General features: G+C 36.1%; 56 protein-coding genes and 1 tRNA gene (1 of these 57 running past the window's edge). 36 read left to right on the top strand and 21 right to left on the bottom strand.

Features of this window, described 5'->3' with window-relative positions:
• Window positions 1-236: the end of a DUF4241 domain-containing protein gene (locus tag DRF60_RS09900; protein ID WP_185144584.1), read on the top strand. 496 nt of this gene lie to the left of the window's left edge; 236 of the gene's 732 nt are visible here — the last part of the coding sequence; its start codon lies beyond the left edge, outside the window; it ends in the stop codon at window positions 234-236.
• Complete coding sequence (locus DRF60_RS09895) at window positions 229-930, top strand: SMUG2 DNA glycosylase family protein (protein WP_116011936.1); 702 nt, start codon at window positions 229-231, stop codon at window positions 928-930. The genes DRF60_RS09900 and DRF60_RS09895 overlap by 8 nt, the downstream gene beginning before the upstream one ends.
• A gap of 60 nt (window positions 931-990) precedes the next feature.
• On the opposite strand, the gene DRF60_RS09890 is transcribed toward DRF60_RS09895, so the two are convergent.
• Together DRF60_RS09890 and DRF60_RS09885 are read right to left on the bottom strand one after the other, a co-directional pair.
• The gene (locus DRF60_RS09890; protein WP_116011935.1) at window positions 991-1,812 is read right to left on the bottom strand and encodes a T9SS type A sorting domain-containing protein; all 822 of its coding nucleotides are present in this window, start codon (window positions 1,810-1,812) and stop codon (window positions 991-993) included.
• 26 nt (window positions 1,813-1,838) lie between these two features.
• Window positions 1,839-2,387 carry a phage tail protein gene (locus DRF60_RS09885; RefSeq protein ID WP_116011934.1) on the bottom strand — a complete coding sequence of 183 codons (549 nt, stop codon included), beginning with the start codon at window positions 2,385-2,387 and terminating at the stop codon, window positions 1,839-1,841.
• Window positions 2,388-2,676: 289 nt separating this feature from the next.
• Between DRF60_RS09885 and DRF60_RS09880 the strand changes: the two genes are divergently transcribed.
• Window positions 2,677-3,441, top strand: coding sequence for an enoyl-CoA hydratase/isomerase family protein (locus DRF60_RS09880; RefSeq protein WP_116011933.1), 765 nt, complete (start codon window positions 2,677-2,679; stop codon window positions 3,439-3,441).
• A 133-nt stretch (window positions 3,442-3,574) separates the two neighbouring features.
• On the opposite strand, the gene DRF60_RS09875 is transcribed toward DRF60_RS09880, so the two are convergent.
• Together DRF60_RS09875 and DRF60_RS09870 are read right to left on the bottom strand one after the other, a co-directional pair.
• On the bottom strand, window positions 3,575-5,083 hold the full coding sequence (locus DRF60_RS09875; protein WP_116011932.1) for a RagB/SusD family nutrient uptake outer membrane protein: 1,509 nt from the start codon (window positions 5,081-5,083) through the stop codon (window positions 3,575-3,577).
• 10 nt (window positions 5,084-5,093) lie between these two features.
• Window positions 5,094-8,027 (bottom strand): SusC/RagA family TonB-linked outer membrane protein, encoded by a 2,934-nt coding sequence (locus tag DRF60_RS09870; RefSeq protein ID WP_116011931.1) that lies wholly within the window; start codon window positions 8,025-8,027, stop codon window positions 5,094-5,096.
• Window positions 8,028-8,900: 873 nt separating this feature from the next.
• Between DRF60_RS09870 and DRF60_RS09865 the strand changes: the two genes are divergently transcribed.
• From DRF60_RS09865 to DRF60_RS09825, 9 genes are all read left to right on the top strand, one after another.
• Window positions 8,901-9,518, top strand: coding sequence for a hypothetical protein (locus tag DRF60_RS09865; RefSeq protein ID WP_116011930.1), 618 nt, complete (start codon window positions 8,901-8,903; stop codon window positions 9,516-9,518).
• Between the two features lie 60 nt (window positions 9,519-9,578).
• On the top strand, window positions 9,579-9,869 hold the full coding sequence (locus DRF60_RS09860; RefSeq protein ID WP_116011929.1) for a winged helix-turn-helix domain-containing protein: 291 nt from the start codon (window positions 9,579-9,581) through the stop codon (window positions 9,867-9,869).
• A 66-nt stretch (window positions 9,870-9,935) separates the two neighbouring features.
• The gene (locus tag DRF60_RS09855) at window positions 9,936-10,226 is read left to right on the top strand and encodes a hypothetical protein (RefSeq protein WP_238640157.1); all 291 of its coding nucleotides are present in this window, start codon (window positions 9,936-9,938) and stop codon (window positions 10,224-10,226) included.
• A gap of 21 nt (window positions 10,227-10,247) precedes the next feature.
• Window positions 10,248-11,087 (top strand): metallophosphoesterase, encoded by an 840-nt coding sequence (locus tag DRF60_RS09850; protein WP_116011928.1) that lies wholly within the window; start codon window positions 10,248-10,250, stop codon window positions 11,085-11,087.
• A 12-nt stretch (window positions 11,088-11,099) separates the two neighbouring features.
• The gene (locus DRF60_RS09845) at window positions 11,100-11,399 is read left to right on the top strand and encodes a hypothetical protein (RefSeq protein ID WP_116012074.1); all 300 of its coding nucleotides are present in this window, start codon (window positions 11,100-11,102) and stop codon (window positions 11,397-11,399) included.
• A gap of 6 nt (window positions 11,400-11,405) precedes the next feature.
• Window positions 11,406-11,891 (top strand): Coq4 family protein, encoded by a 486-nt coding sequence (locus DRF60_RS09840; RefSeq protein WP_116011927.1) that lies wholly within the window; start codon window positions 11,406-11,408, stop codon window positions 11,889-11,891.
• 125 nt (window positions 11,892-12,016) lie between these two features.
• Window positions 12,017-13,390, top strand: a complete 1,374-nt coding sequence (locus DRF60_RS09835) for a DUF4153 domain-containing protein (RefSeq protein WP_116011926.1) — start codon at window positions 12,017-12,019, stop codon at window positions 13,388-13,390.
• 5 nt (window positions 13,391-13,395) lie between these two features.
• On the top strand, window positions 13,396-13,935 hold the full coding sequence (locus DRF60_RS09830) for a hypothetical protein (RefSeq protein WP_116011925.1): 540 nt from the start codon (window positions 13,396-13,398) through the stop codon (window positions 13,933-13,935).
• A 58-nt stretch (window positions 13,936-13,993) separates the two neighbouring features.
• Complete coding sequence (locus DRF60_RS09825) at window positions 13,994-14,506, top strand: hypothetical protein (RefSeq protein ID WP_116011924.1); 513 nt, start codon at window positions 13,994-13,996, stop codon at window positions 14,504-14,506.
• Window positions 14,507-14,566: 60 nt separating this feature from the next.
• On the opposite strand, the gene DRF60_RS09820 is transcribed toward DRF60_RS09825, so the two are convergent.
• From DRF60_RS09820 to DRF60_RS09810, 3 genes are all read right to left on the bottom strand, one after another.
• Entirely contained in the window at window positions 14,567-16,213 is a 1,647-nt protein-coding gene (locus DRF60_RS09820) for a S8/S53 family peptidase (protein ID WP_116011923.1), read from the bottom strand.
• Between the two features lie 112 nt (window positions 16,214-16,325).
• Entirely contained in the window at window positions 16,326-16,775 is a 450-nt protein-coding gene (gene dtd, locus DRF60_RS09815) for a D-aminoacyl-tRNA deacylase (RefSeq protein ID WP_116011922.1), read from the bottom strand.
• Window positions 16,776-16,777: 2 nt separating this feature from the next.
• A complete protein-coding gene (locus DRF60_RS09810; protein WP_116011921.1) occupies window positions 16,778-17,233 on the bottom strand; it encodes a Rieske (2Fe-2S) protein in 456 nt (151 codons plus the stop codon).
• Window positions 17,234-17,343: 110 nt separating this feature from the next.
• Here DRF60_RS09810 and greA point away from each other — a divergent pair, with 110 nt between their 5' ends.
• The 7 genes from greA (at window position 17,344) to DRF60_RS09775 (ending at window position 23,213) form a co-directional block, all read left to right on the top strand.
• A complete protein-coding gene (gene greA / locus DRF60_RS09805; RefSeq protein WP_116011920.1) occupies window positions 17,344-17,814 on the top strand; it encodes a transcription elongation factor GreA in 471 nt (156 codons plus the stop codon).
• 47 nt (window positions 17,815-17,861) lie between these two features.
• Window positions 17,862-18,251, top strand: a complete 390-nt coding sequence (locus DRF60_RS09800) for an HIT family protein (protein ID WP_116011919.1) — start codon at window positions 17,862-17,864, stop codon at window positions 18,249-18,251.
• A 59-nt stretch (window positions 18,252-18,310) separates the two neighbouring features.
• On the top strand, window positions 18,311-19,498 hold the full coding sequence (clpX, locus tag DRF60_RS09795) for an ATP-dependent Clp protease ATP-binding subunit ClpX (protein ID WP_116011918.1): 1,188 nt from the start codon (window positions 18,311-18,313) through the stop codon (window positions 19,496-19,498).
• Between the two features lie 75 nt (window positions 19,499-19,573).
• On the top strand, window positions 19,574-21,514 hold the full coding sequence (locus DRF60_RS09790) for a T9SS type A sorting domain-containing protein (RefSeq protein ID WP_116011917.1): 1,941 nt from the start codon (window positions 19,574-19,576) through the stop codon (window positions 21,512-21,514).
• A 5-nt stretch (window positions 21,515-21,519) separates the two neighbouring features.
• On the top strand, window positions 21,520-21,741 hold the full coding sequence (locus DRF60_RS09785) for a signal peptidase (protein ID WP_185144583.1): 222 nt from the start codon (window positions 21,520-21,522) through the stop codon (window positions 21,739-21,741).
• 61 nt (window positions 21,742-21,802) lie between these two features.
• Complete coding sequence (locus DRF60_RS09780) at window positions 21,803-23,095, top strand: peroxiredoxin family protein (RefSeq protein WP_116011916.1); 1,293 nt, start codon at window positions 21,803-21,805, stop codon at window positions 23,093-23,095.
• Between the two features lie 44 nt (window positions 23,096-23,139).
• Window positions 23,140-23,213, top strand: a tRNA-Met gene (locus tag DRF60_RS09775).
• 276 nt (window positions 23,214-23,489) lie between these two features.
• Here the strand turns inward: DRF60_RS09775 and DRF60_RS09770 are convergent.
• The 9 genes from DRF60_RS09770 to DRF60_RS09730 all read right to left on the bottom strand — a co-directional run bounded on the left by DRF60_RS09770 (window position 23,490) and on the right by DRF60_RS09730 (window position 32,736).
• A complete protein-coding gene (locus DRF60_RS09770; protein WP_116011915.1) occupies window positions 23,490-24,788 on the bottom strand; it encodes an HlyD family secretion protein in 1,299 nt (432 codons plus the stop codon).
• A gap of 44 nt (window positions 24,789-24,832) precedes the next feature.
• A complete protein-coding gene (locus DRF60_RS09765; protein ID WP_116011914.1) occupies window positions 24,833-27,025 on the bottom strand; it encodes a peptidase domain-containing ABC transporter in 2,193 nt (730 codons plus the stop codon).
• A 323-nt stretch (window positions 27,026-27,348) separates the two neighbouring features.
• Entirely contained in the window at window positions 27,349-28,857 is a 1,509-nt protein-coding gene (locus tag DRF60_RS09760) for a vitamin K epoxide reductase family protein (protein WP_116011913.1), read from the bottom strand.
• Between the two features lie 156 nt (window positions 28,858-29,013).
• Complete coding sequence (locus tag DRF60_RS09755; RefSeq protein ID WP_116011912.1) at window positions 29,014-29,853, bottom strand: GLPGLI family protein; 840 nt, start codon at window positions 29,851-29,853, stop codon at window positions 29,014-29,016.
• Window positions 29,831-30,862 carry a grasp-with-spasm system SPASM domain peptide maturase gene (gene gwsS, locus DRF60_RS09750; RefSeq protein ID WP_116011911.1) on the bottom strand — a complete coding sequence of 344 codons (1,032 nt, stop codon included), beginning with the start codon at window positions 30,860-30,862 and terminating at the stop codon, window positions 29,831-29,833. The genes DRF60_RS09755 and gwsS overlap by 23 nt, the downstream gene beginning before the upstream one ends.
• A complete protein-coding gene (locus DRF60_RS09745) occupies window positions 30,855-31,052 on the bottom strand; it encodes a hypothetical protein (RefSeq protein WP_116011910.1) in 198 nt (65 codons plus the stop codon). The genes gwsS and DRF60_RS09745 overlap by 8 nt, the downstream gene beginning before the upstream one ends.
• On the bottom strand, window positions 31,049-32,002 hold the full coding sequence (locus DRF60_RS09740; protein ID WP_116012072.1) for an ATP-grasp domain-containing protein: 954 nt from the start codon (window positions 32,000-32,002) through the stop codon (window positions 31,049-31,051). The genes DRF60_RS09745 and DRF60_RS09740 overlap by 4 nt, the downstream gene beginning before the upstream one ends.
• A gap of 19 nt (window positions 32,003-32,021) precedes the next feature.
• On the bottom strand, window positions 32,022-32,471 hold the full coding sequence (locus DRF60_RS09735) for a hypothetical protein (protein ID WP_116011909.1): 450 nt from the start codon (window positions 32,469-32,471) through the stop codon (window positions 32,022-32,024).
• Window positions 32,472-32,550: 79 nt separating this feature from the next.
• Window positions 32,551-32,736 (bottom strand): hypothetical protein, encoded by a 186-nt coding sequence (locus tag DRF60_RS09730; protein ID WP_116011908.1) that lies wholly within the window; start codon window positions 32,734-32,736, stop codon window positions 32,551-32,553.
• Window positions 32,737-32,975: 239 nt separating this feature from the next.
• Between DRF60_RS09730 and DRF60_RS09725 the strand changes: the two genes are divergently transcribed.
• The gene (locus DRF60_RS09725; protein ID WP_116011907.1) at window positions 32,976-33,350 is read left to right on the top strand and encodes a helix-turn-helix domain-containing protein; all 375 of its coding nucleotides are present in this window, start codon (window positions 32,976-32,978) and stop codon (window positions 33,348-33,350) included.
• A 554-nt stretch (window positions 33,351-33,904) separates the two neighbouring features.
• Here the strand turns inward: DRF60_RS09725 and DRF60_RS09720 are convergent.
• The 4 genes from DRF60_RS09720 to DRF60_RS09705 form a co-directional block, all read right to left on the bottom strand.
• Window positions 33,905-34,864: a DUF3810 domain-containing protein gene (locus tag DRF60_RS09720; protein ID WP_238640151.1), complete on the bottom strand. Its 960-nt coding sequence runs from the start codon at window positions 34,862-34,864 to the stop codon at window positions 33,905-33,907.
• Between the two features lie 91 nt (window positions 34,865-34,955).
• Window positions 34,956-36,401, bottom strand: a complete 1,446-nt coding sequence (locus DRF60_RS09715) for an MFS transporter (RefSeq protein WP_116011905.1) — start codon at window positions 36,399-36,401, stop codon at window positions 34,956-34,958.
• 39 nt (window positions 36,402-36,440) lie between these two features.
• A complete protein-coding gene (locus DRF60_RS09710) occupies window positions 36,441-37,169 on the bottom strand; it encodes a lysophospholipid acyltransferase family protein (protein ID WP_116011904.1) in 729 nt (242 codons plus the stop codon).
• A gap of 3 nt (window positions 37,170-37,172) precedes the next feature.
• A complete protein-coding gene (locus DRF60_RS09705) occupies window positions 37,173-37,631 on the bottom strand; it encodes a GtrA family protein (protein ID WP_116011903.1) in 459 nt (152 codons plus the stop codon).
• Between the two features lie 494 nt (window positions 37,632-38,125).
• Between DRF60_RS09705 and DRF60_RS09700 the strand changes: the two genes are divergently transcribed.
• From DRF60_RS09700 to DRF60_RS09690, 3 genes are all read left to right on the top strand, one after another.
• Complete coding sequence (locus DRF60_RS09700) at window positions 38,126-38,389, top strand: hypothetical protein (protein ID WP_116011902.1); 264 nt, start codon at window positions 38,126-38,128, stop codon at window positions 38,387-38,389.
• Between the two features lie 75 nt (window positions 38,390-38,464).
• A complete protein-coding gene (locus tag DRF60_RS09695; RefSeq protein ID WP_116011901.1) occupies window positions 38,465-39,316 on the top strand; it encodes a BadF/BadG/BcrA/BcrD ATPase family protein in 852 nt (283 codons plus the stop codon).
• 16 nt (window positions 39,317-39,332) lie between these two features.
• Window positions 39,333-41,618: an NADP-dependent malic enzyme gene (locus DRF60_RS09690; protein WP_116011900.1), complete on the top strand. Its 2,286-nt coding sequence runs from the start codon at window positions 39,333-39,335 to the stop codon at window positions 41,616-41,618.
• Between the two features lie 144 nt (window positions 41,619-41,762).
• Here DRF60_RS09690 and DRF60_RS09685 read toward each other — a convergent pair whose 3' ends face one another.
• Window positions 41,763-42,125, bottom strand: coding sequence for a helix-turn-helix domain-containing protein (locus DRF60_RS09685; RefSeq protein ID WP_116011899.1), 363 nt, complete (start codon window positions 42,123-42,125; stop codon window positions 41,763-41,765).
• 190 nt (window positions 42,126-42,315) lie between these two features.
• Between DRF60_RS09685 and DRF60_RS21110 the strand changes: the two genes are divergently transcribed.
• From DRF60_RS21110 to DRF60_RS09620, 13 genes are all read left to right on the top strand, one after another.
• Window positions 42,316-42,468, top strand: a complete 153-nt coding sequence (locus tag DRF60_RS21110; RefSeq protein WP_157967947.1) for a hypothetical protein — start codon at window positions 42,316-42,318, stop codon at window positions 42,466-42,468.
• A 171-nt stretch (window positions 42,469-42,639) separates the two neighbouring features.
• Window positions 42,640-43,605, top strand: a complete 966-nt coding sequence (gwsG, locus tag DRF60_RS09675; RefSeq protein ID WP_116011897.1) for a grasp-with-spasm system ATP-grasp peptide maturase — start codon at window positions 42,640-42,642, stop codon at window positions 43,603-43,605.
• Window positions 43,602-43,802 (top strand): hypothetical protein, encoded by a 201-nt coding sequence (locus tag DRF60_RS09670; RefSeq protein WP_123902664.1) that lies wholly within the window; start codon window positions 43,602-43,604, stop codon window positions 43,800-43,802. Before gwsG ends, DRF60_RS09670 begins: the two co-directional genes overlap by 4 nt.
• On the top strand, window positions 43,777-44,775 hold the full coding sequence (locus DRF60_RS09665; protein WP_116011895.1) for a hypothetical protein: 999 nt from the start codon (window positions 43,777-43,779) through the stop codon (window positions 44,773-44,775). The genes DRF60_RS09670 and DRF60_RS09665 overlap by 26 nt, the downstream gene beginning before the upstream one ends.
• Window positions 44,776-44,783: 8 nt before the next feature.
• Entirely contained in the window at window positions 44,784-45,380 is a 597-nt protein-coding gene (locus DRF60_RS09660; RefSeq protein WP_116011894.1) for a hypothetical protein, read from the top strand.
• Window positions 45,381-45,401: 21 nt separating this feature from the next.
• Window positions 45,402-46,256, top strand: a complete 855-nt coding sequence (locus tag DRF60_RS09655) for a vitamin K epoxide reductase family protein (RefSeq protein ID WP_116011893.1) — start codon at window positions 45,402-45,404, stop codon at window positions 46,254-46,256.
• Between the two features lies 1 nt (window position 46,257).
• Window positions 46,258-46,920: a thioredoxin domain-containing protein gene (locus DRF60_RS09650; protein ID WP_116011892.1), complete on the top strand. Its 663-nt coding sequence runs from the start codon at window positions 46,258-46,260 to the stop codon at window positions 46,918-46,920.
• A 1-nt stretch (window position 46,921) separates the two neighbouring features.
• Complete coding sequence (locus DRF60_RS09645; protein ID WP_123902663.1) at window positions 46,922-47,728, top strand: GLPGLI family protein; 807 nt, start codon at window positions 46,922-46,924, stop codon at window positions 47,726-47,728.
• 81 nt (window positions 47,729-47,809) lie between these two features.
• Window positions 47,810-48,394: a Holliday junction branch migration protein RuvA gene (gene ruvA, locus DRF60_RS09640; protein WP_116011890.1), complete on the top strand. Its 585-nt coding sequence runs from the start codon at window positions 47,810-47,812 to the stop codon at window positions 48,392-48,394.
• Between the two features lie 57 nt (window positions 48,395-48,451).
• A complete protein-coding gene (gene sov, locus DRF60_RS09635) occupies window positions 48,452-55,423 on the top strand; it encodes a T9SS outer membrane translocon Sov/SprA (protein WP_116011889.1) in 6,972 nt (2,323 codons plus the stop codon).
• Between the two features lie 124 nt (window positions 55,424-55,547).
• Window positions 55,548-56,453: a hypothetical protein gene (locus DRF60_RS21600; RefSeq protein WP_238640147.1), complete on the top strand. Its 906-nt coding sequence runs from the start codon at window positions 55,548-55,550 to the stop codon at window positions 56,451-56,453.
• A gap of 130 nt (window positions 56,454-56,583) precedes the next feature.
• Entirely contained in the window at window positions 56,584-56,961 is a 378-nt protein-coding gene (gene gcvH, locus DRF60_RS09625) for a glycine cleavage system protein GcvH (protein WP_111957411.1), read from the top strand.
• Entirely contained in the window at window positions 56,903-57,313 is a 411-nt protein-coding gene (locus DRF60_RS09620) for a VanZ family protein (RefSeq protein ID WP_116011888.1), read from the top strand. The genes gcvH and DRF60_RS09620 overlap by 59 nt, the downstream gene beginning before the upstream one ends.
• Window positions 57,314-57,671: the final 358 nt, after the last annotated feature.

The raw sequence follows: 57,671 nt of genomic DNA, 5'->3' as shown, positions 1-57,671 counted from the left end.
AGTTTGCACAGAGTTACAAAGAGCATCCGCAAAACCAGAGAGAATTGGGAGATTGGATCAACTGGAAAATTCCCAATACAGAGTATCATATTCCTATGTTTGCAAGCGGTTTTGGAGATGGAGGTTATCCTGTTTATTTCGCATACGATGAAAAAGGGGAAATCTGCGGACTGTATATTCAGTTTATCGATATTGAACTGGCATTGTCTGATGATGAAGATGAAGAGGATGAATAAAACGTTCGCCGATAAAGTCATAGAATTCAATAAAAACCTTCAGTTTTCAGGAAACCTTCCTGAAGGTTTTGAAGCTATGAATCCGTATCTGGACAATCCGGAAACGATGACCGTCATGGAGGAATTTTATCACAAATACTATAATGATTTTAGCCCGAGGAAATTTCTGATAGGGATCAATCCCAGCCGGCATGGAGCAGGAGTGACGGGCGTTCCGTTTACCGATACCAAAAGGCTGGAAGCTGTCTGTGGAATTACAATGGAATCGGCCCGTACTCATGAAGTTTCTTCGGTTTTCATGTATGATATGATCACAGAATATGGAGGAGCAGAGGAATTTTACAAAGATGTTTATATCAATTCACCCTTTCCGCTGGCTATTGTACGAAAAACAAAAACCGGTTGGATGAACGCCAATTATTATGATGATAGAACACTCTTTGAGTCCGTAAAAGATTTTATGATCGATTCTCTGAAGAAGCATATCAGTCTGGGTGTGGATACTTCCGAAGTTTTTGTTCTCGGTAAAAAGAATTCAGAATTTATTTCGGCACTGAATAAAGAAGCTCAGCTGTTTGAAAAAATGACCGTTCTTGAACATCCGAGATATATTCAACAGTATAAAACAAAAGAAAAACAGCTGTACATTGACAAATATATTTTGACATTGAAAAAACAAAATTCCCCTGAATAATCAAGGAAATTTTCATTTATGCATTAGAATATTTTCGTGGTACAAACAAGTTTTGGAATTTTACTTTTTAATTATTTTCGAAGATCCTGATAAAGTTTTGAGGATGTAAACGCCATTCGGGAGTTCCGAGATGTCTGCCTGATTGGTTCCTTTCTTCATATCAAGTTTTTTAAGCAATTTCCCATCCTGGCTGTAAATTTCAGCCGGCGTATTATCTTCTGCCTGAATAGAAAGAGCTCCGCTGGTAGGATTTGGATAAATGCTCATACCTTTTTGTGAAAAAACAATTTCATTCGTTGCCAGTACAATACCCGTGTCTTTTACCCATGTGAAAGCATCCAGTCCTGCATATCGATAGTTTCCGCCTAGCGTAATTCTTAGCTCATCAATAATGATATTTGAGTAATTTTGGCCGTTTAAATTGGTGAGATCAATAAGGGTATATCCGTTCGTAGGGGTCATGGAAGCAGCAAAACCTGTAGTTTTTGTCTGGGTAAATTTGGTTACTCCACTCAATTTTCCTGTAACGGTCAACGTTCCTTGCACCGTCAAATCCAGATTAAGAGCAGAAAGATACATCCAGAACCGGTTGACCTTAAACAGGTTTGATGTGGTTTTAATACTGAAAGATGGCGGCGATGCAGCATCGTTGGAGTTGTCAATATACCTGTTGTCAACAGATGTTCCGTTCCATCCTGTACCCGGGTAGTTAGCCTGAATATCAAAAGTTCCTACATGGGAGATAACATTAAATATTACCCCATTGTCGGTAAAACTCGAACTTCCGTGAGATTCCGTTTCAAATTGCTCTGTACTCGTCTGTCCAAAAGAAAAGAAAGATATGAACAGACTGCAGATAGTTAAAAAAATAGATCTTTTCATGATTTAGGTTTTAAATAAGTTGTTTTTTAATCACGTGGAGGATAAATTCCCTCAACACAAATGATGTAATTAAGCCCTAAATAAGGTGGCATGTTATTCATTGGAAGATTTTGTCCGACGTAGGATATAGATCTTGGATTAAGAGCTGTATCAGGATCAGCCTGTACAAAGCTTGGAATCGCCGTAAAATCTCTTCCTATCTGGTTTCCTGTAATCGCAATGGAAGTGTTAACAGATGGAGCAGGCAAGGTTGCATTGGCATTCGCGACTTTCAGCTGAAAGCCAGACCCAATGCTTGGAAGATTTTGTGCCATGATCGTATTTTGTGTAGTTCCTGCCACGACTCCCAAAGGATAATATTCATTGCTGTTCACATTCCCGGCACCAACGGCCATTCTTCCTTTTAGGTTTGGAAGGGCGAAAGTAGTGACTCCGTCACCGCCGTAAATGGTTCCCAAGATTGAAAATAATGCAGAATTAGTTGAGATTCTTAGTAAGCTTCCGTCACAGAACATCCAACCCCTAGGAGCAAAATTTCCAGCAAATAGCTTTACAATTCCTATATACTCTTCCATGATAATAGTTTTTCAGTTGTTAAAATTTCCTACTCTCTTTTGGCTTTTCGGATTACGCCTGTGCTATTAGTTTTTATAAGCCAAAGGAACAATATATAAGAAGACAGTGCTAGAGTAGAAAATACCAAATCGGGGAGTCCGTATTTATACGTAACAGATATCTGTATTTCCTTTTACAGAGAATTCATTTGAGAGTAGATATGTACCGTTTAATCGTAATTTAGCCCTTATAATTTGCTCAGGAAGATTGGTATTTAGTATTTTTGTAACAATCTAATTAAAATAAAAAATGAACGAATTCGTAGTATCAGAAATTAAAAATAATATTGCCGAAATTACCTTCGGAACCCTAAAAAGTAACTCCCTTCCTGGTGCCATTTTAGAAAAGCTGGCCCAGACGATTCTGGATGAAGGTGCTAAAGAACAAGTAAAAGCTATTTTAGTAAAAAGTGAAGGTGAAAAAGCGTTTTGCGCAGGAGCAAGTTTCGATGAGCTTTTAGCTATTGAAGAGCTGGAAGCATCTACAAAATTTTTCGGTGGATTTGCAAAAGTTTTGAATGCAATGAGAAACTGCGGAAAAATAGTAGTAGTAAGAGTTCAGGGAAAAACAACCGGTGGAGGAGTAGGAATTGCTTGTGGAGCAGATTACTGTTTTGCTACTAAAGATTCGGCATTAGCGCTTACAGAAATCAATTTAGGAATTGGGCCTTTCGTGATCGGACCTTATGTAGAAAGGAAAATCGGGAAATCACAGTTCTCTGCAATGGCTATTGACGCGGATTTCAGATCGGCAGAGTGGGCAGAACAGCATAATGTTTATCATTCTGTGTCCGAAAATATTGAAGAAATGGATTCCAAATTAGATAAGTTCATGCAGACACTGGCTTCCAGAAGCAGCGATGCGTTAGCTTTAATTAAAAAAGTTTCTTGGGAAGGGACAGATCATTTCAATGAACTGATGCCGGCAAGAATCCACATGAGCGCAAGCTTAATTCTTGAAGACTCTGCGAAGAAAAATATTGAATCAATTAAAGAAAAATTGAGAGCAAAGTAAATTTTGCTTAACATAAAAAGAGAAAGGTTATCCAAAAGGTAACCTTTCTTTTTATTAAAAATTTGATTTTTAATAAAAAAGAGATCCGCTTCAATTACGAAACGGATTCTCTGCAGTTAATATGAATGTTGAATTAAAGTTCGTTTTGCTTTACCAATCCTTGAGATGCATTGATCTCTGCCTGAGGAATCAACCATGTCCATCGCTTGTCTCCAGCAGGGACAGTCATTAAATTATTAGTAACAGCAGACACATGATTGGCACCTGTCCTGTCTAAAGGAAGATTCAATCTTTTCAAGTCAAGGAACCTGAAGCCTTCTCCCCAAAGTTCTAATCTTCTGCTGTTTAAAATTTCAGTAATATAAGCCTGACCTGTAGTTGTAGCACCAGTATATGCAGGGTTTCTATTTTTTGTAAACTCATTAAATACAATTTTAGAATCTGCTTCTTTATTGTCTTTTGCCAATGCTTCAGCTTCGATAAGATACATTTCTGCAGCTCTCATAAATGGGATATCACCCAGACTTGTGTTGTTATCAACAGCTCCTGATGCATTTACAGAAAGAAATTTTTGCGAAGTATAAGGAAATTTGCTGTAGGTAGAAGCTAACGGCAGTGTAGGATGCAATCCAGTAGGATCAATAACCTGTGTTCTCACATCAGTGGCCGGAAACTGCGCATATAATAAATTATTGACAACTTTAGGAGCCTGTCTAATTTGTGTTGAATTATAATTTCTGGACATATAACCCATAAAATTTCCAAAAAAGTCGGTTGTGGCATCAATTGGTTTGTAGCCCCACACCCATTCTGAATTAGAATAACTATTGAAGCCTGATTTATACTGAGTATTGTTCATCAATGCAAATCCCTGTCTTGCTTCTTTTGCGTATAGAGCTGCGTTAGCATATTTCCCTTGTACTAAAGCCACCCTTGCCATTAGACCTCTTACAACATTCGCATTGAAGTGAGATTTATCCGACCTTGTTTTACCGTTTAGAAAACCGTAAGCCTGTGCCAAATCTGAGTTTATTAAAGCATAAACCTCTTCTAAAGATGCTCTTGGAATAGGATTGAAAGAATCATCCAGCCTAAGCGGTACCCCAGGTTGCGAATTCGTTGTTCCTTCTACATATCTTTTTGCATAGATTTGAGCAAGCATAAAATAGCAATAAGCCCTGAAAGCATGAGCTTCGCCCATTACCTTATCCTTCAGTACCTGATCTCCCGAAAGATTAGGAGCTGCCTTTATAATAATGTTTGTAATTCTTATCTGTCCATAGAAAAAATCGTATGGATAAAATAAATTTGCAGAACTGGCATTAGCATTATCCAGCCATCGCAGCGTGGTTACAAACCATCCGTTACCTGTAGTAGGGAAAACCAAGTCCTCTCCCATTACATCCATATAAATCATTACTCCGGTAGCACCATTCTGTCCCTGGCTGCTGTTTTGTCTGTAATACATATTTCTATGCATCCCATTAATGGCAATATTTAAGTTATCTAAACTGGAAGTTACCAAAAGCTCACTTGCTGCTTCAGTTGGATCTTTCTCCAGATCGTCTCTTTCACATGATGATAAAATACTTAGTATGGAAAGACCGGAAATTAAAAGTGCTTTATTTGTAATAAATTTCATTTTGATAATTTTAAAAAGTTGTACTTAAACCAAAAGTAATAATTCTGGAAGGTGAATATCTGTTACTTACAGTACCATTAAATGTTGAGTAGGGCTCTAAACCTTTTCTTTTGCTGTTAACCCAAAGGTTTTCTCCACTCACGAACAATTTTAAGCTGCTGACTCCTACGCTTTTCACAATGCCAGGATTAAAGCTATAGCCTATTGAGGCATTTCTCAACAGTAGATAACTGGCATCTACCAACCATCTTGATGAAGCAGCATTTGAAGCAGCTACTGTTGATGAATTTAGAGCAGGTACATCAGTGATCTGTCCGGGAGTAGTCCAACGGTTATAAATATCAGTGTGTGCTGCTCCTCCCTGAGGGTAGGCATCCATTAAATTTGCATAATTAGTGTCATATATTTTTCCTCCAAACTGATAATTGAATGATGCAGAAAGTTCCCAGTTTTTGAAATTAAATGTAGTCGAAAAATTTCCAAAAAAATCAGGAATTGCAGATCCATGATAGGCATATTTGGCTTTATTCTGATTAGTTGTAACCAAAACTCCGTTTACCGTTCTAATATCTGCTGTTGTAGTATCAGTAAATAAATCCTGATCTAAGACAAATAGTGGTGCCCCATCAGCAGGATCCACTCCATACCATGACCTCAGCCAAAAGGCATATAGGTCTTTACCTTTCATTAATTTTTTAGTGCCACTGATAAATTCGTCTTGTGAAAGGCTGGTGATTTCATTCTTATATGTAGTTCCATAAGCAGAGACGGTCCATTTCATGTTTTGATTCTTAATAATATCTGCGCTCAAAGTGATTTCATATCCTTTATTTACCAAGTTACCCACATTTCTGTCAATACTATTACCAGGAATACCTGCATTTACAGGCGTTTGAAAAGGGAAAAGTAATCCTTTGGTTTCAGAATTATAATATTCTACAGTACCACGTACTCTTTTATTCAATAGTTCAAATTCTAAGGCGATATCAGATTGTGCTTTGGTCTCCCAAGTAATTAATGGATCACCTACATTGGTAAGCAAAATTCCTGGTTCTGTACCATTGTTATAGCCTAAAGAAAACAAGGTTTGATAAGCGTAGTTGGTATCTAAAGCATCGTTGCCTACTTCTCCGTAAGAGCCTCTTAATTTTAGGAAATTGATGAATTTATTATCCTGCAGAAAGTTTTCTTTTGAAATCACCCATCCGGCACCTGCTGACCAGAATGATTGCCATCTTACATCTGTGGCAAAGCGGGAAGATCCATCCCATCTTATTGAGCCCTCTAAAAGATACTTTTCATTATAATTATAGTTCAATCTTGTAAACCAGCTTTCTTTAGTTCTTTCTCTAAGATATGAGTTAAGGGTATTATTATCTACAAAGTTTCCAAACTCGTAAAAATTATCCAACACCTGATTTCGCTTATATCCATATAAGTAATCTTGTTTATAATCAAAATTTTCGTGTCCCGCAAGAACAGTTACATCATGGCCTCCCAATTTTTTATTATATGTTAATACCTGGTTCCATGTAAAATCTCTGGTCAGATACATTGTTCTGGAAGCAGAACCAATTCCCAAAGCATCCCCGATGAGTCTGTTTCCATAGGTTTTGTTTAATGTTCCTCTGAAGTTATATGCCGCATTGGTTCGGAGCATCAATTCCGGTAAAAGTTTAAACTCAGCATACACATTAGACTGGAGATTGTATGAATTTGTTCTGTCATCATTTAGTAATGTTTCCCATATAATATTTCTACCTGCAGCGGCATCAACACCACGTAGAGAACCATCATCATAGAGAACATCTCCATTAACATCGTACAGTCTTTCTCCTGTGACAGGGTCATGCTGATAGGGACTATAAATTGGCCCCATACCACGGGTCCATGCATAAGGATTTATATAAGCAGAATTATTGTCTGCTCCATTTACAGCTAAACCTTGGCTCGTAATAACACCATTTAAGCTGGTTCCAATTTTAAACCAGTCTTTAACTTGTGAATCTGCATTAATCCTTAAGTTAAGACGTTCAAAACTTGATTTTACAATATATCCTTTTTCATTGGTGTAGCCTAATGAACTAAATAATGTACTTTTATCATTTCCCCCTGAAAAACTAATGCTATGGTCTTGCCGTATTCCTACGCCTATTATAGGCGCAGCCCAGTCAAAATCATTGTAACGCAACTTTGCCGTGGGATTAAGTATTCCATCTATAACTAACTGGGCATTTGGTACATCATAGACATTGGTTTTTAGATTCCCGGAAATTAAATTAGTGCTTGCCCATGCGTTTGAGGCAGCAAGCGTTTCGTTAGGGTTTGTAATCCTTCTGCCGTTACGCATTGCCTCCCATGCAAGTACATAATAATCTGCTGCGCCTACTCTGTCATATTCCTGTACAAATCTGCTTACTATACCTGTATTGGAATTAAGAGTAAATCTTGATGAATTTTTTTTACCTCTCTTAGTGGTTACCATAATAACTCCATTGGCTGCACTAGAGCCGTATAGAGCTGTTGATGATGCATCTTTTAATACCGTTAAACTCTCAATATCATTAGGATTTAATGAATTTAAGTTTCCAGGGAAAGGAACTCCATCAACAATTAAAAGTGGTTCGTTTGAAACAAGGTAAGAACCCGTTCCTCTGATTCTTATTGATGAACCTTCACCTGGCTGGCCTGTACCTGCAGCAATCTGAATACCTGCTCCAGCCCCATCCAACGCTTGTAAAACATTGGAAATAGGACGATTTTCGATTTTTGCTGCATCTACCTGAACATTTGATCCAGTAATTGTCCCTCTTTTCTGTTTACCGTAAGCAACAACTACTACTTCATCAATGTCTTTAGTTTTAGTGGAATCTTTCTGCGCGGTTACAACCTGGGCTGTAAAAAAGACTACTGCAGTAGATAGGATTTTTAGTTTCACATTCATATTAACAAAATTTAATAAATATTTCGTACAAATATGTTATTTTTTTTTAAAACTACAATGGTGTTTTATCTTAAATATTAATTTTTTGTTAATTATTAAATATTTAATGTTAAATAATTAATGAAGGTTTTTTTTTTATGTATTTTATTAAATATTTTTAGTTAAATAATTTGTTTTAACGTAAATTTTTCACTTTAATAAAATTTAAAATGCATTATTGCTTACGAAAGTAGTATACACCAATAAAATTCCTCAAGTAAGAGAAGTGAAATTTTGAGTAAAGGCTTAAGATTTTTGGATTTAAAGAAGCGAGTAGAGTAATCACAAGTCACTTATAGAGATTGCTGTTTTACTGTACTTTAAATAAATAACAACTACTTTTGTTCTTGGCTTGTATCGGAAATAATCTTCCTTTTTAACCAGAATTCTTATCTTGTCTTTTTTTGCTAGGCCAGTAAATGTGAGGTATTCACCATACTCTGTCGTATCGAAGCCAATAACAATACTTGATAATTTGTTTTTATGGATTTCATCCTTTCCCTTGTTCCGGCGGTCGGTTCCGCTACCAGTAAAGAAATAAGAAAGGCAAAACCAAGCATAGCAAATCCGCCGCATGCAAACAGAATGTATTCATAATATCTGAATTGATGAAACTAGCTTTAATACGGAAAGTTGTGAAAGCCATTAATAAAAATGTGCAGACCCCTAAAATAACAGGGGCATTTTTGGCAATTTTTCTGTGTTCTTAAGTTGAATTGTACTTTCTTAAAGTCAGCAATTGCCGGAATGGGATATGAAAAAAAATTATTAAAATGTAAAAAATAATTGGCAGATTAAAAATAAATTATAACTTTGTAATTCAAAGTTCTTTTTATGGATTCGAAAAACTATTACGAAGACTTATCACATATCCGTTCCATGATGGAGCGGTCTTCCAGATTTATTTCATTAAGCGGACTGTCCGGGGTTTTTGCCGGCTTAGCTGCGCTGATCGGTGTAGGATACGTTTATTTTATTTTCCAGCGGGAAGGAATCGATTACTTCGATGGTGACAGGAATTTCTTTGGCTTGGCATTGGTTAGAGAGCTGGTAATTGTAGGAATAGTAATTTTACTGACAGCCCTACTGAGCGGATATATTTTCACAGCCAATAAAAGCAAAAAGAAAGGTCTGAAAATCTGGGATAGTACAACCAAACGTTTACTGTTAACTTTTGCAGTTCCTTTGGCAACAGGCGGAATATTTTGTCTTGCCCTTCTTTTCCATCATCTATTTGTATGGATAGCGCCGGCTACATTAATATTTTATGGAATTGCCCTGGTCAGTGCAGAGCGATATACCTTAACAGATATTAAATATTTAGGATATTGTCAAATCGTTCTGGGATTGATCTCTCTTTTCTTTTTAGGATGGGGGCTTGTATTTTGGGCCATTGGTTTTGGGATTTTACATATTGTGTACGGCTTGATCATGCATAAAAAATATAAATAAAGATTAAATTTGCAGCTTTTGTGAAAGCAGCTTCTCTAAAACTGCAGTTAGCGACTTATTATGATAAAGATAAATCAACTCAATAAAGAATTCGAAAGCCGTGTGAGATTGGGTATCATGTCCGTTCTTATGGTAAACGACTGGGTTGACTTTTCAGAAATGAAAGGACTTTTAGATATCACAGATGGCAATTTGGCGAGCCATAGCAATGCTTTGGAAAAAGCTGGATATATCGAAGTGAAAAAAGAGTTCGTAGGCAAAAAGCCCAAAACTTCTTATCGTGTCACACAGAACGGAAGACAGGCTTTTAACGAACATTTGGATGGGCTTGAAAAATTATTGGGAAGATAGAATCTATATTTTTTTGAAAATTAACTTTGAAATACAAAGTACTTTATCGTTATTAAAAATAAAAAAATGATGACACAAAAACAAAAAACAGTTCTTATTTATGCTACACCAGCAGTTTTATTATGCATTCCGCTATGGGGGAATAGGTTCTCTGAGGAATTCGACTGGTCACCGGTAGATTTTGTAATTGGTGCCGTTTTGCTTTTTGGAACTGCTTTTATCATCGATCTGATTCAGCGGATCATTAAAAATAAAACGCACAAAACCCTGTTAATCGGAGCCATTCTTCTATTGCTGTTGCTTGTCTGGGCAGAATTGGCAGTAGGCATTTTCGGAACTCCTTTCGCGGGAAGTTAATTGTAACTGAACCAAAAAATGATGACAAGAAAGTGTTTTCTTAAGCGGCTTTTTCAGCTTTCAGCAGTGAGCGCGTTCCCTTTTCTGTATTCGTGGCAGATAGAGCCTTTTTGGGTAGAATTTGTTCAGAGAAAGTTACCCGTAAAGAATCTGCCCGAATCCCTGGAGGGAAAAATCCTGATGCAGATATCAGATCTGCATGTCGGAGACCGTTTCGACTGGAATTTCCTGATCGAATCTTTTCAAAAAGCACAACAGTTTAATCCGGATTTTGTAGTCTACACTGGAGATTTCGTGAACCACGGAACTGCAGAAGAGCAGGAAGACCTGAAGAAGGTAATGAAGCAGGCAGTCTATGGAAAGCTGGCAACCTTCGGAATACTGGGAAATCATGACTACGGAAAGAACTGGGACGATATTATTTGCTCAGAAAATATCTGTCAAATTCTCAGGGATTTTGGAATCAGTATGCTTAAAAATAACAGTGAAGAAAGCTACGGACTGAATTTTATAGGATTTGAAGATCTCTGGTCACCTAATTTCCATCCGGAGGAAGTAATGACTGATTATGATCCCTCAAAAGCCAATATTATACTCTGCCATAATCCAGATGCCTGCGACAGAGATATATGGAACGGTTACCAGGGCTGGATTTTAAGCGGACATACTCACGGAGGGCAATGCAGAATTCCAGGTGTTATCACTCCAGTACTTCCTGTTGAAAATAAAAAGTATATATCGGGGGAAATAAATCTCCAGGACGGAAGAATGCTTTACATCAACCGGGCTATTGGCCATTCTTTTCAGATAAGATTTATGGTACGTCCGGAAATTACCGTCTTTACTTTAACTCAAGCTTAAAATATGATATTGATGAAAGATCATGAAATAATAAACATTGGAAAATACATTTTCGGATTATGCTTTCTGCTCGGAAATATTTGTCTTTTCGGCTATTTAATAACAAAAAATGATGGTTTTGTAGCCTGTGGTTATATGCTCCTAACTTGGGGAACCATTGTAAACCTACTCTTTGTGATTGGATTATTGATTTATGGAATTGCCAGTCAATCTAAACTTAAAGCTTGTCTCAAAGCTATTGGTCTTCTTCTCATCAATATTCCCTTAGCATACCTTTACGCTTTAATAGGAATTAATTTAATATTTAAATAATACATTATGAAAAAAGTACGTGTTCAATTTCTGCTTTTTGTCTATGATAAAACCCAGAAACTTTACAGAAAATATTTTAAAAAGAAAAAGAGACAATGGCAGTTCAACGAAGAACAGCTCCTCAAGTTTCAGGAAGATTCTCTCGGAAGAAAACTGGGAGAATTCTATAAAAAACACGGATTTTCAATGATTCCCAAAATGGAAAACCATGATGTACATCACCTGATTACCGGATGCGGAACCCAATTCGAAGATGAAATCGCCATGCAGTATCTTCTCCTTGGAAACGGTAAGCTCAATGCCCATCTCCTTGCTGCCGTTGTATTGGGAACATTTATTCTTCCGGAATACATGAAACTATATATGAAAGCATACAGAAAAGGGCAGAGTATGAGACCATTTTATCACTGGGATTTTGAAAGCCTGCTGTGGCAGAATTTCGACCATCTGAAGGATTATATTCAACAGAAGGAAACGCCGGTATTATATTAATGAACGACTATGAAAAAAAAATTCTCTAAGCCTGGTAGAAATACCTTTCTCCTTATACATCTTAACGTCCTGAAAATCTTATTCTTTTTTAATGGTTTAAATCTTTTAATTCTTAAATCTCAATTATGAAAACACATCATTATATATTTCTTACAGCCGCTTTGTTTGTCATTGTCTTCTATGGTCAGGACATGGGACTGAATCTCGGTATTCTGGGTATTGTTTACGCAGTGCTGACTTTGTTTAAAACTCCTGAAAGAAACAGGACCGGAACTTTTCTGATACTTTTCGTTACAAGTATTTTGTCAAGTTTCGCTTTTGCATGGTTCAGAGACTTTCCGTCCCTGCTGGCGGTTGTAAGTTCCCTTCTGTTATTAGGCTATCGCTCAAGAAACAGGAAGCTGAAAATACTTTTCCTTATTCCCGTATTTATCATCAACAGCTTTACCTCACTTTTCCGGTTTTTCAGCTTTGACTCATGGCTGCCGAAAAAGAATATTTCAGGTGTATGGCAGAAAACCTTAGCGTTCATCCTTATTCCTCTATTGTTTATCTCTATATTTTTCGGGATATATTCTGTGGGGAGCGACCATTTTGCGGCTGTCTTCAGAGATTACGAGCTGGATATTAATATATGGCAGGTACTGGCTCTTTCGGTTTTGGGCTTTTTTATTGCTTTCAATTACTGGAACTATGCGGTAGAAAGGTTGATATACAAAAAGAATTCTATGCTGGATGATAATTTTCCGGATAATTATAAGGTACAGAAATCAACGTATTCCTTTCTTGATCTGGATGCAGAGAGAACCAGCGGTGTCATTTCCTTTTTTTGCCTGAATATTTTACTCGTATTTTTTATTATTACTTACAATTATGAGCAGTTTTATGAAATTTCAAAAACTCCCGTTCAGCTTTCAGAAGAGACCCATGAAAGAGTCAATGCCGTAATTATGTCTATCATTATGGCTGTATTGGTGATCATGTTCTATTTTAAATCCGGTTTCAATTTTGATCCTAAAGCTAAGCTGATGAAGCTTCTGGCCAAGATCTGGATCATCCTGAATGCCATTCTTGTATTTTCTGCAGCATTGAAAAATTACGAATATATTATCAGTTACGGATTTACTTACAAAAGACTCGGCGTGTTTGCTTTTCTCCTGTTAGCACTCATCGGGCTGGCTCTTACCTTCATTAAAATTCAGAAGAAAAAAAGAAATGCATTCCTGTTCAATACAATGATCTGGTATTTTTATGGAACAATTTTAGCATGCAGTTATGTGAACTGGGGTGGAATTATTACCTCCCAGAATATGAAGCGTAAAGATTTTGCAGTAAACTATCACTTTGAACAAATTAACTTCAGTGAAAGAGGACTGTTGAAGTATGCAGAAGAAAAAAACGATCTGCAGCTTAAAAAGAAAGTACTGGAAAAAGCCAAACAAGAAAAGTCCAAACCTTTCCTTTCAAAAATCCTTTACTTTGAAACATTAAAAGATTAAGTATTATGAAAAAATCCTTATTGTTAATTCCATTAATTATTATTTCATGTAAAAAAGAACCTGCTGTAACAGAAACCCCTGACAGGGACTCTGCTATAGTCACAGAAATGCCGGATTCTACGGATAAAGAAGATTCTGCTGCCCTTAGAAAGAAAGATTCAATCATTAACAATGCTCCTGTCACCAAAGAAGTACTGCGAAAAGGGGTGATGAGAAGTGAAAAAGAGGGCAAGATCATAAGAACGGCAGATGCATCGCAGCTCCCTTTCACATTGGGAGAAGAATTTACAAAAGACGGTCAGGAGCTGGTTTTAAAGCTGACCCATTATGACAAACCTAGTATTAAAGCAAAAATTTCGACCAATGAAAAAGACTTTAATATCAGATTTAATCAAATAAGGCTTCCAAATGGAGATTATGACGGGCCATTCGGAAGAGAAATTACCTATGAAACCAAAGGCAAAGGCGAAGTATGGCTTATCATAGGCAAAAGTAATATGGCTTCCGGAAACACAAAAGGAGTTTTTAATGTAAGTGTTGAGTAAGATTGACCATTTTGGTATAATTTCTGCAAACTCAATATCAATACTAAAGTTTAAAATTATGAAAAATATATTTTTAATGACAGCAGCAGTTTCAGCAGTAGTAGTAAGCTGTGGAACTGTACAGTCACTGGTTCAGAATACATTCCCTTATACCGCCAATGTTTTGGTTTCTACGGGAGTGCCTGCCAATAAAGAAGTTTCATCTACGGCTACGGCCACGAATGTACAGACATGGTTTGGAGGGAATAATAATGCGAAGATCAAAGATGTAAGAATATCCGATGCCAAAATTTCTGTGGTTTCTCCTTCAGGTGGAAACCTAAGTGCACTTAAAACTGTGAAAGTTTATGTTTCTTCCAACGGAACAGGCGAAAAGCTTATAGCATCCCGTTCCAACATTACAACAGATTCTTCCAGCTTAAATCTGGATCTTAATGATACTGGATATTTAGACGAGGTGGTAAAAAGTACCGGCCTTACAGTAAGAACTGTGTATGAGCTGAAAAACCAGACAAGTTCGGATATGACGCTTAAAATAGCACTTAATTTCAATAGCGTTCCTGCAAACTAATCGTATAATACTGATTTAAAAAACGTCTTTCAAAATACTTGAAAGACGTTTTTATTTGGATTATAATTTAGTGAATTTCTCAACCACTCTTCTTGGTCCTTCAGTAATATTGATGATATATTGACCTGCCGGCAGATTGGAAGTATTGATCTTTTCATTAGATGATGCGGAGCCTTTTGCAACGGTTTGTCCATACATATTAATAATCTCAAAATTCAGCTTTTTATCTTCACTGCCATGAATAGTAACATAATGGGTAACAGGATTAGGATAAATCTTTATTTCCAAAGGAACCGGGATCTCTCTTTTCTTCGTAAAGAAGTTGTTTTCCAATTGTAAGATGGCATTTTTTACATTAGGAAGGGGACCTATTTTCTGACCAGCAACAGTACCACCCTGAGGAATTCCTGTAGATATTAAAAGATTTTTCATAGCAGCCGGACTTAAATACTGACCTGTAGCCTGACGGTAATAAGCCTGAATTAAAGCTGCCGCTGATGCTACAACAGGAGTAGCAGAGCTTGTTCCGCTAAAATAATTGTAAGTTCTGTTATTATCGTTATCATATTTTTGATACGAGCCATATCCAGCTGCTAAAACATTACTTCCCCAGCCCTGTACATCCACTCTGTTTCCGTATGTGCTGAAACTTAACTTGGAATGGGTAGTATTGGGAGAGCCTGCTCCCACAATGATAGCTCCGCTGTTTCCTCTTGCATTATAGGCGGCATAAAAAGGATCATCAAGATTTTGATTTCCGTTTCCTGCTGCTGCAATGATGATAATTCCCGAGTCTGTCGCTGCTTTGGTTAAGTCCCAGATCACACTGTCATATTCAGCCGGGCAATACTGACCATCTTTTCCGCCTGTCTGCATTTCATATAAAATAATATCGCCGGCCTGTGAAGCATTGATCGATCTGCTTACTGCTGCTGCTCTGTTGTAGCCTACAGTTGTCCATTCCATATACCCTTTGATCTCAGAAGCACTGTAAGCTCCACCCGAAAGTCCTATATTGTCTTTTACAGAACTTAAAATACTGACTACAGCAGTTCCGTGGTCGCGGTAATTATTACCGGATAGCCCGGAATTAGGAGAATATCCCGGTTCCAATTGGATGGAATTTTGATTAGAAAGCATTTCATGAGTCTTGTAAAAGCCATATTCCACATCGCGGATACGGATATTCTGGCCTGTAATTCCTCTGGACCATGCATATTTTGCATTGATTCCCGGATTGTCGTTAAGGTACGTTTGCAGGTTTTCCAAATCCGGAGTAGTTACGAAAGCTTTTATGAATGGAGGCTCGATCGGGGTGCTGCTCATTACTGAAACGTATTCCACTTCCGGAAATTTTTCAAGAGTACGGACCAGTTGTTCGGTTTCCTCTTTACTTTGTGAAGGCAGGCTAACTTTGAAAATACGTTTCAGCTTTTCGACAGATTCACCTGAGTTACCGTTTGCTCTGCTGTTCTTCATCATTTCATCAAGTTTTCTGTCGCTAAAACCAAAATCATTAACGAATGAAATCTCATTAGTTTTAACAAAATCTGCCAATGCCGGATTTTTGTCAAGTGCTATTTTCTCAGAATGAATATCTTTTGAAAAACATACATAAATGTTAGGAGTCAGCTTATCATTTTTCTGACTGAAAGAAAAGAAAAAAATAAAAATAAATAGCGTGAAAAGTCTAATTTTTGTTCTCATAATATGATATTAAATGGTTGTTAACCAAATATATAAATTTAATGAGAAATATTAATCACATTTTTGTGAAATTGTAAAAATGATTTATTCTTTTAATCTACATTGGTTCATTTCAGCCTTTCGTGATCGAATCCATAACAATGGTTACAGGTCCGTCATTGACCAGAGAAACTTTCATATCTGCACCGAAAATTCCGCTCTCGGTTTTTAATCCTGATTGGGCAAGCTCCTCTTTGAAATAATCGAAAAGAGGAATTGCTTTATCCGGCTTTGCCGCTTTAATAAAAGAAGGACGGTTGCCTTTTTTGTAATCTGCAATTAGTGTAAACTGACTGATGCACAAAATTTCTCCTGAAATGTCCTTTACAGAAAGATTAAGTTTATCATCTTCATCACCGAAAATCCTGAGATTTAAGATCTTCTGGACAAGCCAGTCTGCATCTGCCTTTTCGTCATTTTCGTCTATCCCGGTGAGCAGCATCAATCCTTTTCCAATCTCACCGACAATCTTTCCATCTACCTTTACATGAGCCTCAGAAACCCTTTGTATAACGATCTTCATTTCTAGTAATAAATATTTAAAGTTTTGGAGGAAGGGTCATAGTTGTAAGGATATGTTTTAGGAGGCAGGGAAGTGGCAGCTCCTGACTCCGGCTGGCCTGTTCTCAGAATCCAGCGGGTATTGTCTTTAGGACACAGAATGCTGATATTGTCTTTAACTTCAAGGGTGGTATTCGCATCAGGACAAATATGGGGAGCATTCCTGTCATATGCTTTGAAAGTATCCCCTACCCGGACCACGATCAGTCCTCTTGTTCCGGCCTGCTGTTCGTTTACATAAATCCAGCCTCCATCGTAATTGAGATTGTTATATGCGGGCAGATTCAGATTTAAGGTTACGTTAACAGGATTGTTCGGAAAACAACTGACGGTATCTTCTCTGCTTCCACATGAGTTTATAGTTAAATTGCTGAAAATCAGAAGTATTAAAATAGGTAGGATTGAAAAAGTTTTTTTCATTTCAATTTAAATTTTTATATATTTGTAAAAGTTAAACGATTATAACACGTAAAACATTGTCCGGCAAATGTCGGATTATTTTTTTATACCAAACCTAAATTTTGAAAATTATGGCAAGCTATGTAACAAAGGAGGGACAAGAGAAAATGAAAGCTGAGCTGGAACAGTTAGAAACTGTAGAAAGACCAAAAATTACCCAGCAAATTGCAGAAGCAAGAGATAAAGGAGACTTATCTGAAAATGCTGAATATGATGCAGCTAAAGAGGCTCAGGGAATGCTTGAAATGAGAATTTCCAAGCTGAAAGATATTATCGCAACTTCCAAGATCATAGATGAAAGTCAATTAGATACTTCAAAGGTTTCAATCCTTACTACTGTAAAGCTTAAAAATAATGCAACCAATCAGGAGCAGGTATTTACACTGGTGCCGGATAATGAAAGCGACCTTAAAACAGGAAGAATTTCTGTGAATACACCGATTGCAAAAGGGTTACTTGGAAAAGTAATAGGCGAAACGGCAGATATTACATTGCCAAACGGAAACAAACTGTCTTTTGAAGTATTAGACATCACTCTATAATCAATATCCAGAATAAATTCTAATTTCTAACATTTAACTTCTAAAAAATGAGCAGTATATTCACAAAGATCATCAACGGTGAAATTCCCTCATACACAATTGCTGAGGATGACCATTTTATAGCGCTCCTTGATGCAATGCCTTTGGTAAAAGGACATACCCTGGTAATTCCTAAGAAAGAAGTTGATCTGATCTTTGATCTGGAAAGTGATGAATATAAAAACCTTTGGGGATTTGCCCAGCAGGTCGCAAAAAAGATTAAAAAAGCTGTTCCCTGCGTAAGAGTGGGAGTAGCGGTAGTAGGGCTGGAAGTTCCTCATGCACACATCCATCTTATTCCTTTAAACAAGATGGAAGACATGAATTTCAGAAATGAAAGACTTAAATTAACAGACGAAGAATATAAAGAGATCCAAAACTCAATTATTAATTCTTAAAAACATAAAATCGTAAAAAAGAAATTTTTTACGATTTTCTTTAACATATATTATTTAGTATGAATTCAAATCAGTGTTCTTTCTGCGGCAGAAAAAGAAATGAAGTACAGATGCTTATTTCCGGGCAGAGTGGCTTTATCTGCGAGAACTGCATCGAACAGGCGCATGTTATTGTAAAAGACAGCGTTTCTAAAACAGGATCTTCTCCTGCAGCAAATATAGACGAACTTAAGAAACCGAAAGAGATCAAAAAATTTCTTAACCAATATGTGATTGGACAGGATCAGGCTAAAAAACAGCTTTCGATCGCAGTATACAACCATTATAAAAGACTGCTTCACGCTCAGGACGAAAACAGGGAAGTAGAGCTGGAAAAATCAAATATCATTATGATAGGTGAAACCGGTACAGGAAAAACTCTTCTGGCAAAAACCATTGCAAGAGAGCTTAACGTTCCTTTCTGTATCGTAGATGCAACTATTCTTACTGAAGCCGGTTATGTAGGAGAAGATGTGGAAAGTATTCTTTCAAGACTCCTGATGGTAGCAGATTATGATGTGGAAAAGGCAGAGAGAGGAATTGTATTTATTGACGAGATTGATAAAATTGCAAGAAAATCAGACAATCCAAGCATTACGAGAGATGTTTCCGGAGAAGGTGTACAGCAGGGACTGTTGAAGCTTCTGGAAGGAAGTATTGTGAATGTTCCGCCTCAGGGAGGAAGAAAACATCCGGATCAGAAATATATCCAAGTAAATACTCAAAATATTTTGTTTATTGCAGGAGGTGCTTTTGACGGGATCAAAGAGATCATAGAAAGAAGGATGAATAAACAGGCTATAGGATTCAGTTCAGAGAAAATCAATAATACGGATGAAGATGAATATGTATTAACACATATTAACGCCATCGATCTTCGTTCTTTTGGTTTAATACCTGAACTTTTAGGAAGATTTCCCATTATTACTTACCTTGATAAACTCACCAAAGAGATCATGGTAAGGATCATGAAAGAACCTAAGAACTCCATTATCAATCAGTTTGTGGAACTCTTCAAAATGGATGGCACGAATTTGGTATTTACGGATGGTGCTATTGAGAAGATCGTAGAAGAGACCATCGAAAAAGGATTGGGGGCCAGAGGCTTAAGAGGAACAACTGAAAAAGTACTGGAGGACTATATGTTTTCAATAGGTGAAGAGAAAGAAATTATATTAACTGAAGATAATATTTTTGTTAATAAATAAAATATTTTTTTTTCTTTAAAAAAAAATCTTACCTTTGCGGGTGAAGATTGTATTAACACACAAATAATTTATACAATGAGAAAAAGTTTATTTGCTATAGGTCTTTTAGCAATTAGTTATTCTGTTCAGGCGCAGATACTATGTCATGTTGACACTAATGCTAATATGTATGTGAGCGAAGGCACCCTAGTTTATAGCGGTGGAGGGGTTCAAACAAAAGGTAATGGCCTTTTGGATGTTCATGGAAACGTTATGATCGTAGGTGCAGCCGGAGATGCTTTAAGAACAGTAAACACTGCTAATGGAGCTAAAACTGATGGCGGAAATATTATCCTAAGGCTTAATACTCCCACAGCTACTGACGATGTGTCTACTTACGGACAGCTATATGTTGATGGTTTAAGCCAGAGCGACATTACTGGAATCGTGAGTAAGGAATTCCGGACCAAAAAACATGGTGCCGGAAACTATTATCAACAGGTTGGTTTGCCTTTCTTTGGTAAAACCATGAGTACTTTATCCACTGAATTGGGTAAAACATTTGGCACTGTAAGAAGAAGCCAAAACGAAATTTTAAAATGGAACAATACTGCAGCTATAGCTGATCACTATCCTAATTTATCCCTTACAACCAGTAATGGTTCTGCGTACTACATGCTTGGATCTAACAATAACAACTTAGATGTAAGTAGTTCTTTGTATACTCTCAATGGCCGTCCTTATGCAGCATTTGCTTCTAATGTAACTCTTCAGAATGCAGGGAATGTTAATTTTGGGACAGGTGGTACTGCCATCAACGGATACAATGAAAGGTACAATACTTACCTGCAGGATCAGTTCGAAACTACAATTACTCCTTGGACTCTTACTTATGGTAAGAATATTTACCAATTTGGAAACCCTTTCTTCACTAACCTTGATTTATCAAGAATAGGACAGCAAGAACCGGGAGGTGTTGGAGCTGTTAATGATGGAAACTACATTAGCAATATCTGGGGTGTAAGATATGATCCGGGAACTGTAGTCGTAGGCTCGCAGGGGAATGCTTATAGCACTGGAGCATTGATTCAGACTTATGATGTAAACGGAGTTCCAGTTGGAGATGTTGGTATGATCATTAAGCCAATGCAGACTTTTGTTCTGAAGTTGAGAGATAATTCTTCCCAGACATTAAATTTTAATACTCTAAGAAGATTTAGCTCGACTGTTAGAGCTGCAACTACTGATTATAGTGTTACTGCTGCTAGAAATGGAGCAAAAAGCATCGATGGTACAGTGAAACAGCTTGGCGTAATTGGCTTAGATGCTTCAGGAAAAGAAGTTGCAAGAACTTATTATGTAGTTTCACCTAATGCTGTTACGGGTCATCAGACCTCTGTAGCAACTACAGTTCAGGCAACGGCGGGAAAAAATATCATCGGTACATTTGAAGAAGCTTTGACTGGTGGTTATGATACAAACTATACTGCAAAATATTGGTTATACATTAATGAAGCCAATGAAAATAACTTTCAAGGTAAGAATGTTAAACTTGTAAATTATGATACAGGTAAAGTAAAGTCTTACAAATTTGAAATAAGAGAAAATGGGGAGTTAGTTCCTGCAGGAACACATTTGTTATCTACAGGTATTGGCTTTTACTATAAAGCATCAGATGGTACTGTACAGCCTGCAACGCAGGATGGTATTGCACCTAATGCTGTTGCATCTTATGATTTATATTATGGTGAGCCAAGCAATGTGGTATTAGCCGCAAAAGAAACAGTTGCTACACCTTCAAGAACAATGGTGGTATACAATCCAGAAATTACCAACTACATTGTTAGATTCGATCCAAACTGGAAAAAAGCAGATATTGAAGTTTATGATATGAGCGGTAAACTAGTTATCTCTAAAAAGGCAGTTGATACATCTACGGATTTTGTAATTGAGCTTAATGGAGCAATTAAAAATTCTTATGTTGTAAAAATTGTTTCTGATAAAGGAGAAACTGTTAACACTAAAATCTTAAAATAAATATTATGAAAACTATTAATAAACTAGTACTTGCTCTATTCTTTTTTGGGACCCTACTGGTCAAGGCAGCTGATGAAATACCGCCAGCACCAGAAGATGGTGGTACCGGAGGGGTAGGACCTGGAGGGGTTGCATCACCTATTGACATGTATGTTTATATGTTATCCATTGTTGCAGTGGTATTTATGATGTACTATACAAAGAAATTGAAGAGCCAAAAAGCCTAAAATTTTATTAAAATAGCATTAAACTCTCTGATTAGTCAGAGAGTTTTTTTATTTTTACTTTATGAAAAAGATTTATATATTATCTGCAGTATTATCTGCATTTTCTTTGCAGGCTCAGTTTACTGTAACAATTCAGGCTCCTGCAGAATTTAAAGATCAAGATGCCATTCTATATACACTAAACGGGTCGAAAGATATCATCGTTACCAAAGAACAGAGCAAAAACAATACATGGACCTTCAAGTACCCCAATCATTATATGGGGATGATGAAGGTATATTTTCCGGCTTCAAATAATGCGGTAAGCTTTGTTTCGGAAAACAAAAATGTAAGCATTAAAATGGATGTTCAGAATAATAAGCTCAAAGATGTTATCTATCTTGATGAAGTTAATGACCTGATGAGCAAACAACAGGAAGGCTCGCAGAAAAAAGAGCTTATCCTCCCGGCCTTAGCACAGATTAAAGAATATTATAAGGATAATACTGAGTTCGGAAAAGCATTAAAAAGTGAGATAGAAAGACTTGGTGGAGTGAGTAATGCTATTGATGCAGCCCAGCATCCATTTATTTCTTATTATAATACCAACTATAATAAATTTCTCTCTAACTCCACAGATCCTTCTAAAAAGGTCAGTCAGAACGATATTGTTAACTTCTTGGATAAATCCAATGACATGCTTGAGTCTTCTTCACTTTTAAGGCCTGTTTTGGTTTCATACCTTAATTCCGGAGGTAATACCAATGTTGCAGGCTCAGTAGATACTCTTTTAGATCGTTTAAAAGTCGAAACTCCAAGAGGGCAAACCGTTTTGTCAGAGCTGATTGATATTTTTGATGCCTACGACATGGAGGAGTTCAAAACCAAATATCTTACCCTTGCAAAAAACCTTAAATGCACCATCAATGAAAGGTTGGCAACTACTTTAAAATCCAATGCTAATGTTGAAATGGGGGCCGCATTTCCTAATGTTAAATTCCAGTCACCGGCCAATACAACTGCAAAATCACTGTATGATGTGAAAGCTGAAAAGAAAGTAATTGTTTTCTGGTCATCCACATGTTCTCATTGTGAAAGCGAGATGCCTCAGCTGTTGGCAAAATACAATGATTTAAAAGCGAAAAATATACAGATTATTGGGCTATCTTTAGATACGGATAAGAATTCATATACCCAGAAGATTGCTGCATTTCCTTGGATCAATGATTCCGAATTAAGAGGATGGAACAGCAGTTATGTAGATACCTATAATGTTCATGCAACTCCTACTTATTTTATTTTAGATGCTAACAATAAGATAATCAATAAACCAGACCATGTGGGCAATGTTTTGGAGTATTTTAAGTTAAAATAATTTTGGTGGTAAACAAATATTTTCTATATTTGCACCACCAAAACGGCGAGGTAGCTCAGTTGGTTAGAGCGCAGGATTCATAACCCTGAGGTCACGGGTTCAATTCCCGTCTTCGCTACAATAAAAGGGAAAGTATATATATTACTTTCCCTTTTTATTTTGAATGAATTCTCCATTATACTTTTTTTAAGATGAATTAAAAACTATGTACTATAAGTTTTCAGTGATTTATTACCCAAAATTCAGTTTGCGTTAAGTTTCTATTATTTTTAAATTTTATGAAACTATTAAGATCTCAATCCGGAAGTAGGGCATAATTGATATAGTGTTCTAAAAAGAAAATCGCAACTGTTGTTAGCTGCGGTTTTCTTTTATATGTTTTAAGAAAGGTAAATTAACTCTGGTACCCCAATAATTTTCTGATCTGATAGAAAAATCTCTCAATAAGGCGTAGATCCTGTGTTACGATTTCCGCATTACCTCTGAGTTCTTTATCAAATGTTAGGTTTCTATTATAACTTGTCTTTAATCCCTTAGGAAGAGTGATATCTACATAGTAATTTCCTTTATCATCAGGAATGAGGGAAATATTCTGTACTTTTCCTTCTACAATACCATATTCCTGGAAACGATAGTTATCTAGCTTAATCAATACTTTTTGACCTGTAGTAACTTTTCCTGAGTTAACAGTAGGGACAGACATTCTGCCTACCAGCTTTTCTTTATTTGTTGGAAGTATGGAAAGGATAGGTTCTGCTACTTTTACAAATTGATTTTCTCCGAAAAACTGTTGAAAACTGGCCATACCATCTGTAGATGAAACAACAAGATAATTTTGTTCCCACTGCTTTAAAGATTTACGAAGCTGTTCAAAAAGCTGTAAAGTTTGTGAAGAGTAGGTAATTTTGTCTTTTTCCGTATTAATGGCTGTGCCGCTTTTGGTTTTATTCAGGTTGGAAATTCCCTCATCCATTTGCGAGATGGAAATATTAAGGTTTTCAAGATTCTGCTGGGCCTGAAGATATTTTATTTTCTCATTTTCAAGTTCTACGGAAGCAATTACTCCCTGGTTGAAAAGTTCCTGAGATCTCTGATAACTTTTCTTTGATAATTCATACTTAGCTAATTCCAGACTTTTTTGTTGTTTTAAAGTTGCGATTCTTCCCCTGTATTCTGAGATACTTTGATTGGCGGCAATATTTTCCGGTGCGTAAGGCTGAAGTCTGGTGAAAAGTTCTTCATCCTGAAAAGCTTTTGCAAAACTATTGTAATCACCCTGCAGTTCACCAAGTTTGAACCTTGATGTCTGCGCAATCGGAAAAGAACTGAGCTGATTGGGAGTAATAGAATCTACAAGCTTTTTCAGTTCCAGAACATCTTTATAATTTGCTGTAGACTGCATCACCATCAATATATCATTTTTTTTAACCTCCTGATGATCCTTAATAAAGATTTTTTCAATTTTTGAGCTGGTTCTGGCTTCTATTTTTTCAGGTGGATTTTGTGACGTAACAATAACGGGGGCAGAAACAAATTCAGGATACTTGATGATATAGCTCATCACAAGGATAAGCAGGAGTATAATTAATATAATGCTGTTTCCCCAGCGTATCATCCAATGAGGGGGCTGGGTGAGAATGTCCTGAACACTTTCGGAACGAAGTTCAATATTGTCTAAAATGTCTTCTTTCATGTTTCTAAGATAGAATTTTCCCTTTGCTTTCAGGGAGAGTATTTTTAATTTCCTAATTCCAGCTGATTCTTCACCAGTCTGTAGTATTCTCCTTTCAGGGAGACCAGTTCAGCATGATTACCTTCCTCTACCACTTTACCTTTATCCAAAACTATAATTTTATCAGCATGTTTTACTGTTGATAATCTATGGGCAATGACAATTGCTGTCTTCCCTTTAAAGAACTGTTCCAGATTCTCCATAATCACTTTTTCATTATTGGCATCCAAAGCAGAAGTGGCTTCATCGAAGAATATAAATTCCGGAGATTTATAAACGGCTCTGGCAATAAAAAGTCTTTGTTTCTGGCCACCACTCACTCCTACACCTTCATTTCCAATCTTTGTATTATAGCTTAACGGAAGACTTTCAATAAAATCTTTGATATTGGCAATTTCTACGGCACGCCTCAGTTTCTGTTTGTCAACGTAATCTTCTCCCACTGCAATATTATTAGCAATAGTATCATTGAACACATATCCTTCCTGCATTACCACTCCACAATGTTCCCTCCAGAATCTAGGGGAAATATTTCTTAATTGGGTATTCCCAAGTTTAATTTCTCCCGAATTAGGTTCGTAAAATTTCATCAGAAGCTTCAGGAGAGTAGTTTTACCACTTCCGCTGGCACCTACGATGGCTGTAGTTTTCTGATAAGGAATGGTAAGGCTGAGATCTTCAAATACAGGAACATCAGATCCAATGTACCTGAATGATATATTGCTGACATCAATGTCTTTCTGCGGAATCTCCCCCGCATACTGTTCATTTTTGTCTTCTTCATCTTCTTTGTCATGGATCTCGCCCAATCTTTCCAATGAGATCTTGGCATCCTGAGTCTGCTTGATAAAATCGATAAGCTGTAACAAAGGACTGTTTAGCTGTCCAATGATATACTGTACGGAAAGCATCATCCCCAGGGTGAGATTGCCACTAAGAACCAATTTGGCAGAAAGAAAACTTACCAGAATATCTTTCATTTGGTTGATGAAATTTCCTCCTACAGACTGCCATTGTTCCAGAGACAGAGATTTTATCCTGATTTTAAACAGCTTTACCTGTAAGAATTCCCAGTCCCAACGCTTCTGCTTTTCCGCGTTATGCATTTTAATCTCCTGCATACCATTGATCAGTTCGATTACTTTACTCTGTTCCTGTGAAACCTGAGAGAATCTTTTATAATCCAGTTCTTTTCTCTTATTAAGAAAGAAACTGATCCACCCAATATATAAAGCTGCTCCTACAAGATAAACGATAAAAAGTCTGTAATCATAGAACAGCAGCACAATACTGAAGATAATAAGATTGACAAGTGAAAATAGGGTATTTAACGAAGAACTTGTCAAAAGCTGTTCAATTCTGTGGTGGTCATTAATCCTCTGCATGATATCCCCGGTCATTCTTGTATCGAAAAAGCTTATAGGGAGCCTCATCAATTTGATGAAGAAATCCGAAATGATCGAAATATTAATCCTTGCGGAAAGATGGAGGAGGATCCAACTTCGGATGACCTCGATACCCATTCTCCCTAAGAATAGCATGATCTGGGCAAGAAGCACAACATAAATAAAGTTGAGATCCTGGTTCTGTATCCCGACATCTACAATACTCTGGGTAAGAAACGGAAAAATAAGGGAGAGTAAACTTCCTGCCAAAAGACCTACGGCAAGCTGTATAACAAGTGACTTGTATTTAAGCAGGTATTTCGAAAGGAAAGAGAAACTGGCTTTACTTTCCGCAGTGTCAAACTCCGTTTGAAAAAATGCGGGCGTTGTTTCAAGAATAAGGGCTATTCCTTCTTCTGTATTTTCGTTAGCATTTTCCCCGATCCATAATTTAATAAATTCTTCACGGGTATAGGTAATCAGTCCGTAACTTGGATCCGAAATATAGACTTTATTATTTTTATCAATTTTATAGACCACAACAAAGTGGTTCTTATTCCAGTGGACAATACACGGGAACGGTACTTCTTCTGCAAGGGTATTAAAATCGATCTGGACTCCAAGGGAACGGAATCCTAGGTTTTCTGATGCATCACTCAGTCCTAAAAGGCTGCTTCCTTCACGGGTGGTTTCAGAAAGTGTACGGATCTGCTGCAGAGAGATGCTTCTGCCGTAATATTTACTTACTATTCTAAGGCAGGTAGGTCCGCAGTCTTTGGCATCCGGCTGTTTATAAAAGGGAAATTTCTTCAAAATTTATACTCATTATAAAATGCCGTCACGATATGACGACATTTTTACTTTATTCATTGTTATACTTAACTAATCATTGGCTAATAATAGCACCACTATTGCGTGCATCGACACAGGTGAACATTTCCTGATCAGCTGCAGAGGACTGAATACGGGTGCATCCCTCTGTGATACCTCCTCTAAGTATTCTCGGGTTTTCTCTTGAAAGCTTCTTTAGACTTTTCATGGCGTTATTAAGTTTTATATTCCTAATCTTTTAAAATTTTAAGAATTTGCTTTTATTTTTTCCTAAGATAGTGAATTTTTCAATTCCGGAAAGATTCTTATTGAAAGTCTTCATCTTCCATTAATTCATCAACAAAAAACCAAATATCTTCACGGTCGTATTTATCAGGAAACTGGTGTCCGTTCAGAATGAAAATAGGGGTGAAATTTAATCCGGAATTGCTGTTATCTTTCGTCATTTCTATAAATGGTGTCAGATCTTCCGTTGCAGATGAGCCAGATAAAGAAACGATCTTATTTTCATCTTTTGTCTCGAACCATTCTTCAACAGCTTTCAAAAATTCCTTTTGAGGTTTGTTATTATAAATATGTTTAAAAGCTGAAAGTAATTTGGTGTATTTCTCATCAGCTCTTTCAGGAGAATAGTTGAAACGGATCTGTACAGAAATTTCATCAGGATATTTTTCAAGAAGTCCTTCCATTATTTTATGGCCTTCTTTACAGAAACCACAGTAGGGATTAGATACAATTGAAAGGTGAAGTTTGGAGTTCTTATTTCCCAATGCAAAAGTTTCTGTATCCTGGAATTCTATTTTTTCATTTTCTAAGAGCTGGCTTTTGAAAAGCTCATAATTTCTTTTAAATCTGAGGTTTTTAGCATTTGATTTCTGAAGACTTTCTTTTTGGGAAAGAATGTTGCTGAAATATAAAACTGCAGAGAAAACAAGGATCCACAGAATAGCTGTTAATAAAAGTGTTCCTACACTGAACGGTGTGCTCTGGAAAAACAGAATACTAAGTACTATTTGCCCGATCAGGATTGAAATAATCAGGAGACATACCCTGCAGAAAGCTTTTTCCACAAAAGCCTGGATATACAATGAATAGGCAATGGCCAATACTGAAACAAATGTAAAGCCTTTTACGATATAAGCTGTTGCAGGAAGAAAAAGTCCCAGAACAGCAAGCCCTGTAAAGTAGATCAGGGAAAAATCAGAGAATTTTAAACCAAAAATACTTGTTTTATCCTGCTTGATGATTTTGTCACATGAATTGGCAGTCTGACTGGCAGAGGTGTCTCCACAAATACTTCCGATTACTGTAGAAGTATTTCCAAATTTCTGGTTGAAAATCTCCAGCGAAATATAGACACCAGCAAGTGAAAGAACATTAAAAAGAGCTTCGGATATGGTTTGAGTAAAAAATGAATAGCCCAGAATGATAGCAAAAACAACATACAGAAGAGGTTTAAAGTCAAACGCTGTCTTATTTTCCGCATTTTCAGTTTTTTCAAAAAGAAGGACGAAATCTGTTGATTTTTTATGAAGTTCTTCTTTATTGAGTGTTTTAGCTTTTTCAGAATAAACCGAATAACTAGTTCCTGATTTCTTTACCAGAGAAAAGGAATTGTCTACGATCGCGATAAATTCTTCCGGCAGCTCATCCCAATATTCCTTATCAAGTTCGTAAGCATCATTTTTTACGCCCATAAAGTTAAGCGTATCACTAAAAGCCAAAGCAGAAGGATAATTTGGATGAGAATTGAACTGGAAAGAAAACTCCTGTTTATCGAGTTTCAGATAGTTAATTAGCTTGTCGAAAATCATAGTAATATTTTTAACTAAAATACGTAGATGTTTTAAAAAAACAAGTCTTTTTTCTTTTGTTAGTGATATACCATTGTTAAATACTTGATTTTGTGTGATTATTGTTATTTTTTTTCTCTTATTTAGTATAAAATGAAGTTGATTTCGTAATTTAGCTTAAGGATATTGTACAGCTTCAGAGAGTTCAATAGGATTATTGGTTTGCTTTAAAATTATTTGTTTATTTTTTGTTTGTTCATTAAAATTAGGCGTAATTTCTTTGCCACTTTGATCTACAAACTTCGCTTTAATGTATCCTGATTTAATTTCTCTGTAAGGGTCGTTATAATGGTCCAAATACAACTTATGTAGCTGCTGTAGATTAACAGGTATTGTTTTTACAGAAAGATTATTGGATGTATAAATATTTTCTTCTTTTTTCTTTAGTTCAAGCAGGTTAAAACTATAGTTTCCTTTAGAGTCTGATATAGAGACGATTAATCCAGGTAAACCATTAAAAACAGATGGACCTTCACTGATGGGAATATCTACAGCAAACCAAGCCTCCCATTTTCGTCCTTTATAATCTAGTAAAGCTTTCTGGTATTTGTTGTTATTGACCATCTTAGTATCACTGGTTATTTTCCATGATAAAAGAGGCATGGCTTCTTTCAGTTCATATACATCTATTAATAATCTATAGAACTTTGAAATCTGTCCCTGCGTCTTATTCTTGATAGTCATAAACTCATAATCCATAGATTTATGAATTGCTTCACGGCCTAATTTTTCATTTGAAATGAAAGTTGAATCGCTTTTGAAAAGTTTATAAGAATAGAATCTGGAAATTCCTCCATCTATGTCAAGAAGCATATCTTTTGTAGTAAGACCTGTTGCTGTGGAATCAGCCTTGAATTGCATAGAGTATAAGGCCCTGTATTTTTGTGCATGCAGTTTATTGTTACTACACATTGCTAAAAATATAAGAACTATTCTAAGAAAAGTTTTGCATTCCATAATATTGTATTGCTTTTTGTTTTAAAGGATTTTTACTCCATTCCTCCCATTTTCCTGTATAGGGATTGTAGCCGCATTTTAAGGGTTTGGAGTAATCATCATCAGGGTCTTCTTTATATGCTCTACAGTCTATACAGAAATATCTATATTCACAGTCCCTGCATATTTTGACTTTATCTTTTGTTATGTATCGATTTTTTTCTGCTTTATACTTTTCCGAAAACAGAAAATTTGAAAAATCGTTTACATTACAAATTATGTTCGGCATCGAGGGGCAATTTTTAATGTCGCCTGAAAGAGATATGAATATTTTGTCATACAGACAGTTGTTGACAATTTTTGTTTTGGATATATTCCTTATATCATTGAGAAAGTAATCTTCATTTATGATACCGCAATGTCTTACATCAGTTATATTCTTCTGATAATATATGATATTGCAGTTCTCATGTCTAGAAATGTTTTTTGGTGAATTGTAAAAATAAATGATTTGTATTCGCAATTCTTTTTCTAATTTTTTGATAATTTTATCGTTTTTAGCTTCATCCCAAAAGGGTATTAGAACTTCGATGGTTCTTATGGAAGAATTTTTCACAAGTTCCAGTATCTGTGTCAATTTCTTAAAAGAAAAATCTATGAATCTTATTTGGAGAAATTCAGCAGATAATGTCTCAATAATTTTGTAGACCAAATCAGGATTATAAGTATCATTTTTCTGATGTTCAATTATAACTTCATTTACTTCATTAGGTGTTCTCCATATAAAGTTTTTCTTTTGAATAGAAGATAAGTCATCTGATATGTAGCCCAGTCTTTCACCCGAAAGAAACTCAACTAGTTCATGAAGATCATCACTGCCATTACTGATATTTAAATATCTATCACGAATAAAATATGAATAGAATTCAGTAATGTTAATAATTTTGTTTTTATAAAAATCAGACAAAAGTATGTTTTTAGAACCTTTTATGATTGTGCAGTCTTGATATAAAATAAAAAAATTACTCATGGTTGAACAATTGTGTATTTAAAAATGGTGTACATACCTTGTCATACGTTCTTACTTTATAATTGGATGAATTATACTTTTTTGAATAGGGAATAATTGTTTTCTTTTCTCTAAGGATATAGTTGTTTACAACTTTTGTAAACTCTTCATCTAATGTATAGTAAATCAGGTTAATATAATTCTTTTTCATTGGTTGTTCATTTTTTTTAATGCATAAGCAATTTCAATCTCTAAGTAAGTATTATTAAATACTGAGTGATAAGTAAATTGCCCTGTGGGATTGATTTCTAGGAAAATGAACTCATCATTATTATTTACAATCATATCTATTGAGGCACAGTTTAAATCTAAGTCATCAAGAAGCATTGATAGCTTGGATTTAATATCTTTAGGTAATTCATAAATCTCAAATCTTCCGTTGTCAGCTATAATGCTCACCCTATGATCTACTTCCGAATTATCATCGTCCATCACTCTGGTTGCATAAAATCGTCCTAATAAATAAAAAATTCGTAGTTCAAATTTTTTATTAATACGTTCCTGTATCAAAGCTGGCCTGAATGTTTCAGGAAGAATATTGTAATGGCTATTGATGACAACAGTTTTCATGGGAATAATATTGTTCTTGTATCGCAAATGAATGCAATTTTCAAAAGGCTTGGTAATATATTCTTTTCCGTCTCCAATTAATTTTAAAATATCTTTTTTATTATTTACAATAAATGATTTTGGAGTGAGTATACCTCTTTCTTTGGCCATTCTTGCTTGTATAATCTTATTTTGAATTAAATTAAATGGTTTGGTTAGCCACGGAATATTAAGTTTCTTGAGCTCATAGAAAAGATATTCTCGAAATGCTTTTGATTCTTCTAAACTAAAATTAATAATGGATTTATAAAGTTTTTTATATATGCTATTTTTCTGTATTTCTTGTAGGGTATCTGGATACTTTCTGAACCAAATTACTTTAAATTTTTTTAGATCATTTCCTCCAATCTGAATAATATTATTTTCATAATCAATAAGTACATTCCAATAGATATTTTCATTGACAATATAGAATGGAACCTTCAGTTTTTTCAACCAACTGGCTACAAGTTCAGTTGTAGTATCGGTAGATTTTGAGATGATTAGAATCATAAATTCAAAAGGTTTAATTTTAAAAATTAGATTTCCCAATGCATTTGAAATTATCTAAGTATAATTTTACATTAGAACTGTCTATATCTGAGAGTTTTAATGTGACAAAATGATTACCATCACAGCTAATGGTTTTTGAATAGTATGTTTTATTATAATCAATTGGCTTTGGTGACAACGAAAGTACAACCTGATAAGTTCGTGCTTTTATAATGGAATTTTTTAGATAAAATAGTTTGTCTTTTCCTCCGTTATCATTAGGACTAATTAACTTTAGTTCTTTTTCTGACTGAGCGATATCATAGCCACCATACATAAGCATAGTGATTTTTAAAGAATCGTTATTATACCTTATGTAAGTGTCTTCCTGTTTAATATTGGTAGAAATTGTATACTTGCTAAAGGAATGACAATTTACTAAAACGAATAGGAGTGAAAGTGAAATAATAATATTACTTATTTGTTTCATGAATTACTTTTTTTAAGAATATGTGTAAAGGAGACTATCTTAATAACAGCCTCCTTTAATTTAAATTAGAATTCTTTTATTAGCAAGGACCATCATTATCACCGTCTTTGGTAACATCATCATCACCCGAAGAAAGTGAGTTTGGTTTTATAACAATATCTTTTATGGTCCATGTTGGACATCCGCCTCCGAAAATTTTCTTTCCGAATGTTTTTTTGAATCCTCCTAGAGACTTAGCTTCTAGGTTTTTAATTGTTTTTTTCATTTTTTGATTTTTAAAATTTAAATTTGTTTTGCCGTACAATCCCCGGCATGGGTCTTTTGCTGATCAGCTTTTATATCTACCTTTGCAGTGTACATCTGCAAAGAATATATATTGCAATGCTCTGTTTCAAAACTATAAATAAATATCTCACATAAGAGAGATATTTATTGCGATTTTTTGGCGATTTTTTTGCAAAATTTGCGCATACTTTGCGTATATTTGTTTAAACTACAAATGACATGATTCAGGAGAAACTAAAAAATCTAAGAAAACAAAAGGGTATGTCTCAAGAAAAGATGGCAAAAATATTATCTACAGATACCTCTAATTATTCTCGTAAAGAGAGGGGCGAGACCAGAATACATGAGGACGAATGGCAGAAACTTGCCGATGCGTTAGAAGTTCCTATAGATGCAATAAAGGAAGAAGATAAAATTTTTTCTTTTCAGTATGACAATCCAACATTTAATGATAATGCAATAGGAGGAAATGTGAACTATTATAATCTCCCTAACTTTGTAATGGATAATCTGCAAGATTATATTGGCTTGTTAAAGGAGCAGAATAATTTGTTAAAGAATGAAATAGAAGAGCTAAAATCTAAAATTAAATAATATTTTCTTTTTGTAAAGAAGATTTGATCACAACCAAAATAAAGTAAGTTAAAAATCTCCTTACAAAGAGTTTGAGAAAACAAAAAATCTGTTTCACAAATCAAATTGTGAAACAGATTTTTTTTGATTTAAATTATGATGTAGTTATTCTTGATTAGCTAAATTTGAAATTGGAGAAATCATTTAATATATTTACTTATTTCGAAAATAACTCTAATTTTTTTATTCAGGAAAATATCTATAAATTGAAATGTTATTTTATTAAACAATTGTTTAGTTTTATGTGTTTTTAATAGTCTAATTGATATTTAAATATTGATTAATTATTGAATCATTTGTTTCATTAAAGTTCTAGTTTTCAATGTTGAACTCAAAAAAACTTAAAAAATCATAAAGTTTTCATAAAGTTTTAAAAAACAATGGAAATGTTTTTGTATTTATAAAATATGTTGTACTTTTACATCGCCTTGAATGAGGGAACAAGTCAAGGTAATAAATTTTTTTTCATCATTTGTGTTTTTAGAATCGTATCGCCTGATACGATTCTTTTTTGTTTACGGCTTTTCGTAGTTTAAAAGGAGATCAATAAAGTAAGAATAAGTAACCGCACCTTCCTGCTGGTTGCTTTTTAAGAACAGGTTATTCGTAAACCCAAAAAAATCATCAAGCCAACCCTGGTGTCTGAAAATAAAACTTCTTTCATACATCCGGTCTCTTTTCATTGCCGGAGAATATTGATTAAGGACTGATTTTACAAATTCAGGATCTTCCTTAATAATAAACCTTAAAAGGCTCTTTAGTGTAAAGTATTCGGTACTGTACCTTAGATCTGTATTTTTAGCATTGATGCCAATCAGATAGCCTATAAAGTTGGCTTCCTGCTCTCTGGCAAAACCAAGTTGATGAGAGCTTTCATGCGCAGAGGTAAACGGAATAAAGGTGTGGGGAAGTTCAGCATTATATTGGGCCTCTGCTGTAAAAGGATTGTAATATCCCAATATTCCTGTAAAATTCATTACAGTTTTGAAAAGGCTTGGTTTAAAAGCGTTAATCTGTGGGGCACTTTTATCCGAAATATATTTCGGAAGTTGTGTCTGCTGGTATAAAATTTCTGTCTGAATAGACGTAAGATCAGTAATAATAAATATGCCGTTTTTATCTTCCCGCACAGATTGGCGGGTAGCTTTGCATTTTTCCAGATAACGTAGGGCTAATGTCTTTGCTTTGCTAATTTCAGGTTCTTTCTGACTGGAGAGCTTCTTGATCACAGGGGGCTGAAAATAAAGCATTCCCCAAAAAATCTGATAGATGAAGTAAAAGATATTAATCGCAGCCAGAAGATTTAAAACAGCCCTGTTTCGGCTTTTCTTTTTTAAACATAAAACAAGACAGTACAAAATAAAAATTCCCAGAAGAATATACATAAGATCCCCGAAAGAAAAAGGGATCCACCTGAAAAGTATCTGATGGATCTTTTTCTGGAATTCAAAAAAATGCTCAAAGAAATAGATCATCGTTCCGGACTTTGAGAAGCCATAGAACAAAAGAAATTGGGCAAGTAATACACCTGCCCAAAATCTCTTCTTATATGTTATTTTTGTTGTATTAGTGACCACTGCCTTTAGAGATTTTATCAAGATCAATGCCTTGGGATTTTAAGATCCCCGTTACACGGATTGCATAGAATGCAAGATAAGCAAAACATACAACACCTACGATATAGCTGAACTGGATATCGGTCTTATCTGCAATATATCCCTGGATAAAGCTTACAATACCGCCACCCATGATCATCATGATCAGATAGCCGGAACCTTGGTTGGTGTGCTTTCCGAGACCGTTGATTGCAAGGGCGAAAATACAAGGCCATAGGGTAGAACAGAACAATCCTACGCTGGTAAAAGCATATACGGATACCATTCCTGTCGTAAACATTCCTATCAGTAAGGCAGCTATGCCAGCTACAGAGAAGATCAAAAGCATTCTTGCAGGGTTTCCTTTACTCATAATGTCACAGATGATCATTACAATAATAACGACACCATAAACATAAAACGGAGAAAGATCATGGTTTGCAATGGCATTTACCAGTAAGAATACACCGAATGCAAGATAAGGGGCAAGGAACCTTAAGATCTTTTTGAATCCGGCACTCAGGTCAAATGCTTCTACAGCACCTGTCCAACGGCCAATCATTAATGAAGCCCAGTATAAAGAAATATAGGGTGCTACATCTTTAGTTTCAAAACCTAAGCTTTTTTCCATATAAGCAGGAAGATTACTTGCTGTAGAAACTTCTACTCCTACATATACAAAGATGGCAATCATACCCATCACAAGCTGAGGGTATTGAAAGGCCGATTTTTTGTGGTCTCCCGGAATAACATCGTCTGTATCCTCTACAATAGTAGGAGTGATTGCGGGAAGAGAAGAGAACTTAAGCATGATGGCCACCAGCACAAATGCAACTCCCAGCATAAGATAAGGAATTTTTACACTCTCGATGCTTGCTTCTGTATTGGCTGCAGAGGCAGCACCAAAGATAGCAAATGATACGATAAGCGGTCCGATGGTTGTTCCAAGGTTATTAATTCCTCCTGCCATTGTAAGTCTCTGGGATCCTGTTTCAATAGGTCCCACTTCAATAGCCAGCGGATTGGCAACAATCTGCTGTAATGAGAAGCCAAGCCCTACAATGAACAGACCGGAGATCATTAACGGAAACGATGCCAGATTAGCTGCCGGATAGAACAGTAAAGTCCCTGAGGCAGAAATAAGGAGACCTAAAATAAGCCCGTTTTTGTAGCCTATTTTATTAATAAGATCCTGTTTCAAACCTTTTGAAACAGCCATATAAATTAAAGAACCCACAGTATATGCTACGTAAAAGCAAATCTGTACGAGCATGCTTTCGGTCTGGCTTAATTTAAAGGCTTTTTGGAAAACTGGTATGAGAATATCATTACTTGCCGCAACAAATCCCCAGAAAAAAAACACAGTAACCAAGGGAATAAACTGTCCCCAATTGGTTTGTTTAGAATAATTTGACATGTTTGTTAAAAATTTCGCAAACAAATATAACTATTTCTTTTAAATAGAATGTTCCAGCAATGTTTTTTTTATCTCTTTATAGGCTTCTGTTTTCAGATCTCTCGGAGAATCTGATGGTTCCATGATTCCGTTGAAATATACTTTTACCTTTCCCGGGTATCCTTTTGCGCTGTCGAAAGGGAAAATTTCCTTTAATCCTACAAAAGTATACACAGCGATTGGGGAGTGATGCTTGGATGATAAAGTGAATGCCCCATCTTTAAATTCATCGAGAATAATAGAAGTGTCGTCCGGTACACCGCCTTCAGGAAATATCGCAATGCTGTTTCCTTCTTCCATCTTTTCTGCACATCTTCTGTAAACATCTGCACGGCTTCTTGCGCTGCCTCTGTCCACCATCACACATATCCTTTTATATATGGTACCGAAGATGGGAATCTTTACAAGCTCTTTTTTACCTACAAAACAGATCGGGTGATGGGGCATTAGAATGCAGGTAAGCATAATATCCATAATGGAAGTATGGTTTGAAATGAAAACGTATTGCTTATTCTTGTCTTTTTTCTGGTCAGAAAGATTGGTGAGATCATACCTCAGGCCCATACCATAGAACATCCCAAAACACCAGATACGGATAAATTTGTAAGCATATTTGTAATGCTTTTTATTAAAGGATAAAATATAGACAGGAATTCCCAATGTGACTGTTAAGACAAACGCCAGTAGCAGCAGCCAGAATCTCCAAAGATGATTTAAAATTTTTGTCACTGCTTAACCGTTAAAAATTACTTTCTTTTTCACTGAATAATTAAGTATGGAAACCAGCAGAATTGCTGCAATCTTACTTATCATTTCAGGGCTTAAGGTATAAAAAATTAAATTGATATTGTCCTTAAATATAAAGCTGTAAAAAACCTGAAAAAAGCCCAGACTTAATAAAGTTGAGATGAAAGAAACTCCCATAAAGTAAGCAAATTCTTTTCTTTTGGAATGTCTTCCTCTTTCAAAGACAAACCAAATACTTAGGAAATAGTTGCTGATAATTCCACAGCTCGTAGAGAAAATATTACTTAAAGGATAATGAATGCCATGAAAATTGGTCTCTCTGGCGAAGACATGCGGAAGATAAGTATTGAATGCTTTGAAGCTTCCAATCTCTACAATGGCACTGAGCCCCCCGGCAATAACGAAGAACAGAACCTGTTTCTGGCGTATTAGTAATTCTCTCATTCAATAGATATGAGGTGCAAATTTATAACTATATGTCAATAATGGAAGAATAAAAGAATATTTTAAAATAAAATATTGATTTAATAAATTGATTTTCAGTAAAATATATGGTAGTTGAATTTCCGAGATAATGCATACTTATAAAAGTCATTCATCTTATCTTCATTCGTTATAATTATCAAATAATGAATAGGAAATTTCTTTTTTATCATTTCAAAAACCTTAAAAACGATAGTAATAGTAATGCCTAAAAGGAATCTGAAAGTTTCAGTCCAAAAATAATTTGGTAAGCATATGTTAAACAATTAAAAAAGTTGTTAAATTATTTTTTTGAACCAAAATAATTTCTAAATTTAATATTCAGAATGATGTAATTATAACCTGATAATAAATTCATTTTCAACTTCTTGTGTTGATGGTTTTTTCTATCTTGTAATGTGCGGTATAACGCATACTACCATAATTTTTACGACCCAAATTATAACAATATTTGTATGAAAAGTCAAAACAAATACCGAAAATTCCAGCTTCAGCAAAAAAATATTGAAGCTCTTGAGAGAGAAAATTCCCGCTTCAAAAGAGTGTATTCAGAATATGAAAATATGGCAGACGAGTTGTGGAATCTTGAAAACTCTACCAATGAACCCGTGCCTGATGATTTTATCAATGCCATCATTCTTCAGAGTTCCTATCTGGAAGATGAAATTGAAGACTGGCTTATCAAGTTTGATAATCAAAAAGCTGATATAAAACATTAGAAGCTTCCAGTCTGTTTTTAAACGCTATTTGAAGATAAATTCATAATTTAGCATCCTTAAACTAAAATGTAAAATATGGTTGCTATTGTTGATAGTGGGTCTACCAAATCAGATTGGGTGATACTGGATGATTTCAAAAAAGTGTTTTTAAAAACAGAAACCATCGGCTTTAATCCCAATTTTATCAACAGAGAACTTATTGTTCCTGAAATAGAAAAAAACAGCAGCCTCATATTAGTCAAAAATTCCATAACGAAGATCTTCTTCTATGGCTCAGGTTGTGGTGTGAAAAAAAACTGCGAAACTATTAAAGAAGAGCTTGAAAGGATATTCACAAAAGCTGAAATCGTTGTGAAAGAAGATCTTATGGCCGCAGCTTATGCCGCATACAACGGAAAGCCGGCTGTGGTATGTATTTTAGGAACAGGATCAAATTCCTGCTATTTTGATGGTCAGAATCTTAAAATAGAACTCCCTTCCCTGGGTTTTCTTATGGGAGACGAAGGAAGCGGAAGTGCTATTGGAAAACAGCTTGTACGCAGATACTTTATGAAAAAACTGCCTGCAGATCTTCATACAGAATTTGAGCAGAATTATGGACTGAAGATAGAAGATGCATTAAAAAATATGTATCACAGCCCAAGACCTAATGCCTGGCTGGCAGATTTCAACAAATTTGTAATCGAAAGAAAGGATCATCCTTACTTTAAAAATATGGTGTACGAAGAAATGAAAAATTTCTTTGAGTACCAGGTAATTCCATATCAGGAATCAAAAGAAGCCGAGATCAATTTCATCGGCTCTATTGCTTATTATTACGAAACTATTCTCCGCTCTGTTGCGGCAGAACTTCATTTAAATGTGGGCCACGTTGTCCAAAAACCTATCGAAAGTTTAGTAGACTACCATATTAAGTATATACTTTAATAAAAAACAAAATTCTATGTCAAGTAAAAACAACCGCGACGAAAAGAACTTTAATCAGGCCGCGTTAGATTATCATAAAGCCGAACCTAAAGGAAAGATCGAAGTTATTCCTTCGAAGCCTCATTCTTCTCAGAGAGATTTATCATTGGCATACTCACCTGGAGTGGCAGTTCCTTGTATGGAGATCCATGATAAACCGGAAACTGTGTACGACTACACAGGTAAAGGAAACCTGGTAGCTGTAATTTCCAACGGAACGGCTGTATTAGGACTTGGTGATATTGGAGCAGAAGCTTCAAAACCGGTAATGGAAGGAAAAGGTCTTTTGTTCAAGATCTTTGCAGATATCAATGTTTTTGATATTGAAATCGATGAAAAAGATCCGGAAAAATTCATTCAGATTGTAAAAGGGATCGCTCCTACATTCGGAGGAATCAACCTTGAAGATATTAAAGCTCCTGAAGCATTTTATATCGAGCAAAAATTGAAAGAAGAGCTGGATATTCCTTTAATGCATGATGATCAACATGGAACAGCGATTATTTCTGCAGCCGCTTTAATCAATTCTTTACAGATTGCCAATAAAAAGATTGATGAAGTAAGAATGGTGGTCAACGGAGCCGGAGCAGCAGCCATTGCCTGTACCAACTTATATATTTCTCTGGGCCTGAAAAGAGAAAATGTTTTAATGTGCGACAGCAAAGGAGTTATCAATCATAAAAGAGAGAACCTTACGCCTGAAAAAATAGACTTTATTGCCAATACAGATATTGAAACACTTGAAGATGCCGTAAGAGGTTCAGATGTTTTCATCGGTCTTTCAAAAGGAAACGTAATGACTCCTGAAATGCTTTCCAGCATGAATGAGAATCCTATCGTTTTTGCTTTGGCAAACCCGGATCCTGAAATAGCTTACGATCTAGCGCTTGAGACCCGTAAAGACGTGATCATGGCAACAGGTAGAAGTGATTACCCTAACCAGGTGAACAATGTATTGGGATTCCCTTACATTTTCCGCGGAGCATTAGATGTTCAGGCAAAAGGAATCAACGAAGAGATGAAGCTGGCAGCCGTACACGCTATCGCAGATCTAGCAAAGGAGCCGGTACCTGAAGCTGTAATATTAGCCTATAATGTTCAGAACCTGCAGTTTGGAAGAGAATACTTTATTCCAAAACCATTTGATAACAGATTAATTACCAAAGTATCCAGTGCGGTAGCAAAAGCAGCTATTGAAAGTGGTATTGCCAGAAAAACCATCGAAGACTTCGAAGAGTACGAAAACCAGCTGCTGGACAGAATGGGAAGAGACGAGAAGTTGGTAAGAATGATGCAGAGCCGTGCAAAATCCAATCCTAAAAGAATTACTTTAGGAAATGCTGAAGAATATAATGTATTAAAAGCTGCACAAATTCTTTACGAAGAAGGAATTGCTTTCCCAAGTCTGTTAGGGGATAAAAAATACATCAAAGAGCAAATGGAACGTTTCGGGATCGCTCTGGATATTCCAATTATAGATCCAAGCGATGACGATCAGAAAGAAAACAGAAAAAAATACAGAGAAACCCTTTGGAAGCTTCGCCAGAGAAAAGGAATGAACGAATACAAAGCGAAAAGATATGTTCGTCAGAGAGATTATTTCGGTCCGTTAATGTTGAGACACGGAGATACAGACGGTCTTATCATAGGTTTTTCCAAAAACTATACTTCAGTGCTCCGTCCCGTTTTAGAAGTTATTGAAAAGGATAAAGGAGTAGACAAAATAGCGGCAATGATGATGATCCTTTCAGAAAAGAAACCTATCTTTTTCGCAGATACATCTATCAACCAGAATCCTACAGCAGATGATCTTGTGAATATTGCTAAAATGGCAGAAATCACAGTAAAATCTTTTGCTATTGAACCTAGAATTGCAATGCTTGGATTCGAAAACTTTGCAGCGATTTCTGATACTTCCAAAAAAGTAGCGAAAGCAGTAAGCATCCTTCACGAGAAATACCCTAAAATGATTGTTGATGGTGAGATCCAGCCGGATTTTGCTATGAATGCAGATCATCTGAGCGATTATCCATTCTCAAAATTAGGAACAACACCTGCCAATACCTTCGTTTTCCCGAATCTTGAAAGTGCCAATATTTCTTACAAGATCATCAGAGGAATGAAAGTAGCACAGGTGATCGGGCCAATCCTAATGGGACTGAAGCAGCCCGTACACGTTTTACAGATGCGTTCAAGCGTAGATGAGATTGTAAATTTAGCTACTGTGGCAGTTCTTGATGCGCAGAGAAGAGAAAAGAAATAAGCGGTTATCCGTTATATTATAGAAAAGGCCGTTTTTACAACTGTAAAAGCGGCCTTTTCTATAGGTGTCCTCTGAGTTTCTTTCGATGGCAGTTTTTAAATGATAAATTGAGTTTTGTTATTTTACTTCAAAATAAAGCTGAGGTCAACTTACTTCAGAATTTTTTAATTTATTATTCTCTTTTATAAGATCCCTGTTTTCCTGTTCTAATTTTTCGATATATTTTTTTTGGGTCTCCAGAATGAAAGTGGGAATATTAGCGTAGCCCATATGATCTGAAGGAGGGTTTCCGGATTGAAAGAATGGTTTCACTTCATGATCTCTGAGATCTCCAGGTGAGACTCCAAGTGCTTTGGCTAGCTTTTCCCATTCATCGAGGTAAATTTTTACTTCTCCTCTTTCTTTGCGGGAATAATTTGAAGCATCTGTACCTAATATTTTTCCCATCTGCGCCTGCGAAAAACCCAGTTGTTTTCTCAGTTTTTTTAATCTTTCGTGTGTCTTCATACTTAATGTTTTATACAAATGTGCAGATTTTATGAATTATTTACAAGGAATTTGCATGAAAAATGCATATTATTTCTTTATCAGGTGATTTGTTTGTTTGTATATTGTATCTGTCAATAGTGACAAAAATTAAAATAAATTTTAACCTATGAAAAAATTAGAAAACCTAAGAGGAAAAAAATTGGGTAACATGAAAAGCATTCTTGCCGGGCAAAAAGGACTAGAATCAGGTATTGGTCTTGTAGGTCCATGTGGTGGAACTGGTACAGACAGTGATCCACATGTATTAGAAACGCTTACACTGATCAAAGGTGGAGGCGGTACTAATGACGGATGTGACTAATCATCTGATTTTTAAAGAAAATTTAAGAGGCTGTCCAAAAGGTCAGCTTCTTTTAATTTTTATCATTTTACCTGTACCTATTTTGAGAGCATACTTCGTATAAAGGATTTTCAAGTGGTACTAAGATTTTTTGGAAAGTCTCTTCCTTTATCTATTAATCTACAAAAAAATATGATTCTGATTTTATCAACTCCAAATGATGATGATACTAATATCGTAATGGAGCATCTGATGATGCTTGGGGAAAAATTTATAAGAATAAATGATCTGGATTTATTCAATGGAAATACAAAAATGCACTACGAACTGTCGCCGGAACCCAAACTCTTTGTAGAAAATATTTTTTTTGGAAGGATAGACTTATCAGATATACAATGTGTGTGGTATAGGAAATTTGGCTTCTTCGATAAATTTAAAAAAAAGTTTAGAGGTGAAACGAATGTGGAGATGCTAGAGTATCTTAAATTGGAATATACCACGACATTAGAGCTCTTTTTTGATTTTCTGAAGGACAAGAAATGGCTTAATAATTATTTAAAAGTTAAAAATTTAAGTAAAATAAGCACCCTTATTGCTTCTCAAAAAATAGGATTAAAAATTCCCCAAACCCATATCACTAATCATAAGGATTCATTAAACCTGAATGAATCCTACATCACCAAATCCATAAAAGACGGAACTGTAATTGACGTAGGAGAAAAAACTTTCTTTTTTCTAACCAAAGAAGTGAATCCTAAGACCATGGCCCGCTATGATCATTTTTTCCCAAGCTTATTTCAGGAGAAAATAAACAAAGAATATGAGCTCCGGATTTTTCATTTAAATGGAAAAAACTATCCCATGGCCATTTTTTCCCAAAGAGACAGACAAACAGGAGTGGATTACAGGCATTATAATTACAGCAAGCCGAACAGGATGATTCCTTATACTTTACCGAAAGAAATAGATGAAAAGATATCCCGCCTGATGAAAGATCTGGGTCTGGATACAGGATCACTGGATATTATAAAAGGGACGGACGGAGAATATTATTTTTTGGAAGTAAACCCTTCGGGTCAGTTCAGAATGACAGCACTGCCATGTAATTATAACCTTCATTATGAGGTGGCATGCACTTTAAAAAAAATGAATACATGAAAAAAACACTATTAAAAGAAATTGGATATCAGAAAAAGAAAGAATTGCTTCCTGTAATTTTTTCTCACACTGAACCTATGGATATCAAAAAAATAAAGAGAGACCGCCCGTACAGAATGGTTGATACCGCTATTCATCAGTCAGAAATCTATTGTTTAAGAATATATAAAGATGGAATTAACATATCTACAGAATAATAAGGAAAAATATATCCATGTATTTTCATGTTGTATCCCTGTTAAAGGCTATGAAAGAGGTGCCATCTATGATCTTCAGAGAGAGGAAATTGAACTGGTGCCCAATACAATGATCGATTTCTTAGATTATATAAAGAATAAAAAATTAAGTGCTGTCTTGGAAGAGTTTGAATCCGATAAGATCGCTAAACAGTATCTGGGGTTTTTGGAAAAGAACGAATTTGTGTTTTATTCAAATACCGTTTTCTTTCCGGAGCTTGAGGAAAAAAGCATCAATGAAGATACTTCAACGATCCAGTTTATGACTATTATGCTGTCCGATTTCATCAGCGAACATCTGGATACAATCATCAGAAGTATCACTGCGCTGGGAGTGAAAAGACTGCATTTTCATATCAATGATGAGAACTGTATGGGAAAAATGCATCATATTCTGGATGTCTTGGTACATTCAAGAGTAACGAATGTTTCATTTTCAATCCCCCATCAGAAAATTAATAAAAAACTATACAGCAACAACCGGTTAAAGACCTTATATTTATTCAATGCTCCTAAAGAAAAAATAGAGAGCAACAATGAGGTGACTACAATCTCTATAAAAATAAATGATGCCGGAATGTTTCTGCCTAAATTCAGTATCAACACAGTAGATATTAATTCCTCAGCATACAATATTGCAAGAAATTATAACCTGTCATTATACAAAACAGTATTTGTTGATGAACTTGGGAGCATTAAATTTAATATAAACGATCAGCAGAGCTACGGAAATATTACAGATTCACTTGAAGAAATAAAAAACAAAACGATCCGGGATCTTTCCGGGATCTGGAATATTAAAAAAGAGGACATTGCTCCATGCAATATCTGTGAATTCAGATTATGCTGTACAGCAGTTTATATTCCTTTTAAAACAGATAACGGATATGCTGTAAACTGTAATTATAATCCCTATCAGGCAGAATTAAACTAGATAAAAAAATGAATAAAAAACTGATTTCATGGTTAGGATTGATCCTTCTAAGCTTTATGATGCAGAGCTGTAAGAATTATTACTATCTGAAACATACGCCAGCAGTTAATAATGAAGATCGGAATCCGGTATATGATCTGAAATTCGGCAAAGAAAGCATGCAGTTTACGACTTTCGCCGATTATCAGGTGAATATAATTAATAAGAAGTATATCTTCTTTGCCACAAAAGACGTTAGCCAGGTTCTTAAAGCGAATTTCAGTAAGCCTTTCACAGAGCAGTTCATGTTCATGTATACCAAAATGAGCATTTACAACAATCTTCTAGGTTTCTACTACGAAGACGCATCATTGGAAGAAGTAAAGCAGGCCTATGGCAGAAATCCGGATGCTGATATGGGAAATGGAGTTTTGTATGCCTATGATTCCGGAAAATTCCATGTTGTGGATATTTACAAAAAAACGGATAATGGGGTGATAAGGTTTATCAACCTGAGCAATCCTGATGAAAAAGATCCACCAAATAAAAAATTCCACCTTGAAGTCCGGAATCTCTTTTTTGGAATGAACAGTCAGCTCTGGGAGAAAAATGTGGATGGCTTTTAATGCCCTGTAAAAGAAATTGATATGGTTGAAAGCATAAGCAACATTCTGAAATATCTTCAGAAGAAAAATATTCACCTGGACAGAAAAGAATTTTCATTCCAGATCAATTCTCATCCCGCATTTCCGAGCTTGCTTTCCATAATGAGCGCTCTTAACGTGAACTATATCTCTAACTTCGCAATAGAAATAGATAACTCCGAAATAGATGAGCTGCCGGATGATTTCATGACCTTCATAACAATTAAGGATAACAAACAGGAACTTGCTTTTGTTGAAAAAACTAACCAGGACTTTGTGATCAATGGGAGATACAAAGTAAATGCAAAAGACTTTCTCTCAAGCTGGAATAATATCGTTGTTTTGATTGATGAAGACCAGTCTATAGTTAAAAAAAAAGCAGACGGAAGATATAAACTGATGCTGGCCGGGAGTTTTGTACTGATTGTACTGGTCTATATCTACTTTAAAATCAATTTAAATTCATTTATCTTTTTATTTTTATCATTGTGCGGTTTTTTTCTGGCGGTAGTTTCATTAAGAAAAGTATTTGGAATAGAAAGTCCCGTTGTAGATAAAGTCTGCTCCGGAACGTATACAGACTGCTCGCTTTCGGGAGACAAAACAACAGGCTTTGTTTCACATTTCGGAAACTTTAGCCTGGCTTATTTTTTAGTAAATGTCATAAGTCTTCTGTTTCTTTGTAATAGCGGGAGCGAGGCTGTTTTTTTTACCATCCAGAAAATATTGCTCATCATTATTCTTCCTGTCATAGGATATTCCCTTTTTTATCAGCTGTTCAAAATTAAAAAAGTATGCCCTTTATGCATTGGAATCATCATTATTTTGCTTTTACAAACCTATATTTTACTGATATGATATGAATTTGGAACCTTTTACCTCTCTCGTTTTATATGGTATTTTCTATCTTGCTATTTTAATTATATGGTGGCAAATCAGGAATTATTTAAAGCAAAAGGAAGAACTGAAAACCCAACTGATAAGAAAAAACAGAACGGTCCGGAACTACGAGGTTTTTATTAATACCTTAAACATACAGGAGAAAATAGAATTGCCGGAGCCCGTAATGATCATGGGAAACGAAGAAAGTGATCTGGAACTGACCATTTTTACTAGTCTTTACTGTGAAATGTGCCAGGAAATCTGTGAAACGGTGAACAAAATTCTCTTTGCTTATGAAGAAGAAATAAAAATAAATATCTTTTTCAAAAAACAGCCTGTGGAAGATAAAAACCGTTTTCTGTATATATTGCACAGTATTTTTCTGGTTCAGGGAACTAAAGAGTTTTTAAAAGCTCTGAATTTTTGGTTTGAAAATAAAAATCTTGAGCCGTGGATAATCGCAGCAGAATATAACATGGAGGAAAACAATAAGAAATTCACGTCCTCCAATGAGTGGTTTACCCAAAACAATATTATTGCGACCCCTTCAGTTTTTATAAATGGCCACATCTTTCCCAATGAATTTGAGAAAGAAGACTTATATTACCACATAGAAGGAATTATTGAAAATAAAGAATAAAATGAGGCACTGTAAAATAGTAATAGCATTTGTGTTTTTCTTTGTCATCCAAAATATATATTCTCAGGATATGAGAATAAATTATGACATGATTTATAAAGAAGATTCCCTGAGTACAGAAACTGTTGCCAAGAAAATGGTTCTGCTGGTTCAGAATGGAGAATCAAAGTTTTATCCTGAAAAACAATATGAGGTGGATTCTCTCAGAGCTTCGGGATTTAAAGGATTTGCCGTAGGAGACCATGACTTTTATGTCATAAAAAATAAACAGAACACAGGTTCAAAATACTATTTTCTGCTCCGGGATGTTTACAGAATCACCGAGCCTGTAAAACTGAACTGGAAAATACAGAAAGAAACCGCTAAAAAATACGGCTACACCTGCCAGAAAGCCACTGTAGATTACAAAGGCAGAAAATGGGAGGCCTGGTTCACTCAGGAGATACCCGTTCAGGAAGGTCCGTACATTTTCAAAGGCCTGCCGGGTCTGATTGTCTATATGAAAGATGCTGCAGGTTCCTATGAATTTTCCTTTACAGCACTTAAAAAAAACTTTTATAAAATGGAGCTGGAAAATATCAGTCCAAAGCCTCTGGACATTTCTTTAGCCAATCTTAAAAAGGTTTTTATAGACTACTATAATGATCCGTTCAGGGAAATGAAGTCCGGAAATGTGAAGGCGAAATTTAAGGATGAGAAAGGAAATGACGTAGAACCGGATTTTAAAGAAATGACAAAAAATCTGCAGAATTCACTCAGAAAAAATAACAATCCAATAGAATTATCAGAGGCAATTAAATATCCATAACGATTAAAAGTAATTTATTTTAACCTTCAATGCTGATTTTGAAGGTTTAATTTTTATATTTGGGAGTTTTAAAAATTAATAATGATATTTTCTTTACAAGGTAGCGTTCAAGAACTTACGCCTGCCTACGCAGTAATCAACGTACAAGGAGTTGGTTACTATGTAGGTATCAGTTTGATGACCTCCCAGGCACTGGCCCTGAATAAGCCGGCATTCTTATTTACTCAACAGATCATACGGGAAGATGCTCATCTTCTCTTTGGATTTAACACTCGTTCAGAAAAAGATATGTTCAATTTGTTAATAAGCGTTAACGGAGTTGGAGCTGTTTCTGCCCTTATACTTCTCTCCACTTTAAGCCTTGAAGAGATTGCTTCGGCCATACTCTCCAAGAACAGCGTACTCATTCAGAAAGCCAAAGGAATCGGGGCCAAAACAGCAGAAAGAATTATTGTAGATTTAAAAGATAAAGTCCAGAAATTCAGCATTGCAGAAGAAAATATTTCTTCTTTCGTGGATAATAAAGTCAAGGAAGAATCGTTATCTGCATTAGAAGTTTTAGGGATTCCGAAACGAATGAGCGAGAAGATTGCAGACAGAATGATGAAGCAGAATCCGGAGATCTCCGTAGAAGAACTGATAAAACATATTTTAAAAAACATTTAACATTTGGTGGCGAATAATAAGCATCTGAAAATATTTTTGTTCCTGTCGTTCCTGTGTATGTCAGTAAGTGCTTTTGCACAACAGGTACGTGATACTGCGATCATAAAGAAAGACTATCAACTGGCCGACCCCACAAGGTATGAGGCCTTTTACGACATAAAAACAGGTATGTATTATGTATATCCTAAAATTGGAAATACATTTACAGGTCCTCCTACAGCAATGTCCCCCGAAGAGTATAAAGAATTTATGCTCGCAACCCAGTCAAAAGCTTACTACAAGGAAAAATCCGATAAGTACAGTCTCCTTTACAGAAGAGATAGAACTGATGCCCGTAAGAAAGGCCTTATTCCGTCTTTGATGATCAACAACAGACTGTTTGAAACTATTTTTGGAAGTAATAAAATAGAGATTATTCCTTCAGGATATGCCTCTTTAGACTTTGCCGGACTGTACCAAAAAATAGATAATCCACTGATCCTGCCACAGAACAGGACCAGCTTTACCTTTGATATAGACCAGAGGATACAGCTTGGATTATTAGGTAAAGTAGGAGAAAATCTCCAGTTGAAAGCCAATTACGATACCCAGAGTGGTTTCGCATTCGAAAACAGAATGAATCTTGTATGGCAGGCAAAAGGAAACTGGAAAGATCTTCAGACCAAAGGCCTTGGTGAAGTAGACAAACCCAGTGCAGGAGGAGAAGATAAAATTATTAAAAGGATAGAATTCGGTAACGTTAATATGCCGCTTTCTACCAGTCTTATCCGTGGTTCACAGTCATTATTCGGGGTGAAATCAGAATTTCAGCTTGGAAAAACCTATGGAACCGTAGTGCTTTCCCAGCAACAGGGAGAAGCCCGTAATATTGTAGTACAGGGTGGAGGCGTTATGAATAACTTTAAAGTTAATGCTATTGACTATGAGGAGAACCAGCACTTTTTCCTGGGACATTACTTCCTGGATCGATATGACAACGCACTAGCCAATTACCCGCAGATCAATTCCACGGTAAACATTACCAGATTGGAAGTCTGGGTACTAGACCAAGGGAACAGTAACCTGGCGTATCAGAAAAGTATTATCGGTATCAGGGACTTGGGAGAAGGAGCCTCCGGACTGCCGGACAACTCTCAGAATGGCTTATACCCCTCTATTAATGCAGCAATAGGAGCAAGAGAAGCAGGTAAAAATTACGCAACAACCTTTCAGGGGCAGATGTTCCCGGGGAGTGCACAGCCGTATGACAACGGAGAGCAATTTATTTTTAATACAAAAGCAAGAAGGCTGAATGCCAATGAGTATACATTGCAGCCTCAGTTAGGATATATTTCATTAAATCAGAAGCTGAATGAGAATCAGCTTCTAGCCGTTTCTTACTCTTATACGGACGGAACCAATAAAGTGTATAAAGTAGGGGAATTCTCCGAAGAAAGCCCGGTATTGGTAACCAAAGTTCTTAGAGTCAACAACAAAGTGAATACCCAGTCTCCAATGTGGGATCTGATGATGAAGAACATCTATTCTTTGGATGCAGGCCAGGTAGCACAGGACGGGTTTATTCTTAATGTTTTCTACAGAGATCCTAAAACCGGAGGTAAAGTAAATTACCTTCCGGGTACAGCTGTTCAGGATAAAAACTTATTGAAATTATTCAATTGGGACCGTCTGAATATGAACGGTGATATCCAGGCCAGCAGTGGGGTAATGGGAGACGGTATTTTTGACTTTGTCAACGGAATCACCATCCGCCCGGAAACAGGAAGGATCATCTTTACCAAAGTACAGCCTTTCGGAGCCTTTATGCAGAGCCAGGTAGGGAGTAATGATCCGCAGTTTGTCTTCAACGACCTGTATACGCAGCAGAAACAGGTGGCGTCTTCCAGTAACCTTGCACAGAGATATACCATAGAAGGACGTTACAAAGGAACTCAGGGGCAAGGGATTTCTCTTGGTGCTGTAAACGTTCCGCAGGGATCTGTAAAAGTTTCGGCGAACGGTGTTCAGCTGACAGAAGGGGTGGACTATACCGTAGATTATATGCTGGGAACAGTAACGATCATCAATGAAAATGTTAAACAGTCCGGACAGGCTATCAATATCTCATTAGAAAACCAACTTACCTTTAATACTCAAAGAAAAAGATTCTTAGGATTAAACCTCGAAAGAAGATTTAATGAGAACTTTATAATAGGAGGAACCGTTGTCAATTATTCCGAATCTCCGCTTACCCAGAAAGTTAACTACGGACAGGAGGCTGTCAATAACACGATGGCTGGGATCAATATGATGTACAACAATCAGGTTCCTTTCCTGACAAGACTTACAGATAAGATCCCATTTGTAAATACAGAAGCTCCATCGAACCTGAACTTTAAAATGGAAGGAGCATACCTTCTCCCTGGATTGAATAAAGGAACAAATGACCAATCTTATGTAGATGATTTCGAACAGACAACGTCTAAAATATCCTTAAAAGAACCTAGTGCATGGAGCTTAGCCTCAAGACCGGAGAAAAACCTGGCAGCACCATTTAACGGGGCTCCAAGTGATGATGCCATAACGAGCGGCTACGGAAGAGGACTTTTATCATGGTATAATATTGATCCGAGATTCTGGGGAGTTGGAGGCAGGGCACCTGCAGGAATTACGGCGCAGTCTGTTTCCAACCACGCATCCAGAAGAGTTCAGTATTCTGAAATTTATAATAACAGAGATTTTGTAGCGGGCGAGCAAACCTTTACGAATACTTTAGATATTTCTTACTATCCTCAGGAGAAAGGTCCATATAATGTCAATCCTGGTTCCGAAACAGCGGCTTCCAGATGGGCGGGAATTATGAGACCGATTAGTGTTTCCAATTTCGTTAATTCAAATATAGAATATGTTGAATTCTGGATGATGGACCCGTATGCGGATGGGACTGTCTTAGGTGATAGAGCGAGACTTTTACTTCAGTTAGGAAACGTTTCCGAAGATATCCTGAAAGACGGCAAAATGCAGTATGAAAATGGTCTTCCTACTCCGGGAGCCCCTTCTACTACCACAACTTCCAACTGGGGAGTACAGCCGAAGCAGCCGCCAATCCTGTATGCGTTTTCAAGCGAAGGTGATGACAGAAGAGCTCAGGATTTAGGATATGACGGTTTAAGTTCAGATCAGGAATCGATGAGGTTCGGAAATACATTTGTTAACCCGGTGACCAACTTAGTTGACCCGGCGGTGGATGATTTTGTGTTTTTTATGTCTGATAAATTCACAGGCAATCAGGCGGCATCTCTTGTTCAGAGATATAAATATTTCAGAAACCCGGAAGGAAACTCTCAGGCTAATTCATTGGAAGTGGCCTCACAGACTCCGGACGCAGAAGATATCAACAAAGATTATAACCTTGACCAGACAGAAAGCTACAATGAATATGTTGTAAAACTAGATAAGCCGAGCCTTGCATTAGGACAGAACAATATCGTAGATGTAAAAACGGTGAAGGCTACTTTCCAGAACGGACAGTCTTCTGATGTGAAATGGTACCTGTTCAGAATCCCTGTTTCAAAATATGCAGAAACTGAAGCAGAAGGGGAACGAAGTGCATCAGTACTTAACAACGTAAGATTTGCGAGATTAATGCTTGCCGGTTTTGAGCAGACTTCTACTTTAAGATTCGGGACAATGGATCTTGTAAGATCAGACTGGAGAAGATATCCAAATCAGATTGCCAGCCCTACAGTATCTTCACAACAGGAAGGGGTAGGTATAGCACAAAATAATAATTTCGAAGTAGGAAGTGTAAATATCGAAGAAAATGCCTTAAATCAACCTCCTTATGTATTGCCTCCGGGAATTGACAGACAGGTATTGAGCGGAAATGCAGGGGCACAGAGACAAAACGAAGCTTCACTTTACATGAAGATAGACGGTCTTGCAGGAGAAGCAAGAGGAGTTTTCAAGAATACCACTCTGGATATGAGAAGGTATAAAAAGCTAAAACTTTTTGTACATGCTCAGGACCCGACAGACAGATATCAGGGTATAGATTCTGAATCTAAATTCTTCATCCGTTTCGGAAGTGATGCTACGGACAACTATTATGAATATGAATCTCAAATGTTGCTAACGCCAAGGACAGCAACTACACCTTTTGAAATCTGGCCTGTTGAAAACAATGTTGATTTAGAGATCCAAAACTTTGTAGATGCCAAAATCCGAAGAGATAAGAGTTCATCTAATATTGTAGACAGAATTATGGACCCTAACTTTGGCGATGAATCAAAAAGAATTTATATCAAAGGGCGCCCAAGTTTAGGAAATATTACCACCATTATGATTGGGGTAAGAAATACAAGCCGTTCAAACTCTATTACCAGAATTCTTTGGGTAAATGAGATCCGCCTTTCAGAAATTGAAAATGATGGAGGATATGCAGGTAACGCAAGTCTGAACTTTAACCTTGGAGATTTTGCTACTGTAAATACAAGTGCATCTTATACGTCCGTAGGTTTCGGTAATATAGATTCAAAGCCGGCAGAAAGAAATCAGTCTACACAGTCTGCATTCAGTATCAATACTGCTGTAAACGTAGATAAATTCCTTCCTGAAAAAAGCGGAATGAAAATTCCGTTAAACTATTCCTACTCACAGACTATTGAGGATCCGAAATATAATCCTCTGGATACGGATGTGGAATTCAGCAAGGCGGCTAACAAAGAACAGCTTAAAAAAGTAGCGAGAACCTATACACAGCAAAGAAGCATAGGGGTTGTCAATATGCATAAGGAAAGGATGAACCCAAACAAGAAACCTAAATTCTATGATATTGAGAACGTTTCTGTAACTGCAGTTTATAATGACGATTATTACAGGGATATTTATACTTCAAGAAACTACAGACAGTATCTCAGAGGGTATGTTGATTACAACTATACCTTCAAACCTTGGGTAATTAAGCCATTCAACAAAATGATCAGTGATACGGCGAAATCTACAAAATATCTGAGATGGGTTAAAGAATTTAATTTCAACCCGATTCCAACAAGATTATCTTTCAGAACGGAAGTAGACAGAAATTACAATGAGCTTGAGTTTAGAAATGTAGAAGCAATCCTAAGTGGAAATACCGGTGACAGTTTTGCCGCGATCAAAAACAGAAATTTCTTCTTCGGGTGGCAGTACGGTTTAGGGTTCAACTTTACAAAATCATTAAAACTGGAGATCAACTCTGCAACAAGAACCCTTAATGATAATGTAGATGTGAACGGAATGAATGATAAATCCATCTTTGGCAATGTATTCAGGGCAGGTAGACCGGTATTGTACAATCACAGAGTACAGATTAATTACAAACTGCCATTCCAATACCTTCCGTATTTAGATTTCATCGATGCAGAAGTTGGGTATGGGCTTACCTACAACTGGAATGCAAGATCTACCGCACTCCTTTCAAGTCCGGAAGGAAGCTTAGGTTCCGTAGGCCAAAATACGAATGTGATCCAGGCTACGGCCACTGCGGATATTCCGAAATTCTTCGGACAGTTTAAATATTTTAAGAACATTTCTGCAAAACTGCAGAAGCGTAAACAGGAAATCGACTCATTGAACAATGTGTATACACAGCAGTGGGAGAAGAAAAGATATAGATACAAGAGCTATAAATTCAAAAATAAACTGACAATACTGCAGAGCGCAGCTTTCGCATTGACATCTTTCAAACAGTTAGATATTAATTATTCCGAAAATAACGGAACGGTACTTCCGGGTTTACTATCAGCACCAAATATGTATGGGTATGGCCAAACATTGGGAGGCCCTACGATGGGATTCCTTTTCGGATCACAGGCTGATATCAGAAGAACTGTTCTCGAAAACGGATGGGTAAGTGATTCACCTTATATGACCGATCCTTATGTGAAAATGTCAACAAAAGAATTAAGGGCCAATTTACAGATCGTTCCGATTAATGATTTCAGAATAGATCTTAATGCACTGCATAATTACAACAGAAACTTCTCTCAGTCCGGATTTAATAACCGGAATAACCTTGGGACAGCAAACCATGATTATGCATTTGCCAATGATCAGGTAACCTATTCTAACTCTGTTGTCCTTCTTAAAACGTCATTCAAAGAAACCCAGGCCGTTTATCAGGCGATCAGGGAAAATGCAATGATACTTTCCCAGCAGATGGGGCTAGGAGAAGTCCTGAACAGCGACGGCTTTGCGGATCATTACAGTATTGCCAATGCCTATGTATTGATTCCTGCATTCAGAGCGGCAGTTGAAGGGAAATCCGTTAAGCAGATGGGAAATGCTAAAAAAGCCGGGCTTCCGATTCCCAACTGGAAGATCACCTATTCAGGTTTAAGAAACATTCCGATCGTTAATGGCCAGTTCTCCAAATTTGATATTCTGCACGGATATACTGCGACCTATACAGCAACCGGAATCCAGTCAAGTATTGATTACTTTAACAGGCTTTCCGGTGGAAATGCATTCGATGTCAATAATGATTACATCAATCCGTTTACATTTTCGCAGGTTGGCTATGTAGAGTCTTTCTCACCACTTATCGGTATAGATGTTACCATGAGAAACAACATGCAGTTTGGGCTTCAGTATAACAGAAACAGGATGATGTTATTAGGATTGGTCAACCATACCCTTACTGAAGATTCCAATACAGAATATGTAGTAAGACTTGGGTATATCGTTAAAAATTTCAGATTGGGTATGGCCAATACAAGAGGATCCAGAGGAAAAGGAAGTGACCTGAATATCAGAGGAGACATCTCACTGAGAGACAGCAAAACTTCCATCATGAATATCCTGTTGAATGATTCACAGATCACCGGAGGACAAAAACTAATGAATATAAAGCTTTCTGCAGATTATAACGTCTCAGAAAATCTGAACCTGAGAGTATTCTATGAGCAGATGACTTCCAAATACAAAATATCAACGGCATTCCCGCTGTCTACCATTAGAGCCGGTCTGTCTGCAACATTTACATTTGGAGACTCAGGTGGTGGCTTCTAAGAAAAATAATACATAATTACTAAAATAAGAATCCCTTTCTGTAAAAGAAGGGGATTTTAGTTTTAATTTCCGATTTTATAATTTTTATGTTTTGTGTGGTATATTTGCTGAAAATTAAAAAACAATGAAAAAAGTATTATTAAGTTTTAGCCTGTTTGCCTTTGGAGCAATGTTCTCCCAAGATATACCATTTGATAAGCTTTACGGAAATTCTGACCCTGTTCATTATTACCTGGGTCACTATCCTGTATCGAGCTCTGATGGTTTGGATATCAATTGGTATGGAGGAATAAAACTGCAGACTTCTGCAGGGATAGGTATACAATTATTAAATAATGGGAATGTCGGAGTAGGAACTTCCTCTCCAAGCCAAAAATTAGATGTTTTGGGTAATATCATAACTGGTTCTACACATGCTACGGAGGGTGTCAATGCATTCTCAATTCGGTATGAAAACGGATCATTAAATAATTGGGGAGCTCTGAGAAGTTCAGCTGCTAGTTATATGAGTTTTGGGGTAAAGGCGGATAACAATATAGCAGATGGATGGATATCCAGTAACGAAACTTTGAACTTTTCTAAAGTAGCTATGATACTGAATAATGATGGAATTAAATTTCTAAGTTCTCCACAACAACTCATTGCATTGAATTCGCCTGTAATTATGAATGAAGTGATGAAAATTGCTGTAAATGGAAATGCCTCTCTACAAGGTAAATTTGAAGCAAAGGAAGTAAAAGTAACCCTAACACCAACAGCTGATTTTGTTTTTGATGAAGAGTATAAACTGCCGGAATTAGATGAGGTAGAAAAGCATATTAAAGAAAAAAAACATCTTCCTGAAATTGCATCAGCAGCACAGATGGAAAAAGAAGGAGTGAATATTGGAGAGTTTCAGATTAAGCTTCTTCAAAAAATCGAGGAGCTTACGCTGTATACTATTGAGCAAAATAAACAGCTTAAAAAACTTCAGGAGAATAATGATAAGCTCATGAAAGAAATGGACAAGCTAAAAGGAATAAAAAAATAATAATTATACCATACTCAATCGTTGCTTCGGCAGCGATTTTTTATTTTGTTTTCAAAATTCAATTAAGATATTCATTACCTCTTTGAAGCTTTTATTATTTTGAATACATTTGTACAAAATAAAAATTAAAATGAATACACCATCAGAATTAAAGTACACTAAAGATCACGAATGGATCAAGATTGAAGGTAATGTTGCTACAATCGGTATTACAGACTTTGCACAGGGAGAATTGGGCGATATTGTATATGTAGATGTAGATACTGTAGATGATGATCTTGAAGGGGCGGCTGTTTTCGGAAGTGTAGAAGCAGTGAAAACTGTTTCAGATTTATTCCTGCCTATTGCCGGAAAAGTTATTGAGTTTAATTCAGAGTTGGAAGATCAGCCTGAGCTGTTAAATACAGACCCTTACGGAAACGGATGGATCATTAAATTAGAAATTGCTGATGGTGCAGATCATTCAGAACTGCTTACAGCAGAAGAATACCAGGCAATCATTGGATAAGGTTTCAAAAATATTTAGTAAGATTTTGCCCATTTATTGGGCATTTCTTACTTATATGCTCCTCAAGCCCGGTGAAGAGAACCAAGAATATTGGTTTATGTTCAATGGGATTGATAAAGTCTTACATGTGAGTATATTTGCAATGCTGGGTTTTTGCTTTATTGCCACATTTCCTAAAATAAAATTTTCATATTTCTTCCAGATCATTCTTATATATGCCTTTCTCACTGAAATTTTTCAGGAAGAAATGGGCTTAGGTAGATCCATGGAATCGTTAGATATTGTAGCAGATACTATAGGATGTCTGATTGGATACTCTATATATAAGGTATTAGTTAAACGTTTTTTCTAAACCAAACTTTCTTATTTTTTCTCAACGACGATTGTTGATAACTATGCTATGTGCATAATTGCTTAATAATCAAAATAGTATATTGATACTTATCCCCAAAGTAAATTGTATGTAAATTTTATGTTAAATAGATTTGTTTTGCGTGATATTAAGTTGTTATCTTTGCCGCACTGAAAAACGAGAGTATGACAGTAGCGCAGGAGAGCTTTTAGATAAGCATAACTATTTAGAAATAGCTTACAGGAATCAGGAGAAAAAGCCTTAAAATTTTTTAGAAATAAAAGTTGCGGGATTTAATTTTTTTTGTATCTTTGCAGTCCGGTTAAACGGGGCGCAGGAGTGAGTACAGATTGAGGTT

Origin of the sequence: Chryseobacterium elymi, from assembly GCF_003385495.1 — a bacterium.
Lineage (GTDB): Bacteria > Bacteroidota > Bacteroidia > Flavobacteriales > Weeksellaceae > Chryseobacterium > Chryseobacterium elymi.
The sequence above is the reverse complement of the archived record's forward strand: the minus strand, read 5'-3'. Positions and strand labels throughout refer to the sequence as shown.

Excerpts from the sequence above, each read along its gene's own strand:
- DRF60_RS09895 (WP_116011936.1), top strand. The coding sequence starts at position 229 with ATGAATAAAACGTTCGCCGATAAAGTCATAGAATTCAATAAAAACCTT.
- DRF60_RS09890 (WP_116011935.1), bottom strand. The coding sequence starts at position 1,812 with ATGAAAAGATCTATTTTTTTAACTATCTGCAGTCTGTTCATATCTTTC.
- DRF60_RS09885 (WP_116011934.1), bottom strand. The coding sequence starts at position 2,387 with ATGGAAGAGTATATAGGAATTGTAAAGCTATTTGCTGGAAATTTTGCT.
- DRF60_RS09880 (WP_116011933.1), top strand. The coding sequence starts at position 2,677 with ATGAACGAATTCGTAGTATCAGAAATTAAAAATAATATTGCCGAAATT.
- DRF60_RS09875 (WP_116011932.1), bottom strand. The coding sequence starts at position 5,083 with ATGAAATTTATTACAAATAAAGCACTTTTAATTTCCGGTCTTTCCATA.
- DRF60_RS09870 (WP_116011931.1), bottom strand. The coding sequence starts at position 8,027 with ATGAATGTGAAACTAAAAATCCTATCTACTGCAGTAGTCTTTTTTACA.
- DRF60_RS09865 (WP_116011930.1), top strand. The coding sequence starts at position 8,901 with ATGGATTCGAAAAACTATTACGAAGACTTATCACATATCCGTTCCATG.
- DRF60_RS09860 (WP_116011929.1), top strand. The coding sequence starts at position 9,579 with ATGATAAAGATAAATCAACTCAATAAAGAATTCGAAAGCCGTGTGAGA.
- DRF60_RS09855 (WP_238640157.1), top strand. The coding sequence starts at position 9,936 with ATGATGACACAAAAACAAAAAACAGTTCTTATTTATGCTACACCAGCA.
- DRF60_RS09850 (WP_116011928.1), top strand. The coding sequence starts at position 10,248 with ATGACAAGAAAGTGTTTTCTTAAGCGGCTTTTTCAGCTTTCAGCAGTG.
- DRF60_RS09845 (WP_116012074.1), top strand. The coding sequence starts at position 11,100 with ATGAAAGATCATGAAATAATAAACATTGGAAAATACATTTTCGGATTA.
- DRF60_RS09840 (WP_116011927.1), top strand. The coding sequence starts at position 11,406 with ATGAAAAAAGTACGTGTTCAATTTCTGCTTTTTGTCTATGATAAAACC.
- DRF60_RS09835 (WP_116011926.1), top strand. The coding sequence starts at position 12,017 with ATGAAAACACATCATTATATATTTCTTACAGCCGCTTTGTTTGTCATT.
- DRF60_RS09830 (WP_116011925.1), top strand. The coding sequence starts at position 13,396 with ATGAAAAAATCCTTATTGTTAATTCCATTAATTATTATTTCATGTAAA.
- DRF60_RS09825 (WP_116011924.1), top strand. The coding sequence starts at position 13,994 with ATGAAAAATATATTTTTAATGACAGCAGCAGTTTCAGCAGTAGTAGTA.
- DRF60_RS09820 (WP_116011923.1), bottom strand. The coding sequence starts at position 16,213 with ATGAGAACAAAAATTAGACTTTTCACGCTATTTATTTTTATTTTTTTC.
- dtd (WP_116011922.1), bottom strand. The coding sequence starts at position 16,775 with ATGAAGATCGTTATACAAAGGGTTTCTGAGGCTCATGTAAAGGTAGAT.
- DRF60_RS09810 (WP_116011921.1), bottom strand. The coding sequence starts at position 17,233 with ATGAAAAAAACTTTTTCAATCCTACCTATTTTAATACTTCTGATTTTC.
- greA (WP_116011920.1), top strand. The coding sequence starts at position 17,344 with ATGGCAAGCTATGTAACAAAGGAGGGACAAGAGAAAATGAAAGCTGAG.
- DRF60_RS09800 (WP_116011919.1), top strand. The coding sequence starts at position 17,862 with ATGAGCAGTATATTCACAAAGATCATCAACGGTGAAATTCCCTCATAC.
- clpX (WP_116011918.1), top strand. The coding sequence starts at position 18,311 with ATGAATTCAAATCAGTGTTCTTTCTGCGGCAGAAAAAGAAATGAAGTA.
- DRF60_RS09790 (WP_116011917.1), top strand. The coding sequence starts at position 19,574 with ATGAGAAAAAGTTTATTTGCTATAGGTCTTTTAGCAATTAGTTATTCT.
- DRF60_RS09785 (WP_185144583.1), top strand. The coding sequence starts at position 21,520 with ATGAAAACTATTAATAAACTAGTACTTGCTCTATTCTTTTTTGGGACC.
- DRF60_RS09780 (WP_116011916.1), top strand. The coding sequence starts at position 21,803 with ATGAAAAAGATTTATATATTATCTGCAGTATTATCTGCATTTTCTTTG.
- DRF60_RS09770 (WP_116011915.1), bottom strand. The coding sequence starts at position 24,788 with ATGAAAGAAGACATTTTAGACAATATTGAACTTCGTTCCGAAAGTGTT.
- DRF60_RS09760 (WP_116011913.1), bottom strand. The coding sequence starts at position 28,857 with ATGATTTTCGACAAGCTAATTAACTATCTGAAACTCGATAAACAGGAG.
- DRF60_RS09755 (WP_116011912.1), bottom strand. The coding sequence starts at position 29,853 with ATGGAATGCAAAACTTTTCTTAGAATAGTTCTTATATTTTTAGCAATG.
- gwsS (WP_116011911.1), bottom strand. The coding sequence starts at position 30,862 with ATGAGTAATTTTTTTATTTTATATCAAGACTGCACAATCATAAAAGGT.
- DRF60_RS09745 (WP_116011910.1), bottom strand. The coding sequence starts at position 31,052 with ATGAAAAAGAATTATATTAACCTGATTTACTATACATTAGATGAAGAG.
- DRF60_RS09740 (WP_116012072.1), bottom strand. The coding sequence starts at position 32,002 with ATGATTCTAATCATCTCAAAATCTACCGATACTACAACTGAACTTGTA.
- DRF60_RS09735 (WP_116011909.1), bottom strand. The coding sequence starts at position 32,471 with ATGAAACAAATAAGTAATATTATTATTTCACTTTCACTCCTATTCGTT.
- DRF60_RS09730 (WP_116011908.1), bottom strand. The coding sequence starts at position 32,736 with ATGAAAAAAACAATTAAAAACCTAGAAGCTAAGTCTCTAGGAGGATTC.
- DRF60_RS09725 (WP_116011907.1), top strand. The coding sequence starts at position 32,976 with ATGATTCAGGAGAAACTAAAAAATCTAAGAAAACAAAAGGGTATGTCT.
- DRF60_RS09720 (WP_238640151.1), bottom strand. The coding sequence starts at position 34,864 with ATGATCTATTTCTTTGAGCATTTTTTTGAATTCCAGAAAAAGATCCAT.
- DRF60_RS09715 (WP_116011905.1), bottom strand. The coding sequence starts at position 36,401 with ATGTCAAATTATTCTAAACAAACCAATTGGGGACAGTTTATTCCCTTG.
- DRF60_RS09705 (WP_116011903.1), bottom strand. The coding sequence starts at position 37,631 with ATGAGAGAATTACTAATACGCCAGAAACAGGTTCTGTTCTTCGTTATT.
- DRF60_RS09700 (WP_116011902.1), top strand. The coding sequence starts at position 38,126 with ATGAAAAGTCAAAACAAATACCGAAAATTCCAGCTTCAGCAAAAAAAT.
- DRF60_RS09695 (WP_116011901.1), top strand. The coding sequence starts at position 38,465 with ATGGTTGCTATTGTTGATAGTGGGTCTACCAAATCAGATTGGGTGATA.
- DRF60_RS09690 (WP_116011900.1), top strand. The coding sequence starts at position 39,333 with ATGTCAAGTAAAAACAACCGCGACGAAAAGAACTTTAATCAGGCCGCG.
- DRF60_RS09685 (WP_116011899.1), bottom strand. The coding sequence starts at position 42,125 with ATGAAGACACACGAAAGATTAAAAAAACTGAGAAAACAACTGGGTTTT.
- DRF60_RS21110 (WP_157967947.1), top strand. The coding sequence starts at position 42,316 with ATGAAAAGCATTCTTGCCGGGCAAAAAGGACTAGAATCAGGTATTGGT.
- gwsG (WP_116011897.1), top strand. The coding sequence starts at position 42,640 with ATGATTCTGATTTTATCAACTCCAAATGATGATGATACTAATATCGTA.
- DRF60_RS09670 (WP_123902664.1), top strand. The coding sequence starts at position 43,602 with ATGAAAAAAACACTATTAAAAGAAATTGGATATCAGAAAAAGAAAGAA.
- DRF60_RS09665 (WP_116011895.1), top strand. The coding sequence starts at position 43,777 with ATGGAATTAACATATCTACAGAATAATAAGGAAAAATATATCCATGTA.
- DRF60_RS09660 (WP_116011894.1), top strand. The coding sequence starts at position 44,784 with ATGAATAAAAAACTGATTTCATGGTTAGGATTGATCCTTCTAAGCTTT.
- DRF60_RS09655 (WP_116011893.1), top strand. The coding sequence starts at position 45,402 with ATGGTTGAAAGCATAAGCAACATTCTGAAATATCTTCAGAAGAAAAAT.
- DRF60_RS09650 (WP_116011892.1), top strand. The coding sequence starts at position 46,258 with ATGAATTTGGAACCTTTTACCTCTCTCGTTTTATATGGTATTTTCTAT.
- DRF60_RS09645 (WP_123902663.1), top strand. The coding sequence starts at position 46,922 with ATGAGGCACTGTAAAATAGTAATAGCATTTGTGTTTTTCTTTGTCATC.
- ruvA (WP_116011890.1), top strand. The coding sequence starts at position 47,810 with ATGATATTTTCTTTACAAGGTAGCGTTCAAGAACTTACGCCTGCCTAC.
- sov (WP_116011889.1), top strand. The coding sequence starts at position 48,452 with ATGTCAGTAAGTGCTTTTGCACAACAGGTACGTGATACTGCGATCATA.
- DRF60_RS21600 (WP_238640147.1), top strand. The coding sequence starts at position 55,548 with ATGAAAAAAGTATTATTAAGTTTTAGCCTGTTTGCCTTTGGAGCAATG.
- gcvH (WP_111957411.1), top strand. The coding sequence starts at position 56,584 with ATGAATACACCATCAGAATTAAAGTACACTAAAGATCACGAATGGATC.
- DRF60_RS09620 (WP_116011888.1), top strand. The coding sequence starts at position 56,903 with ATGGTGCAGATCATTCAGAACTGCTTACAGCAGAAGAATACCAGGCAA.